This is a genomic window from Pseudomonas sp. JUb42 (assembly GCF_024807945.1).
Lineage (GTDB): Bacteria > Pseudomonadota > Gammaproteobacteria > Pseudomonadales > Pseudomonadaceae > Aquipseudomonas.
This window is the reverse complement of the sequence record NZ_JANUFD010000002.1, coordinates 57672-109503: the sequence shown is the minus strand read 5'-3', so window position 1 is coordinate 109503 and position 51832 is coordinate 57672. Positions and strand designations below refer to the sequence as shown.

At 59.8% G+C, this 51832-nt stretch carries 73 protein-coding genes and 1 pseudogene (2 of these 74 only partly in view); 41 read left to right on the top strand and 33 right to left on the bottom strand.

Annotation, left to right across the window (positions count from 1 at the left end):
- Both M2401_RS04330 and M2401_RS04325 read right to left on the bottom strand, forming a co-directional pair.
- A protein-coding gene (locus tag M2401_RS04330; RefSeq protein ID WP_259100183.1) for a bifunctional protein-serine/threonine kinase/phosphatase crosses the window boundary here: on the bottom strand, positions 1-1626 show its 5' portion. 33 nt of this gene lie to the left of the window's left edge; only the first 1626 of its 1659 coding nucleotides appear in the window; it begins with the start codon at positions 1624-1626; the stop codon falls past the left edge of the window.
- A complete protein-coding gene (locus M2401_RS04325; protein WP_259100179.1) occupies positions 1626-2837 on the bottom strand; it encodes a NarK/NasA family nitrate transporter in 1212 nt (403 codons plus the stop codon). The genes M2401_RS04330 and M2401_RS04325 overlap by 1 nt, the downstream gene beginning before the upstream one ends.
- Before the next feature lie 422 nt (positions 2838-3259).
- Here M2401_RS04325 and M2401_RS04320 point away from each other — a divergent pair, with 422 nt between their 5' ends.
- Positions 3260-4285: a quinone-dependent dihydroorotate dehydrogenase gene (locus tag M2401_RS04320; RefSeq protein WP_259100176.1), complete on the top strand. Its 1026-nt coding sequence runs from the start codon at positions 3260-3262 to the stop codon at positions 4283-4285.
- Between the two features lie 249 nt (positions 4286-4534).
- Here the strand turns inward: M2401_RS04320 and rmf are convergent, their stop codons facing one another.
- Positions 4535-4750, bottom strand: a complete 216-nt coding sequence (rmf, locus tag M2401_RS04315; protein WP_080290409.1) for a ribosome modulation factor — start codon at positions 4748-4750, stop codon at positions 4535-4537.
- Positions 4751-5325: 575 nt separating this feature from the next.
- Between rmf and rlmKL the strand changes: the two genes are divergently transcribed.
- Together rlmKL and M2401_RS04305 are read left to right on the top strand one after the other, a co-directional pair.
- Positions 5326-7578, top strand: a complete 2253-nt coding sequence (gene rlmKL, locus M2401_RS04310; protein WP_259100173.1) for a bifunctional 23S rRNA (guanine(2069)-N(7))-methyltransferase RlmK/23S rRNA (guanine(2445)-N(2))-methyltransferase RlmL — start codon at positions 5326-5328, stop codon at positions 7576-7578.
- Between the two features lie 254 nt (positions 7579-7832).
- Positions 7833-10229 (top strand): diguanylate cyclase, encoded by a 2397-nt coding sequence (locus M2401_RS04305; protein ID WP_259100171.1) that lies wholly within the window; start codon positions 7833-7835, stop codon positions 10227-10229.
- 9 nt (positions 10230-10238) lie between these two features.
- Here M2401_RS04305 and dacB read toward each other — a convergent pair whose 3' ends face one another.
- From dacB to M2401_RS04275, 6 genes and pseudogenes are all read right to left on the bottom strand, one after another.
- Entirely contained in the window at positions 10239-11708 is a 1470-nt protein-coding gene (dacB, locus tag M2401_RS04300) for a D-alanyl-D-alanine carboxypeptidase/D-alanyl-D-alanine-endopeptidase (RefSeq protein WP_259100169.1), read from the bottom strand.
- A gap of 419 nt (positions 11709-12127) precedes the next feature.
- Positions 12128-12472, bottom strand: a complete 345-nt coding sequence (locus M2401_RS04295) for a YggL family protein (protein WP_259100168.1) — start codon at positions 12470-12472, stop codon at positions 12128-12130.
- A gap of 72 nt (positions 12473-12544) precedes the next feature.
- Positions 12545-14251 (bottom strand): annotated as a pseudogene (locus M2401_RS04290) (ATP-binding protein); the annotation flags it as partial.
- Between the two features lie 76 nt (positions 14252-14327).
- A complete protein-coding gene (locus M2401_RS04285) occupies positions 14328-15431 on the bottom strand; it encodes a phage integrase Arm DNA-binding domain-containing protein (protein ID WP_259100165.1) in 1104 nt (367 codons plus the stop codon).
- Entirely contained in the window at positions 15412-15654 is a 243-nt protein-coding gene (locus M2401_RS04280; RefSeq protein ID WP_259100163.1) for an excisionase, read from the bottom strand. Before M2401_RS04280 ends, M2401_RS04285 begins: the two co-directional genes overlap by 20 nt.
- 43 nt (positions 15655-15697) lie before the next feature.
- Positions 15698-16036, bottom strand: coding sequence for a hypothetical protein (locus M2401_RS04275; RefSeq protein WP_259100161.1), 339 nt, complete (start codon positions 16034-16036; stop codon positions 15698-15700).
- Between the two features lie 85 nt (positions 16037-16121).
- Between M2401_RS04275 and M2401_RS04270 the strand changes: the two genes are divergently transcribed.
- Entirely contained in the window at positions 16122-16358 is a 237-nt protein-coding gene (locus M2401_RS04270; RefSeq protein ID WP_259100158.1) for a hypothetical protein, read from the top strand.
- Between the two features lie 20 nt (positions 16359-16378).
- Here the strand turns inward: M2401_RS04270 and M2401_RS04265 are convergent, their stop codons facing one another.
- Entirely contained in the window at positions 16379-17098 is a 720-nt protein-coding gene (locus tag M2401_RS04265; protein WP_259100155.1) for a hypothetical protein, read from the bottom strand.
- 169 nt (positions 17099-17267) lie between these two features.
- Between M2401_RS04265 and M2401_RS04260 the strand changes: the two genes are divergently transcribed.
- On the top strand, positions 17268-17477 hold the full coding sequence (locus tag M2401_RS04260; protein ID WP_259100152.1) for a hypothetical protein: 210 nt from the start codon (positions 17268-17270) through the stop codon (positions 17475-17477).
- 134 nt (positions 17478-17611) lie between these two features.
- Here the strand turns inward: M2401_RS04260 and M2401_RS04255 are convergent, their stop codons facing one another.
- The 23 genes from M2401_RS04255 to M2401_RS04145 form a co-directional block, all read right to left on the bottom strand.
- Positions 17612-18307 (bottom strand): hypothetical protein, encoded by a 696-nt coding sequence (locus M2401_RS04255; RefSeq protein ID WP_259100149.1) that lies wholly within the window; start codon positions 18305-18307, stop codon positions 17612-17614.
- A 45-nt stretch (positions 18308-18352) separates the two neighbouring features.
- The gene (locus M2401_RS04250) at positions 18353-20254 is read right to left on the bottom strand and encodes a DNA cytosine methyltransferase (protein ID WP_259100146.1); all 1902 of its coding nucleotides are present in this window, start codon (positions 20252-20254) and stop codon (positions 18353-18355) included.
- Between the two features lie 43 nt (positions 20255-20297).
- On the bottom strand, positions 20298-20549 hold the full coding sequence (locus M2401_RS04245) for a hypothetical protein (protein WP_259100144.1): 252 nt from the start codon (positions 20547-20549) through the stop codon (positions 20298-20300).
- Positions 20536-20733: a hypothetical protein gene (locus M2401_RS04240; protein WP_259100142.1), complete on the bottom strand. Its 198-nt coding sequence runs from the start codon at positions 20731-20733 to the stop codon at positions 20536-20538. The genes M2401_RS04245 and M2401_RS04240 overlap by 14 nt, the downstream gene beginning before the upstream one ends.
- A 92-nt stretch (positions 20734-20825) precedes the next feature.
- Positions 20826-21458, bottom strand: a complete 633-nt coding sequence (locus M2401_RS04235) for a hypothetical protein (RefSeq protein WP_259100140.1) — start codon at positions 21456-21458, stop codon at positions 20826-20828.
- A gap of 70 nt (positions 21459-21528) precedes the next feature.
- On the bottom strand, positions 21529-21840 hold the full coding sequence (locus tag M2401_RS04230) for a hypothetical protein (protein ID WP_259100816.1): 312 nt from the start codon (positions 21838-21840) through the stop codon (positions 21529-21531).
- On the bottom strand, positions 21840-22250 hold the full coding sequence (locus M2401_RS04225; protein WP_259100138.1) for a FaeA/PapI family transcriptional regulator: 411 nt from the start codon (positions 22248-22250) through the stop codon (positions 21840-21842). The genes M2401_RS04230 and M2401_RS04225 overlap by 1 nt, the downstream gene beginning before the upstream one ends.
- 72 nt (positions 22251-22322) lie before the next feature.
- Positions 22323-22784 (bottom strand): hypothetical protein, encoded by a 462-nt coding sequence (locus M2401_RS04220; RefSeq protein ID WP_259100136.1) that lies wholly within the window; start codon positions 22782-22784, stop codon positions 22323-22325.
- Positions 22781-23014, bottom strand: coding sequence for a hypothetical protein (locus tag M2401_RS04215; RefSeq protein ID WP_259100135.1), 234 nt, complete (start codon positions 23012-23014; stop codon positions 22781-22783). The genes M2401_RS04220 and M2401_RS04215 overlap by 4 nt, the downstream gene beginning before the upstream one ends.
- 8 nt (positions 23015-23022) lie before the next feature.
- Entirely contained in the window at positions 23023-23691 is a 669-nt protein-coding gene (locus M2401_RS04210; RefSeq protein ID WP_259100134.1) for a 3'-5' exonuclease, read from the bottom strand.
- Positions 23688-24554: an ATP-binding protein gene (locus M2401_RS04205; RefSeq protein ID WP_259100132.1), complete on the bottom strand. Its 867-nt coding sequence runs from the start codon at positions 24552-24554 to the stop codon at positions 23688-23690. The genes M2401_RS04210 and M2401_RS04205 overlap by 4 nt, the downstream gene beginning before the upstream one ends.
- Positions 24538-25191, bottom strand: a complete 654-nt coding sequence (locus M2401_RS04200) for a hypothetical protein (protein WP_259100129.1) — start codon at positions 25189-25191, stop codon at positions 24538-24540. The genes M2401_RS04205 and M2401_RS04200 overlap by 17 nt, the downstream gene beginning before the upstream one ends.
- 9 nt (positions 25192-25200) lie before the next feature.
- The gene (locus M2401_RS04195) at positions 25201-25329 is read right to left on the bottom strand and encodes a hypothetical protein (protein ID WP_259100126.1); all 129 of its coding nucleotides are present in this window, start codon (positions 25327-25329) and stop codon (positions 25201-25203) included.
- Between the two features lie 8 nt (positions 25330-25337).
- Entirely contained in the window at positions 25338-25820 is a 483-nt protein-coding gene (locus M2401_RS04190) for a hypothetical protein (protein ID WP_259100124.1), read from the bottom strand.
- A 7-nt stretch (positions 25821-25827) separates the two neighbouring features.
- Positions 25828-26958, bottom strand: coding sequence for a hypothetical protein (locus M2401_RS04185; protein WP_259100121.1), 1131 nt, complete (start codon positions 26956-26958; stop codon positions 25828-25830).
- 50 nt (positions 26959-27008) lie between these two features.
- Positions 27009-27209 carry a hypothetical protein gene (locus M2401_RS04180; RefSeq protein ID WP_259100118.1) on the bottom strand — a complete coding sequence of 67 codons (201 nt, stop codon included), beginning with the start codon at positions 27207-27209 and terminating at the stop codon, positions 27009-27011.
- Positions 27178-27432: a hypothetical protein gene (locus tag M2401_RS04175; RefSeq protein WP_259100115.1), complete on the bottom strand. Its 255-nt coding sequence runs from the start codon at positions 27430-27432 to the stop codon at positions 27178-27180. The genes M2401_RS04180 and M2401_RS04175 overlap by 32 nt, the downstream gene beginning before the upstream one ends.
- Positions 27433-27453: 21 nt before the next feature.
- Positions 27454-27669: a hypothetical protein gene (locus tag M2401_RS04170; protein ID WP_259100112.1), complete on the bottom strand. Its 216-nt coding sequence runs from the start codon at positions 27667-27669 to the stop codon at positions 27454-27456.
- A gap of 143 nt (positions 27670-27812) precedes the next feature.
- Positions 27813-28067, bottom strand: coding sequence for a hypothetical protein (locus M2401_RS04165; protein WP_259100109.1), 255 nt, complete (start codon positions 28065-28067; stop codon positions 27813-27815).
- Positions 28068-28505: 438 nt separating this feature from the next.
- Positions 28506-28790 carry a hypothetical protein gene (locus M2401_RS04160; protein WP_259100108.1) on the bottom strand — a complete coding sequence of 95 codons (285 nt, stop codon included), beginning with the start codon at positions 28788-28790 and terminating at the stop codon, positions 28506-28508.
- Positions 28791-28950: 160 nt separating this feature from the next.
- On the bottom strand, positions 28951-29250 hold the full coding sequence (locus M2401_RS04155; protein WP_259100106.1) for a regulator: 300 nt from the start codon (positions 29248-29250) through the stop codon (positions 28951-28953).
- Positions 29251-29293: 43 nt separating this feature from the next.
- A complete protein-coding gene (locus tag M2401_RS04150) occupies positions 29294-29869 on the bottom strand; it encodes a hypothetical protein (protein ID WP_259100104.1) in 576 nt (191 codons plus the stop codon).
- A 489-nt stretch (positions 29870-30358) separates the two neighbouring features.
- Positions 30359-31072, bottom strand: coding sequence for a helix-turn-helix transcriptional regulator (locus M2401_RS04145; protein ID WP_259100103.1), 714 nt, complete (start codon positions 31070-31072; stop codon positions 30359-30361).
- A gap of 106 nt (positions 31073-31178) precedes the next feature.
- Here M2401_RS04145 and M2401_RS04140 point away from each other — a divergent pair, with 106 nt between their 5' ends.
- The 36 genes from M2401_RS04140 to M2401_RS03960 form a co-directional block, all read left to right on the top strand.
- Complete coding sequence (locus M2401_RS04140) at positions 31179-31394, top strand: helix-turn-helix domain-containing protein (RefSeq protein WP_259100101.1); 216 nt, start codon at positions 31179-31181, stop codon at positions 31392-31394.
- 30 nt (positions 31395-31424) lie between these two features.
- A complete protein-coding gene (locus M2401_RS04135) occupies positions 31425-31631 on the top strand; it encodes a hypothetical protein (protein WP_259100100.1) in 207 nt (68 codons plus the stop codon).
- A gap of 320 nt (positions 31632-31951) precedes the next feature.
- A complete protein-coding gene (locus tag M2401_RS04130; protein WP_259100098.1) occupies positions 31952-32755 on the top strand; it encodes a KilA-N domain-containing protein in 804 nt (267 codons plus the stop codon).
- Positions 32756-32757: 2 nt separating this feature from the next.
- Positions 32758-33066: a hypothetical protein gene (locus tag M2401_RS04125; protein WP_259100095.1), complete on the top strand. Its 309-nt coding sequence runs from the start codon at positions 32758-32760 to the stop codon at positions 33064-33066.
- Complete coding sequence (locus M2401_RS04120; protein WP_259100092.1) at positions 33066-33863, top strand: phage replication protein; 798 nt, start codon at positions 33066-33068, stop codon at positions 33861-33863. Before M2401_RS04125 ends, M2401_RS04120 begins: the two co-directional genes overlap by 1 nt.
- On the top strand, positions 33853-34671 hold the full coding sequence (locus M2401_RS04115; protein WP_259100090.1) for an ATP-binding protein: 819 nt from the start codon (positions 33853-33855) through the stop codon (positions 34669-34671). The genes M2401_RS04120 and M2401_RS04115 overlap by 11 nt, the downstream gene beginning before the upstream one ends.
- Positions 34672-34715: 44 nt before the next feature.
- Complete coding sequence (locus M2401_RS04110; protein ID WP_259100087.1) at positions 34716-34868, top strand: hypothetical protein; 153 nt, start codon at positions 34716-34718, stop codon at positions 34866-34868.
- On the top strand, positions 34868-35056 hold the full coding sequence (locus tag M2401_RS04105; protein ID WP_259100085.1) for a hypothetical protein: 189 nt from the start codon (positions 34868-34870) through the stop codon (positions 35054-35056). The genes M2401_RS04110 and M2401_RS04105 overlap by 1 nt, the downstream gene beginning before the upstream one ends.
- Positions 35053-35256 (top strand): hypothetical protein, encoded by a 204-nt coding sequence (locus M2401_RS04100; RefSeq protein WP_259100082.1) that lies wholly within the window; start codon positions 35053-35055, stop codon positions 35254-35256. Before M2401_RS04105 ends, M2401_RS04100 begins: the two co-directional genes overlap by 4 nt.
- Complete coding sequence (locus M2401_RS04095; protein WP_259100080.1) at positions 35249-35659, top strand: DUF2591 domain-containing protein; 411 nt, start codon at positions 35249-35251, stop codon at positions 35657-35659. Before M2401_RS04100 ends, M2401_RS04095 begins: the two co-directional genes overlap by 8 nt.
- Complete coding sequence (locus tag M2401_RS04090; RefSeq protein ID WP_259100079.1) at positions 35652-36002, top strand: hypothetical protein; 351 nt, start codon at positions 35652-35654, stop codon at positions 36000-36002. Before M2401_RS04095 ends, M2401_RS04090 begins: the two co-directional genes overlap by 8 nt.
- Positions 35999-36766: a hypothetical protein gene (locus M2401_RS04085; protein ID WP_259100077.1), complete on the top strand. Its 768-nt coding sequence runs from the start codon at positions 35999-36001 to the stop codon at positions 36764-36766. Before M2401_RS04090 ends, M2401_RS04085 begins: the two co-directional genes overlap by 4 nt.
- The gene (locus M2401_RS04080) at positions 36756-37214 is read left to right on the top strand and encodes a hypothetical protein (RefSeq protein WP_259100075.1); all 459 of its coding nucleotides are present in this window, start codon (positions 36756-36758) and stop codon (positions 37212-37214) included. Before M2401_RS04085 ends, M2401_RS04080 begins: the two co-directional genes overlap by 11 nt.
- Positions 37211-37546 carry a hypothetical protein gene (locus tag M2401_RS04075; protein ID WP_259100061.1) on the top strand — a complete coding sequence of 112 codons (336 nt, stop codon included), beginning with the start codon at positions 37211-37213 and terminating at the stop codon, positions 37544-37546. Before M2401_RS04080 ends, M2401_RS04075 begins: the two co-directional genes overlap by 4 nt.
- Positions 37543-38160, top strand: coding sequence for a recombination protein NinG (locus tag M2401_RS04070; RefSeq protein WP_259100059.1), 618 nt, complete (start codon positions 37543-37545; stop codon positions 38158-38160). The genes M2401_RS04075 and M2401_RS04070 overlap by 4 nt, the downstream gene beginning before the upstream one ends.
- The gene (locus M2401_RS04065; RefSeq protein WP_259100057.1) at positions 38157-38738 is read left to right on the top strand and encodes a hypothetical protein; all 582 of its coding nucleotides are present in this window, start codon (positions 38157-38159) and stop codon (positions 38736-38738) included. Before M2401_RS04070 ends, M2401_RS04065 begins: the two co-directional genes overlap by 4 nt.
- A gap of 129 nt (positions 38739-38867) precedes the next feature.
- Positions 38868-39155: a hypothetical protein gene (locus tag M2401_RS04060; RefSeq protein ID WP_259100055.1), complete on the top strand. Its 288-nt coding sequence runs from the start codon at positions 38868-38870 to the stop codon at positions 39153-39155.
- A 182-nt stretch (positions 39156-39337) separates the two neighbouring features.
- Positions 39338-39664, top strand: coding sequence for an MFS transporter (locus M2401_RS04055; protein WP_259100052.1), 327 nt, complete (start codon positions 39338-39340; stop codon positions 39662-39664).
- Positions 39661-40005: a hypothetical protein gene (locus M2401_RS04050; protein ID WP_259100050.1), complete on the top strand. Its 345-nt coding sequence runs from the start codon at positions 39661-39663 to the stop codon at positions 40003-40005. Before M2401_RS04055 ends, M2401_RS04050 begins: the two co-directional genes overlap by 4 nt.
- A gap of 44 nt (positions 40006-40049) precedes the next feature.
- Positions 40050-40184, top strand: coding sequence for a hypothetical protein (locus M2401_RS04045; protein ID WP_259100048.1), 135 nt, complete (start codon positions 40050-40052; stop codon positions 40182-40184).
- A 7-nt stretch (positions 40185-40191) separates the two neighbouring features.
- Positions 40192-40815, top strand: coding sequence for a putative metallopeptidase (locus M2401_RS04040; protein ID WP_259100046.1), 624 nt, complete (start codon positions 40192-40194; stop codon positions 40813-40815).
- A 32-nt stretch (positions 40816-40847) separates the two neighbouring features.
- A complete protein-coding gene (locus M2401_RS04035) occupies positions 40848-41321 on the top strand; it encodes a DUF2280 domain-containing protein (RefSeq protein WP_259100815.1) in 474 nt (157 codons plus the stop codon).
- Complete coding sequence (locus M2401_RS04030; protein ID WP_259100044.1) at positions 41296-42609, top strand: terminase large subunit; 1314 nt, start codon at positions 41296-41298, stop codon at positions 42607-42609. The genes M2401_RS04035 and M2401_RS04030 overlap by 26 nt, the downstream gene beginning before the upstream one ends.
- Positions 42606-43937 (top strand): DUF1073 domain-containing protein, encoded by a 1332-nt coding sequence (locus M2401_RS04025; protein WP_259100042.1) that lies wholly within the window; start codon positions 42606-42608, stop codon positions 43935-43937. The genes M2401_RS04030 and M2401_RS04025 overlap by 4 nt, the downstream gene beginning before the upstream one ends.
- Before the next feature lie 7 nt (positions 43938-43944).
- Positions 43945-45060: a DUF2213 domain-containing protein gene (locus M2401_RS04020; RefSeq protein ID WP_259100040.1), complete on the top strand. Its 1116-nt coding sequence runs from the start codon at positions 43945-43947 to the stop codon at positions 45058-45060.
- Between the two features lie 2 nt (positions 45061-45062).
- Positions 45063-45500, top strand: coding sequence for a hypothetical protein (locus M2401_RS04015; protein WP_259100038.1), 438 nt, complete (start codon positions 45063-45065; stop codon positions 45498-45500).
- Between the two features lie 12 nt (positions 45501-45512).
- A complete protein-coding gene (locus M2401_RS04010) occupies positions 45513-46439 on the top strand; it encodes a DUF2184 domain-containing protein (RefSeq protein ID WP_259100036.1) in 927 nt (308 codons plus the stop codon).
- A gap of 1 nt (position 46440) precedes the next feature.
- Positions 46441-46623: a hypothetical protein gene (locus M2401_RS04005; protein WP_259100034.1), complete on the top strand. Its 183-nt coding sequence runs from the start codon at positions 46441-46443 to the stop codon at positions 46621-46623.
- Between the two features lie 42 nt (positions 46624-46665).
- A complete protein-coding gene (locus M2401_RS04000; protein ID WP_259100032.1) occupies positions 46666-47190 on the top strand; it encodes a DnaT-like ssDNA-binding protein in 525 nt (174 codons plus the stop codon).
- The gene (locus M2401_RS03995) at positions 47187-48194 is read left to right on the top strand and encodes a phage minor head protein (protein WP_259100029.1); all 1008 of its coding nucleotides are present in this window, start codon (positions 47187-47189) and stop codon (positions 48192-48194) included. Before M2401_RS04000 ends, M2401_RS03995 begins: the two co-directional genes overlap by 4 nt.
- Entirely contained in the window at positions 48191-48574 is a 384-nt protein-coding gene (locus M2401_RS03990) for a hypothetical protein (RefSeq protein ID WP_259100028.1), read from the top strand. Before M2401_RS03995 ends, M2401_RS03990 begins: the two co-directional genes overlap by 4 nt.
- Positions 48574-48954, top strand: coding sequence for an HK97 gp10 family phage protein (locus tag M2401_RS03985; protein ID WP_259100026.1), 381 nt, complete (start codon positions 48574-48576; stop codon positions 48952-48954). The genes M2401_RS03990 and M2401_RS03985 overlap by 1 nt, the downstream gene beginning before the upstream one ends.
- Positions 48951-49346: a DUF4128 domain-containing protein gene (locus M2401_RS03980; RefSeq protein WP_259100024.1), complete on the top strand. Its 396-nt coding sequence runs from the start codon at positions 48951-48953 to the stop codon at positions 49344-49346. The genes M2401_RS03985 and M2401_RS03980 overlap by 4 nt, the downstream gene beginning before the upstream one ends.
- A 66-nt stretch (positions 49347-49412) precedes the next feature.
- A complete protein-coding gene (locus M2401_RS03975; RefSeq protein WP_259100022.1) occupies positions 49413-50573 on the top strand; it encodes a phage tail tube protein in 1161 nt (386 codons plus the stop codon).
- 78 nt (positions 50574-50651) lie between these two features.
- Positions 50652-51134 carry a hypothetical protein gene (locus M2401_RS03970; protein ID WP_259100019.1) on the top strand — a complete coding sequence of 161 codons (483 nt, stop codon included), beginning with the start codon at positions 50652-50654 and terminating at the stop codon, positions 51132-51134.
- 317 nt (positions 51135-51451) lie between these two features.
- A protein-coding gene (locus M2401_RS03960; RefSeq protein WP_259100015.1) for a hypothetical protein crosses the window boundary here: on the top strand, positions 51452-51832 show its 5' portion. Its footprint extends 21 nt past the window's final position; only the first 381 of its 402 coding nucleotides appear in the window; its start codon is at positions 51452-51454; the stop codon falls past the right edge of the window.

Below are 51832 nucleotides of genomic sequence, written 5' to 3'. Positions count from 1 at the left end.
GTTGATCGACAGCGAGACCAGTGCCAGGGTGCGCCAGACTTTCAACGGTTCCCGCTCCAGCAACGGTTGGCGACGAGGGGCAAGGGGTTGGTGTTCGGCCTGTTCCAATTGCAGCAGCCATTGTTCGGCGGTTTCAAAGCGCTGTTGCGGATCCACCGCCAGGCCCTGCATCAGGTTCTGTTCCAGGCCATCGGGCAGATCCGGGCGATAGCGACTGGCCGGGACCGGGCTGGCGAAACGACGCTGCTGAAAGGCCTCGATCTCGCCGTAGGGATAGTGTCCGGTCAGCAGGTAATACAGGGTGACGCCGACGGCATACAGATCCTGTTGCGGATCGGGTGGCGCGCCCTTGAAGGCCTCCGGGGCAATGAAACTCGGGGTGCCGGGCAATTCACCAAGTGCCATGACCGACAGGCCGGGGCAGAAGGCCAGGCCGAAATCCAGCAGGCGCAGTTCGCCGTCATCGCTGAGCAGCAGGTTGTCCGGCTTGATATCGCGATGAATGATATTGCGTCGATGCAGCAGGCCAACGGCGCGCAGCAGGCGATTGGCCAGATCCCGCCATTGCGGCACCGGCAGCGGTCCGCTGCCTTCGAACAATTGCGCCAGGGTGCGGCCGGGATATTCGCGCATCAGGTAATACAGATGCTGGCGCTCCGGGGCGGGGTGAATCTCCGGGAACCACCGGCCGGCGACCCGGCGCAGAAACCACTCCTCAAGCAGCAGGGCGGGGCCGGCTTCGCTGTCCTGATGGCGGCTGTCGGGCAAGGTCTTGAGCAGCCAGGGTTGGCCCTGGTCGTCCTGCACCCGGTAGAGCAGGGATTGACGCGACTCGTTGAGCAGGCGGGTCACCTGCCAGCCCTCGAAGCGCTGACCGGGTTTCAGCCGTGGTGGCAGGGGCCATTGCTGCAACTGGCGCAGGGTGTCGCCGAGATCGTCCTGACCCAAGGCGTCGATCTGCACCAGCAGCGCGCTGGCATTGTCTTGACTACCGGCCCGGTGCGCCGCGCTGACCAAGGTCTGCACGGCACTATCCAGGTCCGTCTGTTCGTCGAGAATGGCGCGAATATGGCTGTCGGCGAGGGTCGCCCAGACGCCGTCACTGAGCAGCAACAGTCGCTCGCCAGCCTGCAGCTCGCCGTCCAGGTAGTCCATGACCACATGCTGATCCAGGCCCAGAGCGCGTTTGAGCACATGCTGCATGTCCGGTTGTTCCCAGACATGGTCTTCGCTCAAACGCTGCAAGTGCCCGGTCTGCCAGCGATAGGCCCGGCAGTCGCCGACGTGGGCGAGGGTAAAGCGTCGGCCACGCAGGACAAGAGCGCTGAGGGTGGTGAGCAGGCCGTTGGCCAGCAGCCAACGGTTCTGCGCCAGTAACAGACGGTCCAGCGCCTGGGTGATACCCCAGGTTTCCGGGGTCGAATAGTAGTCCAGCGCCAGGGCCTGCAAGGTTGACTGGGCCGCCAGCCTGCCGTCCTGGCATTGGCTGACGCCGTCGGCCAGGGCGAACAGATAACCTTTGCTGGCGGCCAGGGCCGGGGCCGGGGTGACCAGGCGCACAGCGTCCTGATTCTCCGCCCGCGGACCGCTGGCGCTGAACTGGGCAACCCGCAGTTGCAGGCCCATCAGACCCGCGCTGCGGTGACGGCAGCCGAACCCCAGGTGGTTCTCCAGCGACGCTTGACGTTGAGCAGGCCGAACCAGGCCAATACTCCGAGCAGAGCGAACAGCCACAGGCCCAGTTGGTAGTCACCGGTGTTCTGCTTGATCGCGCCCAGACCCGCAGCGAGCAGGAAGCCGCCAATGCCGCCAGCCATGCCGATCAGGCCGGTCATTACGCCGATTTCCTTACGAAAGCGTTGTGGCACCAGTTGGAATACCGCGCCATTACCGGCACCGAGGCCGAGCATCGCCGAAACGAACAGTGCCAGCGCCACCCAGGAGCTGGGGATATGGAAGCCCACGGCAGCAATGCAGATGGCCGCTACGGTATACATGAACGACAGGGTGCGAATACCGCCGAAACGATCCGCCAGCGCGCCGCCCAACGGACGCATCAGGCTGCCACCGAAGACGCAGGCGGCGGTGTAGTAACCGGCGGTTACCGGGCTCAGGCCGTACTGGTCGTTGAAGTAACCGGGCAGGGCGCTGGCCAGGCCGATGAAGCCGCCAAAGGTCACACTGTAGAAGAACATGAACCACCAGCTGTCACGGTCGCCCAGGGCCTTGAGGTAGTCGGCGCGGGATTTCGGCTTACTGCGTTCCGGAGCGTTGCGTGCCATCAGCGAGAAGGCGATCAGGGTCAGGATCAACGGGATCAGGGCAAAGCCGAAGACGTTGGTCCAGCCGAACGCTGCGGCCAGTACCGGCGCGATCAGAGCAGCAAATACTGTCCCGGAGTTACCGGCCCCGGCGATGCCCATGGCTTTGCCTTGATGCTCTGGCGGATACCACTGCGAGGCCAGGGGCAGGGCGACGGCGAAGGACGCACCGGCCATGCCCAGGCACACACCGAGCAGCAGGGCCTGGCTGTAGCTGTGAATACCCAGTTGCCAGGCGCCGAGCAGGGCGACGATGACGATGACCTGGCCAATGATACCGGCGGTCTTCGGTGACAGTTGATCGGCCAGCATCCCCATCAGAAAGCGCAATACGGCCCCGGCCAGGATCGGTGTGGCGACCATCAGCCCGCGCTCCTGGGTGCTCAAGTGCAGGTCAGCGGCAATCTGCACCGCTAGGGGGCCGAGCAGATACCAGACCATGAAGCTCAGGTCGAAATACAAAAAAGCGGCAAACAGGGTGGGTTTGTGACCGGCCTTCCAGAAACTTGTACTCATCGAACACCTCATCTGCAAAAGGGGAACCTGTCGGGCCGAGGACCGCGACGGATAAGAGGTGGAGCGCACACACGGCGGCTCCACCGGCTCCAGACCGCGGAGCCAAGACGAAAAAAAACGTCGCAACCCGATTCGCTGTTCAGCGAAGGGGTAGGCGACGTCTTTGTCGTATTCAGTGGGGCAACCGCCGTTGGCTGCCTGTATAATGGCTTTAGCAAAAGCCGGGCCAAACCTGGCAAACGCCAGCCTGAGCGGGTTGGCGGGGAGCGCGAGTATTGCAGGGTGCCTGCAGCGGTTCTGCTTTGGTGCGCGCAAGGGGCGGGTGCTTCAAGAGTGATCACTGCGCAAACGCGGTCGCGCGCACCCTTTGAACTGTCTATAATCCCCGCCCTGTCTCCAGCCTCCTCGAGCCGCGCCCGCCCATGTATAACCTGGCCCGCCAGTTACTGTTCAAACTCTCCCCCGAGACCTCCCACGATCTGTCCCTGGACCTGATCGGCGCCGGTGGCCGCCTGGGCCTCAATGGCCTGCTGAGCAAGGCGCCTGCGCGTCTGCCGGTGACGGTCATGGGCCTGGCGTTCCCCAATCCGGTGGGGCTGGCGGCGGGCCTGGACAAGAACGGCGCGGCCATCGACGGTTTTGCCCAGCTGGGTTTCGGCTTTGTCGAGATCGGCACCGTGACGCCGCGTCCGCAGCCGGGCAATCCGAAACCACGGATTTTCCGCCTGCCCCATGCCGAAGCCATCATCAACCGCATGGGCTTCAACAACCTGGGCGTGGACAATCTGGTCAATCGGGTCAAGGCCGCCAGCTACAAGGGCATCCTGGGGATCAATATCGGCAAGAACTTCGATACCCCGGTCGAGCGCGCCGTCGACGACTACCTGATCTGCCTGGACAAGGTTTACGCCCACGCCAGCTATGTCACGGTCAACGTCAGTTCGCCCAACACCCCGGGCCTGCGCAGCCTGCAATTCGGTGACTCGCTCAAGCAACTGCTCGAAGCCTTGAGCGTGCGTCAGCAGGCCCTGACCCTGCAACATGGCCGCCGCGTGCCCCTGGCCATCAAGATCGCCCCGGACATGACCGACGAAGAAACCGCGCTGGTCGCGGTCGCCCTGATTGAAACCGGGATGGACGCAGTCATTGCCACCAACACCACCCTGAGCCGTCAGGGCGTCGAAGGTCTGCCCCATGCCGACGAGGCCGGTGGCCTGTCGGGTGCGCCGGTGCGGGAGAAGAGCACCAATACGGTCCGCGTGCTGGCTGGTGAGCTGGCCGGTCGTCTGCCGATCATCGCTGCTGGCGGCATCACCGAAGGCCGCCACGCCGCCGAGAAGATTGCGGCCGGGGCGAGCCTGGTGCAGATCTACTCTGGTTTCATCTACAAGGGCCCGGCGCTGATTCGTGAATCGGTGGATGCGATTGCGGCGATGCCGCGCGGCTGATCGCAGACTGTGGGAGCCAGGCTTGCCTGCGAAGGCTATGTGTTGGTTTATAGATATGTATCGGATGTACCGACCTCTTCGCGGGCAAGCCTCGCTCCCACGAAAATGGTGCAGGACGATTTATCGTTGAGCCCATAAAAAAGGGCTCCATAAAGGAGCCCCTGGGCCGCAGCCCGCCGTCCGGATGGGACGTGCATGGTTTTCAGTAAAGATGCAAAGTTTGATTGTCAGTCGATGAGTCCAGCTACCTTAGCCGACCGCGTGAAGTTCGTTGAGTCTGTGGATGCCCGCAGTGCCAGTCATACCGTCCCAGTTGTCGCCACGTCCTTCTCGCCAGCCATTGATCCAGGCTTGGCGTACCGACGGTAGAGTAAAAGGGCAAAGCTCACGGGATTTACCATGAACGCCAAATTGATATCCGCGTAAAAATGCTCTTTCCAACGGATCACGCTTAAGTCTTCTCATAGGGTGTTGCCCTCGTTTGTTGACTGTTATGTCCCTGAGACCTCTTGCTCGAGGTCGGGCAGAATATTTCTGCCGTTGGTGCCCGCTGCCGGCGTCGCGGGCCTGGATGTCGTCACCGTTGCAGTGACAACCTGTGGTGATTTCTAACCAATGCATGGGGCGCTGTGAATGACCGTTTTTTCATAAGCAAGTCATATTTGGAGCGCTTGGGCGATAAGCACAGATATGTTTCAAAACTGAGAATTTGCGCAGCCCCCCTGTATCAAGGCTTTCAGAGAAGTCTGAGAGTGTTTCTCAACTGCGGGTGATGGCCGTATGCAGTCAGGGGTTATTCGACGAAGGGTCATGATGTGACTTTTTGTCGCCGCGGTTGTCAGGCCCAATAGCTGTTTTTGCTGTCAACCTGTTGCGTGGCCGTTACGGTCGCTTATGTTTACTGTCGCACTGACACTACCGTTGGTGCGGCGGACCGGCACAAACTCTGTGCCACGCAGGCGTTCTCCAAGAAAGACGCCTGTTTAAATCTGGCTGGCAATGCGTTGCCCGCCGCTTATGGCTCAGGCCCTGGAAGTCTCATGTCGGACCGTTACGAACTTTTCCTCACTTGCCCCAAAGGCCTGGAAGGGCTGCTTGCCGAGGAAGCCACTGCGCTGGGCCTTGAAGAGACCCGCGAACACACCTCGGCCATCCGTGGCAGCGCCAGCATGGAGACGGCCTACCGCCTGTGCCTGTGGTCGCGCCTGGCCAACCGCGTGTTGCTGGTGCTCAAGCGTTTTCCGATGAAAAACGCCGATGACCTGTATGACGGCGTGCTCGACATTGACTGGCAGGATCACCTGGAAGCCGACGGCAGCCTGGCGGTGGAGTTCAGCGGCCATGGCTCGGGGATCGACAACACCCACTTCGGCGCCCTGAAGGTCAAGGATGCCATCGTCGACAAACTGCGTACCGCTGACGGCCTGCGCCCCTCGGTAGACAAGCTCAACCCGGACCTGCGCGTGCACCTGCGCCTGGACCGTGGCGAAGCCATTCTGTCCCTCGACCTGTCTGGTCACAGCCTGCACCAGCGTGGCTATCGCCTGCAGCAGGGCGCCGCGCCGCTCAAGGAAAACCTCGCTGCCGCGATCCTGATACGTTCGGGCTGGCCGCGCATTGCCGCTGAAGGCGGCGCCCTGGCCGACCCGATGTGCGGTGTCGGTACATTCCTGGTCGAGGCCGCGATGATCGCCGCCGACATCGCGCCCAACCTCAAGCGCGAGCGCTGGGGCTTCACCCAGTGGCTGGGTCACGTCCCGGCCCTGTGGCGCAAGCTGCACGACGAGGCTCTGGAGCGTGCAGCCGCCGGTCTGGCCAAGCCGCCGCTGTGGATTCGCGGTTATGAAGCTGACCCGCGACTGATTCAGCCGGGCCGCAACAACATCGAACGTGCGGGCCTGAGCGACTGGATCAAGGTTTATCAAGGTGAAGTCGCGACCTTCGAACCGCGTCCGGACCAGAACCAGAAAGGCCTGGTGATCTGTAACCCGCCCTACGGCGAGCGCCTGGGCGACGAGGCCAGCCTGCTGTACCTCTACCAGAACCTTGGCGAACGTCTGCGTCAGGCCTGCCTGAACTGGGAAGCCGCCGTGTTTACCGGGGCCCCGGACCTGGGCAAGCGCATGGGTATTCGCAGCCACAAGCAATATGCCTTCTGGAACGGCGCCTTGCCGTGCAAGCTGTTGCTGATCAAGGTCCAGCCGGATCAGTTCGTTACCGGCGAGCGTCGTACCCCCGAGCAGCGCCAGATCGAGCGGGAAAATCCGGTCGAGGAAGTGGTTGAAGAGCGCAAGCTGAACAAGAACGGCAACCCGATCAAGCCGGTGCCGGCGGTGATCGAACAGCCACGCCTGAGCGAAGGCGGGCAGATGTTTGCCAACCGTCTGCAGAAGAATCTCAAGCAGATGGGCAAATGGGTACGCCGCGAAGGCATCGACTGCTATCGGGTCTATGACGCCGATATGCCGGAATACTCCCTGGCCATCGACCTCTATCACGACTGGGTCCATGTGCAGGAATACGCGGCGCCCAAGTCCATCGATCCGGAAAAGGCCTCGGCCCGTCTGTTCGATGCCCTGGCAGCGATTCCCCAGGCACTGGGCATCGACAAGAGCCGGGTGGTGATCAAGCGTCGTGAGCGTCAGAGCGGTACCCGCCAGTATGAGCGCCAGAGCGCCCAGGGCCAGTTCCTGGAAGTCGGCGAAGGCGGTATCAAGCTGCTGGTCAACCTGACCGACTACCTCGACACCGGCCTGTTCCTCGATCACCGGCCGATGCGCATGCGCATCCAGCGCGAGGCCGAGGGCAAGCGCTTCCTCAACCTGTACTGCTATACCGCCACGGCCAGCGTACACGCAGCCAAGGGCGGCGCCCGCAGCACCACCAGCGTCGATCTGTCGCGCACGTACCTGGACTGGGCACGGCGCAACCTGTCGCTCAACGGCTTCTCCGACAAGAACCGGCTTGAGCAGAGCGACGTCATGGTCTGGCTGGAAGCCAGTCGCGATGAGTACGATCTGATCTTCATCGACCCGCCGACGTTCTCCAACTCCAAGCGTATGGAGGGGGTGTTCGACGTGCAGCGCGATCAGGTGCAACTCATCGACCTGGCCATGGCGCGCCTGGCGCCGGGTGGCGTGCTGTATTTCTCCAACAACTTCCGCAAGTTCGTGCTGGAGGAGAACCTGGCCGAGCGTTATGCCGTCGAGGAAATCACCGCCCAGACCGTCGACCCGGACTTTGCCCGCAACAGCAAGATTCACCGGGCGTGGAAAATTACCGCGCGGGCGTGATCGGATAGCGGGTTTTGCAAATGGCCCTGTTGGAATGAGGGTATGTGGGAGCCGGCTTGCTGGCGATGGTGGTAGACGAGTCACGGACGCTATTGCGAGCGCTTTGCGCTCGATCGCCACCAAGGCGGCTCCCACAGTACTGTGCAGTCCCATGGTATTGGCGAGATATTTCGCATCCCTGATTAGTGGCGAATAGCTACAAGCCAACTACAGTGAGGGTGTGCCATATCCTGCCGATGTCGTGAGTTCTGCGTATGTCTTCCAAGCAGTTCAGACCCAAGATTCTCGGCTTTATCAGTGAGCAAACATCTGCCTGGATGGTTGCGATCGTCGCTTTTCTGATAGGGGCCATGCTTACAGCGATGCTGGCCATGGCCAGCACCGAACTTTATCAACGCCAGCTTCGCCAGCGTTTCGATCTGCTGGCGGGGGAGCGGGTCAGTCGGATACAGGAGCGCCTCGACAATCAGGCCCGTCGTCTGGACAGCCTGCGACGTTTCTTTCTCTATTCCGATGAGGTCACTCGCCGGGAGTTCGCTGGTTTTGCCACGCCACTGCTGATCAGCACCGAGGCCTACGCCTGGGCGCCTCGGGTCACGGCTGCTGAGCGTGCGACCTTCGAAAGCAAGGCGCGGGAGGATGTGCGGGCCGACTACAGCATTCTTGAACTGGACGGGCAGGGCGGATTTCGCCAGGCAGGTCAGCGCGAGACCTATTTTCCCCTGCTGTTTGTGCAGTCCATGGGGCGTACGGCGGCCCCGGCGGGCTTTGACATGCTCTCCGTACCCTTGCGTCAGGCAACCCTTGAGCACGCTTATCAATTGGGCACCATGGTTGCCAGCCCCCGCACCGAGCTGCTCGGGCACGACGATGGCCGCGCCGATGGCGTTCTACTGGTGTCTCCGGTGCAGTCCAGCGTCGCCAGGACCGATGGTCAGCCCCGCGATGTACTGGGCTATCTGATCGCCGCAATCAATCTCAAGCAATTGATGACCGAAGGCCTGCCTGTGCAGGACAACCTGTCGGTGAGTCTGCGTGATCTGACGGCTCCCGCAGACTTGCAGTTGCTCTACCAGTCGCCCTCCGATGCGGCGAGCGAGATGCTGCGGGTCAGCTCGCTGCTGGGTATGGCGGATCGGGATTACCTGCTGGAAATCCGTCCTACCCTCACTTTTCTCAGTGCCAACGAGTCGTCCACCGGTGATGTGATCATGCTCGGCGCAATGCTGAGTCTGTTGCTCAGCGGCTTGCTCTACAGCCTGGTCAGCCAACGCCAGCGGGCCTTGTATCTGGTCGATCAGCGCACGGCAGAGCTGCGCATGCGTGAGCAGCAACTGCGCGGCACCCATGGTCAATTGCGCAACGTGCTCAACGCCGCAACCGAAGTGGCGGTCATCGCTACCGACCTCAATGGCGTCATCACCACCTTCAACGTCGGCGCACAGAAAATGCTCGGCTATCGCGATGAGGAGGTTCTGGGGCGGCTTTCATTGAAGGATTTCCAGCTGAGCGCCGAGCTGGAGCGCCATGGCGAACAGATGAGCCAGCGTTACGGCCGGCTGATTTCCGCCGCTGAGGCGCTGTTCGTCGAAGCCGCCGAGGAGGATGGCCATGAGTCCCAGGAGTGGACCCTGGTGCGCCGCGACGGCAGCTCGTTGCAGGTCAATATGCTGGTGACAGCGGTGCGCGACGAGCAGGAGCAATGGGTGGGCTATCTGGCCGTGTGCATCGATGTCACTGAGCGCAAGCGCGTCCATGAAGCGTTGGCGGCGCGGGATCAACTGCTTGAGAAACTCAGTGCCAATGTCCCCGGTGGCATTTACCAATACCGTCTTGAGAGCAATGGCCGCTCCGGGTTCACCTACACCAGTGTCGGCATGGGCAGTCTGTTTGAGTTGTCCGAGGAAGACATGCGCGCCGATATCGGAGTGATCCTGGCGCGGATCAATCCCCTTGATGTCGGTCGGGTCAAGGCTTCAATTCGTCAGTCCGCTGACCATCTCACGCCGTGGCACGAAGAGTATCGAGTCGAGTTGCCGGTTCAGGGGCAGCGCTGGATACGCGGCGAGGCGACGCCTGAGCGGCAGAGCGACGGCGCGATTCTCTGGCATGGTTTCTTCTCGGACATTTCCGACACCAAGCGGGTCGAGGAAGAGTTGCGGGCGCTGTCAGTGACTGATGTGCTGACTGGCGTCTACAACCGGCGTTTCTTCCAGGATCGATTGCGCTCGGAATTAGCGCGACTGGAGCGTTATGGCGGGGAAATGTCAGTGATCATGCTGGATATTGATCACTTCAAGCGGATCAACGACAAATACGGTCACGGCATGGGCGACAAGGTCCTGCAGACAATTTGCCAACGCATCAGCCAGCGGTTGCGCCGCAATGACGTGTTTTGTCGCCTGGGCGGGGAGGAGTTCGTGGTGCTGTGCCCCGGCACCAGCGCCTGGCAGGCACAGGAGCTGGCCCTGCAGTTATGGCAGTCGTTGCGCAATCAGCCGATCGACGGCGTCGGCCCGGTTACGGCCAGCTTCGGTATTGCTGGCTGGCGCGACAAGGAGGACGGCGACGCGATGCTGCTGCGCGCCGATTCGGGCGTCTATGCGGCCAAGCAGGCCGGGCGCGACCGGGTCGAGCCGGAACGCGCCTGACGGCTGATATCAGGGCTGCTGGATCGACACGCTGGCGTTGCCCAGCTTGGGTTGGCGATACAACTCCAGCAACACTTCATCGAGCAGCGACGACAGGCCGAACGGTCGTGGATCGTTGAGGATCGCGACCACGGCCCATGTATTGCCATTGCTGTCACGACTGAAACCGGCGATTGCGCGCACGGTGTTCAGGGTGCCGGTCTTGATGTGCGCTTCACCCAGCAGAGGACTGCGCTTGAGGCGCTTGCGCATGGTCCCGTCCATGCCGGCGATAGGCAGCGAGCTCATGTATTCGGCGGCGTAGGGGCTGTTCCAGGCGGCCTGCAGCATGACGGCCATTTCCCGGGCGCTGACCCGTTCGGCACGGGACAGGCCTGAGCCGTTTTCCATGACCAGATGCGGTGCAGTAATGCCTTTTTTCGCCAGCCACTGGCGTACCACGCGCTGTGCGGCCTTGGCGTCATCGCCATCGGCTTCATTGCGGAAGGCTTCGCCCAGGCTCAGGAACAGCTGCTGAGCCATGGTGTTGTTACTGAATTTATTGATGTCGCGGATGATTTCCGCCAGGTCTGGGGAGAACGCCCGGGCCACTACCTTGGCGCTGTCCGGCACATTGGCCTGGCGATCTGTACCTTGAATAGTACCGCCCAGTTCCTGCCAGATAGCGCGCACGGCCCCGGCGGTGTAGGTCGGGTGGTCGAGCAGCGACAGATAGGTCTGGGAACTGCAGCCGTCGGCCAGGGGGCCGCTGACCGTTACAGCCACGCTGCCGTCGGGCTGTGGCGCCGGGCTGTAGCGCACGTCATCGCCGCATTGCTTGGAGGCCAGGGGCTTGACCTGGTTGATCACATGGATGCTGGCGATGGGTGGCTCCACCGAGATCATCACCTTGCCGCCATCATTGCGGGTAACGAAGCGCAAAGCCTTGAGGTTGACCATCAGCGCGTCCGGCTTGACCAGGAACGGCTTGTTCTCGTCGTTGCCGTCGTCGTTGAATTCCGGCAGTTGCGGCTGGATGAAGAAGCTGCGATCCAGGACCAGGTCGCCGGTGATCTGCTGTACGCCGTTGGCGCGCAGGTCACGCATCAGCAGCCAGAGCTTTTCCATGTTGAGCTTGGGATCGCCGCCGCCCTTGAGGTACAGATTACCGCGCAGCACGCCGTTGCTCAGGGTGCCGTCGGTGAGGAATTCGGTTTTCCACTGGTGGGTCGGGCCGAGCATTTCCAGGGCGGCGAAGGTGGTTACCAGCTTCATGGTCGACGCCGGGTTGACCGATACGTCGGCGTTGAACACGGTCGGCGTGCCGGGGCCGTTTAGCGGCAGCATTACCAGGGACAGGGCGTTATCGTTGAGCTTGGCCGCCTTGAGCGCCTGCTCGATCTTCGGGGGCAGGGCGGTGTTGATCGTTGCAGCGTAGGCAGGCAGTGTCAGGGGCAGGAACAGGGTGGCGAACAATAGTGGACGTAAAGACTTGATCATCAAAAAAACCCTAAAGCAAAAATAAGGGTGAAGAAGAAGGCGTGAAAAGGTGCCCTCGACGTAAATGCCGGTAAAACAAGCAATTTTGCTAACAAATGAAAATGACAATTGAATAGATCGGCATTATGCCCGAAGCCAACGTGACTTGTGCCTAACTACGAGCGTCCGGCGGGATTTTTTTGTTGTGTGTTGGAGCGAGGCTTGCCCGCGAATTGAACGACGCGATCTGTCAGGTCCACCCCGTCAAGGCATTTGCGGGCTAACCTCGTTCCTACGGGGCACTGTTTTATTGCGCGAGGGCGCGCGCTCCCGGCTAAAGCCGGTCCTACGGATTTGCCGGGCCCTGCGCTTGGTGGGTGCAGAAAGCAAAAAAGCCACCCCGAGGGGTGGCTTTTTCGTGCAATCAAGCGGCGTTGCTATCAGGCAGCCGGATTGATCGGCTTTTCCGGATACCAGGCGTCCAGCAGCGGGCTGACTTCAACCTTGGTCAGTTCGCTGCGAGCCTTGAGCCAGGCTTCAACGGTAGCGCGCTGCTCTTCGCTGACGGAACCGCGGTTGGCCAGGCAGACCAGACCGTAGTCGTCACCGCCAACATAGTCCAGACCGTTGGCGTCCATGGCATCAGCCAGGAAAGCGTCGAGGAAGGCATCGATTGCCTCGTCACCCAGGTCCTCTTTGAATTCCAGGTTCAGCTCAAAGCCCAATTCCTGGAACTCGTCCACACAGAGCTTTTTGCGCAGACGACGGGAGCGGTTAGTGGCCATGAAGCGATCCTCTTAAGTAATTTCGGGGCGCAGTCTACCAGTTAAGTCGGGGCAACGTCTGCTCGGCTGCCATTAAGGTTGATGAGTGTCTGTCTGTTGTAGTTGCAATGCCTGTTCCAGCTCGACCAAGGCTCGCTCGACCGCTTGCTGGCAGGCTTTGAGCTCGCTGATCGAGGCGTGGTCGTTGCAGGCTCGCTCCAGCGCTTCACAGGCTTCGATGACCGCGCTGGCGCGGATGATACGTGCGGCGCCGCGAATCTTGTGGGCGATTTCCCGCAGGCCACCGCGATCATCGCTGACGATCAGTTCCGCCAGTGCCTCCCGATCCTCCCGGTTGCTGCTGATCAATTGCGCCAGCAGGCGCTGGATCAGCTCCGGGCGGTCGCCGGTCAGGTTACGCACGCTGTCCAGGCTATAACCGGGGGATGGCGGGGCAGTCTGTTGCGGGGCAATACCACTCAGGCGCTCGCTCAGGGAAGTCAGGCCGATGGGTTTGAACAGGCAATCGTCCATGCCCGCATCCATGCAGCGCTGCTTCTCCTCTGATTGGGCGTTGGCGGTAAAACCCAGCACAGCGCTGCGGGGCATGTGCTGTTCCTGCTCGTGCCGACGGATCGCCCGCGTCAGGTCATAGCCGTTCATGACCGGCATGTTGCAGTCGGCAATGACCACGTCAAAGGACTTTGCCAGCCAGCTCTGCAGCGCCATGGCGCCGTTTTGCGCGGCTTCGCAATGATGGCCGAGAAACTCCAGTTGCTGACACAGCAGCAGGCGATTGGCCGGGTGGTCGTCCACTACAAGGATGCTCAGACGCGGGCTGGCGTGTGCCGGAGGATCGCGTTGCAGGTGCGCAGGGTCGAGAGGCTCCAGGGTCGTCAGGTCGAGCGCCATGGACACCTGGGTACCCATACCCTGTTCGCTGCTCAGGCTCAGAGTGCCGCCCATCATCTCGCACAGGCTGCGGCAGATCACCAGACCCAGCCCGGCGCCGGTTCGGGCCAGTTGGCCGCTGTTGTCGGCCTGGGCAAAAGGTTCGAACAGGCGCTGCTGATCGGCGGCACCGATACCGATGCCGCTGTCCTGAATCAACACACGCAGGTGAAGCTGCTGCGGGTTCGGTGCTGCGTCGGTCTGCAGACTGACTCGCACATGACCGCGTTCGGTGAACTTGATGGCGTTGCTGATCAGGTTGGACAGGATCTGCTTGAAACGTAGTGGATCGATCAGTACGTCGACGTTGATTCGGTTGTCCAGGTCCAGTTGCAGGCTCAGATTCTTTTGCCGCGCCAGGCCTTCGAACACCCGTACCACCGACTCCACCAATTGATGCAGGTTGGCTCGCTCGGGGCTCAGGGCCAGTCGTCCCGACTCGATGCGGGCGATGTCGAGAATGTCGCCGATCAGCTCCAGCAGATCCTTGGCCGAACTGTAGGCCACCTCGATCGCCGGACGGTCCAGATGACCCTGGTCGGCGCGTTTAAGGGCCAGTTCGAGCATGCCGATCACGGCATTCATCGGGGTGCGGATTTCATGGCTCATGGTTGCCAGGAAGGTGCTTTTCGCCCGGTTGGCATCGTCGGCCTGGTCTTTGGCGGCGCGCAGATCTTCCAGCAGGCGACGTCGCTCGCTGATGTCCAGCCAGCCTCCGATGATGCCCTTGACCTCGCCCAGGGAGTCGCGGAACGGCAGGATCCAGTGATAGATGGTCAGCCTGCGGTTGGCGATATGCAGGGTGCGGTCGAGAATCATCGGGCTGTTGCTGGACAGAATGCGCCGATGGCGTAAGCGATTGAATTATAAGGGGAGAAAAGCTTCTCCAATATCTCCCCAATATTCCCCCGAAACTCATCGAGGCTCAGGCAACATCAATCCAATCGGTGCCTCGGCCGTCCTTGTACATCTCGGTCATGGCGGCCGTTCGATGCCCCAGCAGCTTCTGCGCATCGCGGCCTTCGGCTGCATGAAGCCTTGCGGCCAGGGATCGCATTTCGTGGAAGCTGGGAGGGTGTTCGCCGAGGTCAATGCCAAGTGCGGCAGCGCCCTCGTCTCGGGCCTTGGCGAACTGTAGCGTCAGCGTGTCCAGTTTGACGGGCGAACCGGCTTTTGCCACGGCTACAGTTTTGGAGTGATGTATGAAGTGCTTCGAAAGCACCTTATCCCTGCAGCGCTTGATCACGGTCGCAAGGTCCAGGTCAATCGCCTCAAGCCTGAGCGACGTGCTCAGGCGAAGACGCATCCCGGTCTTCGATTGGATGACATACAGAAAACCGTCCTCCACGTCCTTGAAAAGCATCGACCGGATATCGTCCCGGCGCTGGCCGGTGATCAAGGCGAGCTCCATTGCTCGCTTCAGCCATGGCCTGTCTGTGGCTTCGTAAGCGGCCTTCCACAGCTCCAGGCTTAGGCGACTGCGCTTCACCTTCGATCGTGCCGCCTTGGTAGCGTCAACTGGGTTGTGGTCGCACCAGCCGGCGGCGATGGCCTCAACGAAAACGTCTCTCAACATCGACCGGAGGGCCCTCGACATGGGCGCCTTACCTGCCTTGGTGTATGTCGAAAGGAACGTGGCCACATCCATTGTTCTGATCTCGCGCAGGTACTTCTCGCCGAGCGCTACCTCGATCGCTTTAATTCTGCTCTTGTAGAGGTTCATCGAGTGGATGCCCAGGCCCTTGGCGGCATAAATCACTCGGTACTCGACAAGCCATTCGCTGAAGGTTTTGCCCTTGTCCTGCGGCGGCTCTGCCAGCCTGGCACGTAGCGTTGGTTTGAGGACTTCAGCGTGGTTGGCAGCCACCGCCTCGATGATCGCAGCTTCCTTGTCTTGTCCCAGGCCGAACATGCGGCCGCTCACCGGGTCCCGGTAGGTGTAGTAGGTCTTGCCATTGCGCTTGTCGGTTTTGCGATAGAGGTTGGGCGGCAGGTCTTTTGATCCAGTTTTACGCGGCCTGGGAACCATGGCGTGCACTCGCTATTCGGCTGATGAGGCTGTTTCCCCTCGGGATTCGTTCCAGCACCTCGGGCTCTTGGTAGCTGGCGTTCTGCTCGACGTAGTAACGGTTGCCGTGTTTGACCGGGGTAGGGTTGATTCGCCCGGCCCGGATCCAGGCACGAAGCGTGGCGGCGCTGGGCGGGGTCTTGTACTGCTCTGCCGCCCATTCTTCGAGAGTCATTTTAGGCATGGTTGCCTCCAGGGGCCGCGCGGGGCGGCGGAAGGGATAATTTTCACGGCTTGTCGACTTTTACCCAGCCGCCCGGCCGGTGCGTGTCGTGGTAGGTATCAGCACCGTCCTGGCTGCGATGGCAGAGGCGGCACACCTTGCATGAGCGCGATACACCGAAATCGCCGTACTTGACGTGCTCGAAGTTGTTCCAGCGGTGACCGAACGGCCTGCACAACAGGGTGCGCGCAGTCGCGATGATCACCACCCAAACTTTCGGGTGTTTCATGCGTAGGTGGTTGTGGATGTGGTTGAGCCTCATGCCCATCCGCCAACGTAGTGGGCGGGAAGGATCACCTTTGCGGAGCGGCTCAGTTGCCAGTCTCCAGAAGTACTTGATCATTGGAATAGCTCCGCCCGCCATTCGGCAGGCATCTGGATCGGTGGGGAAGGGTGGTAGGATCGCTGCCTACCTGAAGGGGCGTTCAATGACTCAGCACAACATTTACGATGAGTACAAAGGCTTGCGGCTCTGGAACTACATGACCTGCGAAAGGGACGAGGAAAACCGAGAGGTCTGGCAGATCACGGTTGAGGTCAGGCGTGGGCGCGATGAGGTGGTTATCCCAGCCGTAGAGCAAGGCCAGACCTATGTCGATCGCATGTACGCCCAGGCCGCCGGCCGGGAAATTGGCAAGCGGTTAGTTGATGAGGCAGGGCTGTAACAAGTCGGCGATAACTCGGCTCATAGCGCCACCCGCTGGAATTCGACGACCCAGACCCACGGGTTTGCATTCCACGAATCGGCGCCGTTCACCTCAACCCATAACTCGCGCCAAGCGTCGAAAGGGTCAACCCAGTTGCCCAGGCCAGGCTCATTCTTGAAAGCGTGGTAGTAGTGCTGGCCGTCTCCGTGGTGGATGCGGTTGATACCCTCGGCAAGATATCGGCTGTCATGCGCCGTCTCGCCCTCGCCGTCCTGCATCCGCTCGACCCGCACGGCTGTGATCTCCAGCAGGATTCGTGAAGCCTTGCGCGGCATGTGGATGCTCGGTTTCCACGCAGAGCGCGTTTCACCGCCGCCGTCATCATCGCCAGCCCACTCAGCTTCACCATCGGCACGGTAAATGACATGTCCCGAGTAATAGCCCCGCCCGAAAGGCATTTCGCGGATTGGTGTGGCTGGTCGGTCAGGCAGCCAGTCGATCATGTTCCCGAGCTCATCAAAGTCGTGACTGATGACGCCCCAAGTCTCACGAACCCACAACTGGTCGCCGGGCTGGCCATAGGGGCACAGGTCCGCATTGCCGGGCAGCGCCAGAAACGCAGGTTCGAAACCAGCAGCCAAGCAATCCAGAGCTGCCTGTTTCTTTACCTCGCGGCGCGTGACCGTCTTCCGGCCTTCCAGGATGGCGCGCACCATCGGCGCCGAGAACAAGATCGGGCGTTCCTTAATTTCAGGCATCACAAATCCTCGCCGCTGCTGCGGCTGACTTTGAATTGATTGGTTACCGACCGTCAGCAAGCGTGACGTTGGTCGGCGAGCATTTGAATAGAGAGAAAAAGCGAACTTCACTGAATAGCAGGGGCTGCCCGAGGACTGTTGGCAGCTCGTTACGCCTCAGGGAGCTACTATGGAAAGCATCGAGGAACGCGTATACGTTCACACGTTGATCGCAGTATTTAGCGCTGCGTTTGAACTGGGATTTGATCCCTACGCACTTGCAGTACAGGCGAAAATGGATGTCGCGTTACGGGATCAGAAGGCGTTGAGGCCATTAGCGCCCGCCGCCGAGCAGATCATTAACGAGTCGTTGTTTGTGGCCAAGGTACTGCGCTGCTAGTTGTTATGGCTCGCCCATTCGGGAGAGTTTTCTGATGTACGAGCCGTTTGTTTTAATAATCCTTTTCGTGATCGCGTTTTCTGCGACAGGTGTAACGGTGGTCCTAATGGTGTGGGGCGACGATTAGCGCGCTGCTATTCGCGCTTGGCTTTGGACATCAATGCGGCTTCGGCTTCGGCGCACATGCCGAGAACCCATTCAACCCACTCCTTACGCTGCAGGTAGCAGGGTTCGTCATCGCCAGGCATATGGTGCGCGTGGCGCGGTCCGTGATTGATAGAACGAACGGCGCTGACCAATTCGGCGAGCTGGCTCTGAATTTTTTCGGCGAGATGCCACGGCGTCCAGTAGCCGTCCTCCATCGGAGTGGAGAGGGGTTGCTGTGGCCCGTTCCAACGCAGACCATATCGCGGCAAGCCATCGCCATCTGGTGGGCGCGGTGGCCAATCAGGCTGTATGCCTCGTAGCTGCTCGTTCTCAGCCAGGATTGCAGCGAGATAATCATCCAGCTCTATTTCGGCGCCGCATTTACCGCAGCCGCCGTCATTGGCTTGGCGATCTTTTAAGCTGAATGCTTCCTGGCAGCTCCAGCATTTTAATTTCCGCACTGGCGTCGGCGGTTGCCCGTTCATCCGCGCTTCGATCATCGCCCAGGCTGGCTCGAACTCCGGCCAGTCGCTTTCGATGACGAGGCATTTTCGAGGCGGCAGATGAGCCAGCAGGGCGAACATCGGGTCAACCAGGTGAGCGCGATACGCTACGGGTACTTTCTTCAGGTCGTTGCGCTTAATGACGATATATCGGTCTTCGCGTTTGAATTCTGCGGGCATGATGATTCCTTGGCCGGGTCATACCCGGCGCTTGAGATAGGGTGGTTATGCGGCGAGCCGCTGATACAGCTCGATTAATGGCGCGGCGTTTGCTCGCACCAGGGCCTCGGCCTCGTCAGGGCAGACGCTATTGCCGACTAGCCGGACCTGATTGGTCTTTGTGATAGGCCGCCACTCGTAGTCGCCGGTTTCGGCATTGAGGAACAGGCCCCGGTCGATGATGTAACTGTCATCGAAGCCCTGGGCGCGCTTCAGCTCGAGCGGCTGCAGCATCCGAAGGGTGATATCGACCATCACGTAGTCGCCGACCATAACGACGTCGGCGTACTCGGTGAAATGCTGGGGCAGGTATTCGCGTAGAAATGCCGCGCAACGCTTGGCGCCGTCCAGCTGCTCGTCGGTCAGCGAGTGATTCGGCAGTTGCACGACGCTTACAAGGCCCATGCGATCCTTGGCGGGCAGGGTATGCATGGGGCCGCGCAGAGATATTCCGTCCTTCTCGGCGCCGTAATATTTCACCAGGTAAGCCGTGACCAGGCGCTGGTTCGACCCGGACTGGCAGACAGTCGAAACCGGAGCGGTGGCGGGGCGCCCATCACCTTCGTAGAAACCGCCGTTGGCCTGCTCGAAAAAGGCCGACGATATGGCGTGATGGCCGGTGCTGCTGGTGATACATCCCAGCGGCTCGGTTGCTGGCGCTCCAATAGAGCCTTTGCGCAGCGTGATCATGGACGCGGATACCAAGGCCTGCTCGCCACGGTTGGCGCCGGTCACAGTCAGGACCGGATCGGTCAGTGAGTAGCCTGAGCGGTCGCCGTGATGGGTGAGATGGGTCAGGTGGGCCGACGCCACGGCGAAGTGGCCACCTTTGCACTGGGCGACCTGCGTGCGCAGCGGCTCCTGGGCGCTGAAGGTCCGTTGGTGCGTGGCGTTGGCGTGCTCAGTCAGGAAAGGCGTCAGCGCTGCATCCACAAGGGCGTGGTGGGTGCCGCCGCCGCTGATGGTGGACAGCGGTTCGTCCACGCCATGGGTGCTGGTGTGGCTTTTCGAAGTCCCGCGCATCGGCACAATGAAAGGCTTTTCGGCGGCCAGGGTGTGACGCCAAAGACCCTTGGCGATCCTGGCCATGGTGTTGTGGACCAGCTTGTCCTCGCGGAAGATCGTTCTGCCCAACAGGCTCCAGTCAATGCATTCGTGAGCTTCGCGCCAGGCGGCCTGGTTCTTTGCAGGCAGCTTGTGGCGAGTAGGGGCGGGCCACACGATCTTTTCCCCATCCCGGCGCGCCACGACATACAGACGCTTCCGGATTGTCGGTGCACCGGCGTTGGACGCCACACGCACGCGATGCTCAAGGTCGTAGCCCAGGCCACGTACCAGTGCTTCGACCGGGACGTGTTCGCCGATCTCAGCCAGGATTTCTGGCATGTCCGGGTGATCGGCTGGAAGGCCTTTCCCCAAGGCTGCGACGAATGCCCGGAATGTGCGGCCCCGCTCAGCCTTGATCGGCTTGCCATTGTCATCCAGCGGCCCCCAGTCGGCGAACTCTTCGACGTTTTCGAGGAAGATCAGACGAGGTCGCGTGGCGTAGGCCCAACGAACCACGACCCAGGCCAGGCCACGCACTTTTCGGTCTCGCGGCTTGCCGCCCTTAGCCTTGCTGTGATGGCGGCAGTCTGGCGAAGCCCACAGAATCCCTACCGGCTGGCCTCGCGTGGCTTTGATCGGATCAACCTCGAAAACATCGGCCTGGTAGTGGTCGGTGTCGGGGTGATTCGCCCGGTGCACGGCGATGGCGATCGCGTTGTGGTTGACCGCCACGTCAGGATGGCGGTACGCCCGGGCAATGCCCTCGCTGGCGCCGCCACCGCCGGCGAAAAGATCGACGACCAGTTCATGAAGGAACGGAAGGCCCAGGGTCATGGAGGGGAGTTTCTGAAATGCGGTCATGGGGCGTCCTCGCCTGGGTGGTGGCGTGATTTGGGGTTATGGGCTATTCCTTGATGTGGCCGGGGCAGCCGCCGCCTGAGAAGTCGAAACCCTCGCAGGGCCGGCCCATCGGGATGACCTCTTTTCCCTCGGAAAGAAGATCCATCATGTGTTCGCGGGCCTCATCGGCACTCAGCTGCCGCCCGTTGCCGTCTTCGAACAACTGGCCCAGCTCGCGCTTAGTGGCGCCTCTGAGGTATCCGCGAATGCTGAGATGGACGTGAAAGGTGCGAGGGCGATAGTCAAGCTTGCTCATTCGGGACATCCTGGCCGGAGCGCGGGCAGCCCATAAGGTGCTCCAGCACCTCCTCGCGGATCATGTCGGCGATATGCTCGTCGGAGGGGTTGTCTTGATGCGGCGTAAGATTCACGCACAGAGATTGCCGCTCCTGGCCTGGGCCGGTGAAGTCGATGCTTATCAGCAGAGTGACTTTGCTCATGGCGGTTCTCCTGGGTACGCGCCTGCCTCCGTACCCGGTGGTGGCAATTTGATTAGGGTTCAGGTATTGCGGGTGACCGGCATGGAGCTGGGTCAAGGTGTGTTACTTGTGCCGCAGTTCCGGCAGTCTTCCCGGTAGCGCTGTGAGTCGCTGATAAACCGGCCACAGCCATCGCAATTGAACATCATCATGCGCGGTCGCTTTGGCCTGATCAGTGCCACGCCAGTGCCGCGCAGGGCATCCTTGATGTTCACGTCGTCGCGTTCGACCAGCGCCCGAGCACGGCCGTTGATGTAGGCGCACGGCCAAACGATCGACCCGGAGCTGCCAAGCTTGCCGATCCAAGTGACGGTTTGGGCGCGAGGCACGCGAACGGCCTTGCTCAGGTCGCTGGTGTAGGTGCCGTCCTCGCAGAGCCAGATCAGATTATTGCCGTTCCAGGTCTGCGGTTTCTGAATGTAGAAGTGGTCCGCATCAGGATGGGCGTCCAGCGCCTCGCTAAGCGTCACATACTGGCAGTCCACGCCGACGCGCATGTGGGCGTCGACGTAGTCCTTGGGCCAGGGGATGTCGGTCTCGCGGCACGCATGCTGGCGCGTAGCGCCGGACAAGGTGAAGACCTCTGCCTTTTCCAGGTTGGTGGTGTAGCCGCCACCGGAAGCCCAGAACGACAGACCGTCGCCGACATAGCTTCGGCTGTCCTGCAGGTAGAATTGGTCATCCATGGATTATCTCCAGTCAGGCGCCTACCTCCGATTTCGGATTCAGCGAAAATATTTTGTTTGAATAGGCGGTTTAATCGTCGCTACAGATGCGCAGCGCTTCCCGGCTGTAGGCAATCTCGAGTTTTCGCGCCACGTTTTCGGGTATCACGTAAACGTGGCGCGGCGAGGAAAGCAGCGGCAACGCACCTCCAGGCCCCAGCGCATGCAGATGATGAATCATCAGTGTCAGCGCCTCGCCTTGCTCTTCAAGCCCGGACCACTCCATCAGCTCAGCCAGGGCTTGCTTTGTGCCTGGTCTGACCTTGAGTCGTAGGTCCTCTTCCTGAAGCCTGGCCGCCTTGTCATGGCGGCGCTTGTCGCGGTCTTTCTGAGCTAATGCCATCACGCAGCCCTCAGCGCTTCGTCCTCGACATCGAGGTTATCCAGCGCCTCCCAGATGATTTGCCGTGGCGCATTCGACATGGAGCACATCGCGACGATCTTTCGGTGCGCGGGGTTCTTTGCCCGGCTACCCACGTCCGCCAGCACCTCTTTCAGCCGGTCGCCCGATGGCTGTAGTGTCGCCGCCAGCGCCATGACCAGCAGAACGTCCAGGCCATCCAGCGGGCGTTTCTCGGCGCGCCACCAGAGGTGAGGCTTGCCAACTGATCCGCGCTCGCGGGCGACCTTGCCCTGAGCTTCCAGCGCGACCAGGTCAGCGCGAACTGCCTGGATTGACATGCCGGTCGCATCCGCCAGGGTCTGAGCGGTCATCCCGGCCGATTGAGTGAGGTAACGCCAGATTGGGGTCATGTTTGATTCCGCTCGGTGGAAGGTGGATATGTTCGGCCCGGCGTCGGATGCGGACCTTTGCGTTTATGCGCTTCATGCTGCCCTTGCTCGCTCCCAAACACCCATGGCCGAGAACACGGCATTGGCCTGGGCTTCGGTGAGGCTGATCTGGTCAGGCACGGCGATCCAGCCCGAGCCGATCACATGCTTCTGGTTGGCAGATGCGCAGACCTCGGCGTGTTTCTCGATCATCAGCGCTTCCAGATTCGCAACCAGGTGCATGCCGGCGGTCGTGAACTCGGTCGCCTTGCTGTACTGGGCGCCGCTAGGCTCCTGGCAGAAGACTGCGATGTACACCGTCCATGTATGGGCGATATCGCACAGAGCATTGGCTACCGGGAGGGTGCGAATCTGCTTGCAGCTCTTCCAGTTGACCATCACCTGCACGTCGCCGGGCTCAACGTTGGCGACGGCGGCATGGTTGGTTCGCACCAGGGCCCGGCGGGCGCGGTCGATCTGGGCGCGGCGGTTGCAGACCTTGCGGACCTTGCTCATAGCGCCTCCGTCATCTGACGGATTTGCTTGCGGCCTGCCGGTGAGATGATCCGGGACTTTCGTTTGAGGACCGTTTCAGGGTCTACCCAGTCCTTGCGAACAGGCGGTATGGCACGCTCTGGCATGCTCGGCCCGATCTTTATCCGGCCGCCAGATTCAAGAAAGGCAGTCATGGCCGTCTCGATCTGTGCTTGCCGCTCGTTGGCGGCGATGATGAAGTTGTTTGTCATGCTGCCACCTATCTTTGAAGGGCTTTGCGCAGATACGGGTCGATCTCTGTTCCTAGCAGCCAGCGCTTGTAATCGTCGGGGATATCCTCGATGGCTTTTCCGCTGTGCTTGCCGAATCGGATGATCCGAGGGATGCGAGCGTCTTCTGAAAGCTCCCAGAGCTCTTCCCAGCCAGAAACCTGACGGCCCAAGCGCACCGACATTGCATCCAAGATTTTGACCACCAATAGTCGGCAGTTTTGTACGTCATCCAGGGCCGCGTGGGCATTGCGTAGAAGCGCAGGCGCTTCGCTTCGGTAATGCAAGTAAATCATCGCTGACTGCGAATGACTGTCAGCGAGCGGCCACAGAAGAGAGCTGAGCGCTTTAGTACAAATGCGTTTGATGTCTGGCTGACCGATCACGCGCCAGTCGTAGTCGACGTTATGGCCGATCAGGTAGGTGGCATCAGTTGGCAAGAAAAAGGAATCATGGGGCGGAGAATCTACTAATTCCTCGTCAAGGATGTGGCTGGTGGCCAGTGCGCTTAATTCAATCGCCTTGGCTGGTTTGTAGCGGGACAGAAAGTGGCCGACCACTTCCAAAGTGTCGATTGACGTCAAGCGAAGCCAGGCAGCCTCAACCAGTTGCGGGTCATTTAGGCCGGTCGTTTCGGAGTCGAAAATGTAAGCAGTCATGCTGATTGATCCATCGGGGTTAGTTCTGATTTGCGCCTGTCCTTGGCGGCGACAACCTGTGCCACCAGGTCGTCAAAGCCAATTGCGATCGATTTGGCCGCATTGAACGCCGCCTGCAGGCCTGCTATGTCCGGCGCCATTGCGATGTCAGCGATGGCGTCCACCAACAGCTCTTTTGCACGCGCTTCAGGACTGACGCCCGAGTTCAGCCAGCCCAACATCTTGCGGCCGGTTTCTTCACTGATCAGTTCTGGCTGATCGAAAATCTTCGTCCTATCTTTGCTGGCCAGTGCTGTATGGGCGTCATGCGTTAGGTCCAGCACCACAGTGAATTCGTAGTCTGTACCGTCGCGCTGCTCTGACTTCATACCGAGTTTGACGATCTTCTTGCCTTCACCTTGGACCGTCTCTGTCTTGCTCCGCATGGTGCATATGACGTGGAGCGCGCTGGCGAGAATCTTGTTGGTCAACTGGCGGTGGCGCGGAGTGGTTTCATTCCACGCAGCCCAGGTATTCCCTCGAAACTTCTGATGCGCCAGGGCCTCGTTCGACTCCAGGCATCCGCCCGGACCGGTCCATTCGTGCGAGTAGCTATCGATGATCAGTACGTTATATCCGGCGACCTCTGCGGCACCGATCGCCTCGACGTAGCGCTCAGGCGTAAAGGGCGCTTGCAGCTCAAGAACATCGAAGTCGGCAAGGTCGGAGTACAGCGATGCGCTGCCTTGCTCGGTGTCGATTACTGCTATCCGACCGCCCAGGCCTTTAGCCATAAGCAGGGCGGAGTAGGTCTTGCCTGAACCAGACGGGCCGGCCAGCGCGAGGCGCAGTTTTGCTTGTTTCCGCTCAGCTTTCTTGAACACGGCGATTACCCCTTGATGGCGTGCTGACAGCGGCCTCTATTGGCCAGCCCAGCTTGTTGATTCGTTTATGTATGCATGAGGCCGGTATCCCGGTGATATCCGACCATTCCTTGAGGGTGAGATCTGAGCTATTGGCTTGGTATGTTCTGTTCGTTATTTTGTTGTTGGCCTGCTCGATGTCAGTGGCCCAGCGGCAGTTTCCTGGCTCGTACCCTAGGCTTCCGTCGATCCTGTCGATGGTTGTGCGATCTGGCCGCTCACCCATGTCTTCGAGGAACGCCGTGAACGAGTTCCAGCGGTCGCAAACTGTGATTCCCGCTCCGCCATATCCCGCAAAGTTGTCTCGCCCAGGATCGTTGCAGCGCTGTCGCATTGCGCACCACGACACGTACGTTGGGGATACACCGCTACGGCGCTTGTTTCCGTGCTTCAGTGCATTCCCTTCCTTTTGGATGCATCCGCATGACTTCGTGTGCCCGCTGACCAACCGCTTTCTCTGGATGAACACCACCGAGCCGCAATCACAGACGCACTTCCAGCCTGGTCGTCCGCCGACTAATCCAGCCGGCTCAGACAGCGTGAGTCGGCCGAATTTTTCTCCGGCAGAGGCCTGCTTGCGTTCGGCTTTCTTGAACATGGTTATTCCTCAGTTCGGTTGGTTGTCCCATTCCCGCTCAATCTTGCGGGCTTCTGCTTCGTACTCTTTGCGCTGCTCGCCCTCAAAGCGATCAGGCGAAAACGACCCGACTGTCATCCAGTCGAGCTGCGCAGCCATCGCCGGGCTCATCCTGCCAGCCTCGGCAGGCCCATCAGCGCTGCGCTCTCCGCCATCGTCTGTGGCGGGATGACACCCATGTTGCTGGCGATGCGCTTGAGGCTCACAAGGTCATCAAGGGTTACCGCCTTGTCGATGTAACCGGCAATAGTCGTCAGCTTGAATGTGCTGTCGCTGAGCGCTACTCCGAGACCCACAACGCCGAGAGGGCGCACGTCCCGGCCGAGGATTGAGCAAATCGACTGGTAGACCTGTTCGAGCTTGCTGGTGGCGTATCGGGCCTCGGTCTGAGCGCGCTTGCGGTCATTGGTCTCTGCTGCCAGCCGGCGCTCAAGGTCGAGCACCAGTTCCGCAGATGATCCGAGCTTTTCGATTCGCTCCTTGTTAGCCTGCCGACTTGCTTCGCTAAGCTCCTGGCGCTCGATCGCCGCCGTCGGTGCGGCCAGTGCCGCCATACGCATTTGCGCTGAGAGAGATAGTTCGTCGTTCATGGCGACCTCAATAGGCGATTGATACAGCAGGAACCTTGCTCTGATGGATCAGGATGATTACGGCCTTGGCGACCTCTTCGTTGATCCCGGCGTCCATCAGGGCTTTTTGAGCAGCAAGACAGATGGTCTTTTTATGCTCCTTGTCGGCTTCGCGAGCGGCGGCCTGGCGCTTCTCTTCGGCCAGTGCCGCATCCTGTCGTGCAATCTCGTCCAGCCGGGCCCGCTCAACTGCTTCGGCTTGGCGCTGGATGGCGGCAACGCGATCAGCTTCGGCCTGGATTTTTTGGCGTTCGGCCTGCTCGGCGGCTAGCTGCAGTTGCAGGGCCTGATTAGCGGCGGCGGCTTCGGCATCGCGGGCCTTTTGATCGGCATCACGTTTGGCTTGGGCGGCTTGATCAATGAGCGCCTGTTCGCGCTTGGCTGCGGCATCGCGGTCGGCCTGAGCCTTCTGTTCGGCTTCGACTCGCGCCTTCTCAGCAGCTTCATGGGCAATGGCCGCCTCATGATCAGCTTTGGCGCGGGCCTCGGCCTCAGCACGGAGGCGGGCTAGTTCTGCCTGCTCAGCCTCGTACGCCTCGCGGGCCTTGAGATGGGCGCGCATGGCAGCCAGGCACTGATCCTTCACCTGCGCAGCCTCGGGCAAGAACTCCTCCCAAGAGTCGTCGATGACGCGCGCCTCCATTTCTTCAATGGCCGCCTTTATCGACGTTGCATCCATCGGACCGGTCAGATCAACCGCATCCTTCATCGCCTGAATGCGGTCGGTGTGGCCATCGCGCCGGGCAATATCAGCAGCCTCCCAGTCATCCAACGGCTTGCGGACTTCCTTCTGCCACGATTCAAGGATGTCCCACACGCGCTTGCGCTCGGCGTCGATCTTCTTCGGGATCTCCTTTTGCTGGGCGGATATCTCCTTGCCGACCGCCTCCAGCGCTGTCTTGGACTTGGCGATCTGAAATGACATCGAGGCATAAGCATCGCGGCCCTTTTTCGTCGCGAGGTCCGGCAGGATCTTCTGGAACTCGTCGACCTTGGCGCGAACCTGCTGCAACCACGGCTCCAGGCCGTCCGGCGCGCAAAAAATGGCGAGGGCTGATTCTTTGGGCGGCACGGTGGCCAATTGGGTTTCTGCGGACATAGCGATACCTCGCGCTCCATGCGGGGCGCTGCGATTAATTTGGGGAGGGGTTACTGCTGGGCTTGCTGCTGTTTGACGCGATAACGAAGGACCTGCAGAACTCGGCCGCGATAGCCTGGCTCGGCGTATTGCTCTACCGGTGGCCCGAAATGGCCGCGCAACTCAGCAAGTCGGTATGCCTCGCGCAGGTTGTGGGCGCTGATCTCTTCCAACTGCTCATCAATGAGCGACGGAACAAGCGGCATTGTCATACGGCACCCCCAGCCTTTTCAGTTGATTGCGAAAATGGCGAGTACGGGCGCGGTGACGGCGCTCGACGTAGCCCTGGTACTCGGAACAGTCAATGTCGCCCTGGGCGTAGGCCATCTCGGTGGCCATGTCTGTTTCACTGCTGAGCTGGATCGAGTCATCGCCGACTTCCATCTTCAGCAGCCGGGTTTCAATCATCGCCGCTGCCGTGTCGTGCCGGTTCATGGTTGCCTCCAGTGGGCTGGGTTATGCGTTGCGGGCAGCCAGCATGGCGTCGGCCATGGCGTAAGAAGCGTCGGCTACATATGAGATTGCGCGAGAGTCATTGCTATCGATCATGCTCGGACTGGCTGCAAACCCCTGCATGGCCTTGGCCGCGAAGTAGTCACGAAGAGTTATCCCCTGGTTCTCCTCCAGGGAATATTCACTTGGCATTACCGGACCGCCTGTTTCTTTGCTCATCACTCAATCCTCAGTCAGTGAACCCATTCGGCTGAACCCTCAAGAACGGCTATCTGCCAAGTGGCGCCGGAGTGGGTTCATGCGAATAAATTCAGGGCAATAAAAACCCGGCGCTAACCGGGTCAGAATTGTTTGGGCCGAGCCTATTCGTGCTGGCCGGTCAGCGGGTTGAAGCGGTATGCGCCATCAGACGAAAATGCAGGGCGCACGCCGTTCTCGTCCTGAACATTAGGCTCGCCCATGAAGGTTGGGCCGTTCTGGTCATTCAAAGCATCACCCAGCCGTTCAATGATCCGATCCTGTTCGCGAACCTTCGCTTCAGCCTCCAGCGCTCTGCGCTTCCAGATGGCCAGCTCTTCGCGAGCGCCCTGATACGCATCTGCAAAATCTTCTTTCATGGTCGTATCTCCTGTTGCTCGCTCACTGGGCAGGCAGTGGCCACCTATTGAAGCTGCATTGGAATGTCGGGCCGCACCATTTACTGCAATCGACGTCCGGGCTTCGCCACAATCTGATTGCTCTGGAGACGCTTTTTTCATGTCCCGCCGACATTCCGATACAGCCTCGCCTTCGCAGGGGTCGAAGTCCCTCCAGCGAACTGCTCGGGCTTGCTTTGTGGCCCACCGCAAGCAGGTGGTTTGAGGCCCTGGTGAGACAGGGATGCCGTTCCTTGCTGCCGATACCCGGCAAGGCAGGTTCTGGAATTACCAAGACACTGCTAGAGCAATGTCTCGCAGATCGGCTCTGCGCGATTGATGCAGGGGACCGACTTAACGGCTTGTACTCGTCCGCATCCTTCAGCCAACTCTGTGAATTGGCTGAGGCGATGCTTTCTCTCACTCCTTGCCCATAGGGCTGGCTGTGGTCTTGGCGATGGCGGCATCTACCAGTCGCATAGCTTTCATGGCGTTGCTGTTTCCAGCAGGAAGATAATCGCCCCACAGCTTGCGAGCGGCCTGCAGCGCTTCGAGCATTTCAGGAGCGGCAGTGATTAGATTGGCGTTCGCTACGCCCTCACGATCATCAACCTTGACGTCTGCCACCTTCCCCTGGCCAGCCAGTGCAACGATGGCGCTTCCGCGCCTTACCCAAGGCCCCGGCGTAAACTTCGACTCACTCATCACTTACCTCCCACAGATCTAGCCAGGCGCATCCATACATCACGCTGAGCCAGACAATCGTTTTTGAATTGTTTCTCCCGTATTGCCAGATGGTTATGGCTGCGGGCTGCTTGTACTGTTAGTTGCTTGAGGGACATGAGGGGCTTCCTTGCAGGAGTGGTTATGCCGGGGCTCGCGGCGTGTATTTGAACCGGTGCCAGTTATCTCGCAATTCGATTGGCTCGTAGCTGCTGCGGCGATCGGCAAACCCAAGCTCCACCGAAAGGGCGTGCAACTCATGGCGGCGCTTTATGTTTTCCATTGCTATCCAGTCGGCGTCGGCATTGCGTTGCTGCGCTTTCTTCGGCGTCAGATCCATACAGCTCACGGCGCTTAATTTGCTCAGGCGCCGATCGTCGGTCTTCATATTGCGAAGCAGAGCAATCATTGCGTCGATGCGCTGCTCGTTGGTTATGGCCATCTCTCTACCTCCTGATTGCCCATAGGCGAATGGGGGAATGGGGTTAGATAGTTGCGCTGACCTTGATTGCCGCCGCGCAAGCCTGAATCGCGTCTTTTGCGGCCACCTCTATGTTCTTGGCAATCACCTTGTTCACGTCGTTGATCGCGTTTTTGGCGCTCTTTTCCAGGGTGTCTTTGATGTACAGCTTCATCAGGACGGTGAGACGAGGGCCAGACTCGCGCCAGTTGTAGGTGTCTTTTGATTCTTCGCGGGATTTGCCGTTGTAGTCGACCTTCTCGCTCATATACACCTCGGCCCGACTGGCGATGTACTCCTTGAAGGTCATCGGATCGCCCTTTGGCTCGCCGTAGGCATTGGTCTTCATCATGTTGGCGGCTTCGATCATCTCGCCGACGCGAGGCAGAACGTGCTCGGCAGCAAGAGCGGCAATCTTCAGATCAACCGCCTCCTGAACGCGCTTCTCGACCTGCTGCTTGAACTTGGACGCGTATGACGATTCGTCGCCATCCTCATCAAAACCGGTGGAGTAGAGAAGCGCATGAACCGCCTGCTCGACGATTCGCTCTTGAAGGTAGGTAGCGCTTACGCCAAGTGCTTCGAGTGTCTTGATGTCCATCGGTGTATCTCCACGTTTGTTTGATTTTCCGAATGGCCCTGCGTGCAAGGCCATTGAGGAAATCTGTTTTCAAACCAGGCCCCGGTCGCTCATCCGGTATCACGCTTCCCACTTCGCTTGGGGCCTGCGTGTCGCTTGAATGACAGCTTCATGGCTGTCACACCTGTTTGCAGCTCGCCCTGTTGGGTCTGCTGGCCTTCTATGCCTGAAGGCTCGGCGGTCTAAGTTGTGAAAGAGCGCAGACCCGATTGAGGCCCTGGCGAGTCGCTGTAGTGGCTCGATGGATGTAAATCTACAACCTAAAGTTACAGTGCGCAAGCGTTTGGTTGTAGTTTTTTCTCGATTGAGTTGTAGGGCCATGGAAATCAGTAACCTGCGGTTGTTTTGGCGCCCACAAAAAAGCCCGCACTCGGCGGGCCTAATTGATCAGGGGAGGGTGGCGCTATAAATATTCGGAGAATTCGCGAGGGAATGCGCCCAGGTTCGCCTCTACCATAGAGCCGAAGACCAGAAGACCCGGCCGATTATTGTGATCATGCAATCTTCCATCTGCTGAGAGGTGTATTCCTCATCCGGGTGCTCGTCGCGGTTAAAGCTGCGCATGCGGATGCCGCCACCAGCCAGGCGATAGAGAGTCTTCACTCTGAGCTGGCCGTCATGGTCGAGGGCGTACATCTTCCCGTCAACGACAGTCGTTGAGCCCTGATCAACGCCAACGGTGCTTTTATCCGGTAGCACTGGTTCCATGCTGTTGCCGCTGACGGTCACGCACACAGCGTCACTCGGCTGTACGCCCTGCCTGCGAAGGGTGAGCTTTCCGAACCGCAGCTTCTGCTTATGCGACTGCTCCACGATGGTCTTCCCAGACCCTGCGGACAGCTCCACTTCCTTGAGGAACGGCACGTACACCTCGTCATCATCCAGGGGGGTGTCGTCATCCCACACATCGAACGGACCAATCATGGTGGCGTTTGACTCAACCTTGCGCCGCGAACCAGACGAATCCTCGCCAGTGACCAGAAACCCTACAGAGGTGGATAGGGCGCTGGCTATGTCATCCAGCCGCCGTCCTCTAGGCACTGACGACTCTGACTCCCATTTTTGGACGGCCTGAGGCGACAAGCCAAGACTCCTGGCCAGCTCTGACTGACTCAATCCTGCCTGCTCTCGTTTTTGCGCTATGCGCTTTCCTAATGTGCTCATAGCTCAATGATGCAACCAGCAGTTGTAATTTTCACTGTGAATGTAAGTTGTAAGTCGCGCTGCCATACGATAACCTCTGGTTGTAACTGTAACTTTGAGGTTCAAAATGGAAGACTTTCCAGTATGCAAGGCGGCCAAGGTCGCTGGCGGCCAATCCGCGCTTGCTCGCCACCTCAACGTCACGCCTCAAGCGGTGCAGAAAATGTGCGCCTCTGGGCGCGTGCCCGCTGAGCGAGTTCTCGAAATCGAAAAAGCTACTGGCGTCTCTCGCCATGAGCTCCGGCCGGATTTGTACCCGACCGAATCCCTTTCTGCCGCCTAACCAATTCATCAGCCACAAGGAGCAACACCAATGGCCTACATCCACAACCCTCAAGACAAACGCAACAAGCGCCGCCAAGTCAGCTTCAACCAAACGCTGGACAAGATCCTTGAGCGCGCCGCCTGCCGTGCGCGCACCCAGCACGCGACGTTCCTTTTGAAAATCATCGAATGGGGCGTTGAGAACGGCGCAATTGAAGGCGTGCTGAAGGAAGAGAAGAAGTCTAGCGCTGCGTGATCAGCCTAAGGAGGTTCATTTGCTCGAATACCAAAACCTGAGCCCTGGAACGAGGGCGCGAGTTGAAGAGCTCGCCAGGGTCAAGCGGTACAGCCTCGATGAGGCCTTGGAAGAAATCATGATCGAGACAATTGCCATGGGTGGCTTGACCTTTTCTACACGCCCCAAAGCAACCCTCGCAGAAATCAGGGGAGGGCCGAAAGGCGCTGACCCTAATTAGCACCAGATCTACTGACCCTAATTAGTTGCACCAAATTACAGACGAAACAAAGCCGGGGTAGTGACCCGGCTCTCTTAAACATCTATGTGGGACGAATTATATGCATACCACGAACCAAACAATCAACACCCAGTCAATTCACTCCGCGCCACGTTTTGTTATCTCGGAAAACGTGGCGCGGATTGACACAGTAAATATCGGCGGCGTGACGATTCGCCGTGACGCGGAAGGCCGCTACTCGCTGAACGATCTGCACAAGTCGGCAGTAGAGAGCAAGAAAGCCACCGACAGCCAGCGCCCCGGAAACTTTCTCAAATCTGAGTCGGTAGCCGCGTTTATCGGTGCTTTAGAAACTGCTACGAAAATAGCAGTTTGCGTGAAGCTCCCAGGGCGCGCTGGTGGCACCTTCGCTGATGAGCTGATAGCCATCCGTTACGCCGCCTGGATCGAGCCTGCCTTTGAGGTAGACGTCTATCGCACCTTCCAGTCGGTTAAGCGCTCCGCTGCTGACAGCATCCGCGAAGGCGTTGATCGCGCTATGTCTCGCGAGCGCGCTCGTCTTGAGGCTCCAGCTCTGACCGACGCCATCACTCACGGCCGCATCGCTGCAGGCAAAGAAGTGAAGCACTACCACTTCAGCAATGAATTCGACCTCATCAACCGTATCGCCCTGGGCATGCCGTCGAAGGCTTATCGCGCAGCTCACTGCATTGGTCCAGCAGAAGCTATCCGTGACCACCTGACGCCTTGCGAGATTCGCTGCATTGAGCACCTGCAGCGCGTGAATGCCTCCCTGATCGACATCGGAACCCCTTATGAGGCCCGCAAGGAGCAGCTAAGCAAGGTTTACATGCTCCGCCACAGCCGGGCGCTTCTCTCTGAAATCAAGCGCCTGGAGTTCTGACCATGCCGAAGCCTACCCGTCAAGACTTGATCGAACGCGCAGCCCTGACAGCGCTGCTGCTGTTCAAGGCCACGACCACTAAAAAGGCCCTGAAGATCGAACTGCGCACTATGTACGACACGTTCTTCGAAGCGCATGGCCGACCTGCTGGAAATTTCGACCCAGACAGCGAGGAATTTCTCCCTGTTATGACCTTTACCGACGCTCAGTTCAATCGCGTGAAGGAGGCCAAGAAGGCCGAGTACAACGCCAAGCGTCGTCATGAGACGGCTATCCGCGCTCTGTCGAGCTTTTATCGGGAGGCCGTGTAATGGCCCGCGCACGAAACATCAAGCCAGCACTGTTCAAAAACGAAGTGCTCGGCGTGGCTGATCCGATGATCACGCTGCTGTTCGAGGGCCTGTGGCTGCTCGCAGATAAGGCCGGTCGCCTGGAAGATCGCCCACTTCGCATCAAAGGTGAGCTGTTCCCCTACCGCGAAGGGATCGATATCGAGGGTCTTTTGCAGTTCCTTGCCAGCGAAGGCTTCATCATTCGCTACACCGTCGGCGTGAAACGCTTCATTCAGGTCGACAACTTCGACAAACATCAGAACCCGCACCGTAACGAACCAGAGTCAGTTATCCCTTCTGTATCAGAGGGTTGTATCACTACCGATTTTGGCGGAACTACTTCTGCCATTCTCGGTAGCGCTCGGGCTGATTCTCTGATTCCTGATTCTCTGATTCCTGATTCCCTTAACCCGCCGACGCCTCCGGCATCGTCGTCGCCGAATGAGGACCTGTTCCCGAAGTTCTGGAAGCTCTACCCGAACAAGAAGGGCAAGACCGCAGCAGAGAAGGCGTGGAAGAAACACAAGGTCACTGACGACCTGTTCACCCTGATCACCCAGGGCCTTGCCCGGCAATGCGCATCCCCCGGCTGGACCAAGGACGGCGGACAGTTCATCCCGCACCCGGCTACCTGGCTCAACGGCAAGCGCTGGGAGGACGAGGTATCGACTCCGAGCAACGTCCATCACCTGCCATCCAGCCGCCACACCGGCTTCGACAAGCGCGATTACACGGCGGGCCTGACTGCCGTGGGGGATGGGACCTATGACTTCTGAGCCGAAAGTCATCAACTTGGACATCTGCGACATCGAGCGCCGGTTCGGGGTGATCGCCAAGCAGCCAGCCAAGTGCGAAACCCACGGTGAGTACGCATCCGTGATCCGCAAGACCAGCGATACGCCGTCAGGTTGCCCTGAGTGCGCCGCTGAGGCCCAAGCATTGCGCGATCAGGCGGAACAGCAGGCGATGTATGCCCGTATGGCCGAACAGCGTCTGGAGCGCAAGCTGGGGGCCTCCCTGATTCCCAAGCGGTTCATGGGCAAGCGCTTTGCTGACTTCCACGCCGCCACCGAGGGGCAGAAGGCCAATCTCGACAAGTGCGTCGAGTATGCCGAGCAGTTCCCGCAGAACCTGGAAGACGGCCGCTGCATCGTGATGACCGGCACCCCTGGCACCGGCAAGACCCATCTCGCCACTGCCATCGCCGGACACATCATCGTCAACCACAACGCCACGGCCGTGTACCGCACCGTCGGCGGGCTGCTCCAGTTCATCAAGGGCAGCTACGGCGACCGGGCTGAATACAGCGAGGCCGAGGCATTCGCCAGTTTGGTAGAGCCATCGCTGCTGATCATCGACGAAGTGGGTGCCACCAAGCCGACTGAGTTCGAGCTGGCCACCTTGTTCGCGGTGATCAACGGGCGTTACGAGGAACAACTGCCGACCATCGTCATTTCCAACATCGACGCCAAAGAGCTGGGCGCCGTCCTGGGTGACCGCAGTGTTGACCGGCTACGTGAAGGTCGCGGCATTGGACTGGTATTCGAAGGCGCTTCTGAGCGCAGCAAGCGGAGGGCTTCGTGATGAAAGTGCATCGTTATCTATGGCCCGCCATGCAAGGCGCCCTAATGGCTCTGGTACCAGTGGCGATCGGCGCCATGGTTGGCTGGTACTTGCTGGCACCAGAACCATCTCTCGACAGGATCTGTGCTCGCAACAATGAGCGCGGCTCGTCCGCCTGGGTGGCTTGCGTCGACCGCATGATTCAGGAGCGCAAGTGATGAAAGATAACCTGACAGTCCTGACAGGGCCGATCGACAAGCAGCGCGCAGAACTGGAAGCGCTAAAGCGCAGCATGCCTATGCACATTGAGTTTCTTGCCATTCAGGCGCAAATGATTCGCGCCAAATATCAGGCATTGGTGGCTCAAGGTTTCACTGAGGCGCAAGCGCTGGAGCTTTGCAAATGACCCCCTTCGACCAGTCCGTACTCGCTTACTACCAGCAGCACGGCGGCGCAACTGCCTGGATCTGCGCATCAGCCCTTCAAGTCGACCGTGAAGAAGTCAGCAAAGCCCTCCAGCGTCTCAAGCGTAAAGGCGTCATGAAGAATAACGGCCCCTTTTGGGAGTGGAAAGCGCCATCGCGCCAGGAGGTTGGTTATGAGTGAGCTCATCGAGGTGAAGGTAAGCGATCTCTGCGGCGAAGCCTTGAACTGGGCTGTCGGCAAGGCTGATGGTCAGCCTGTCTACGTCGAAGATCCGCACTACGGGAATCCAAGTCGAGTGCTCGTACGCGGAAAGCGCCCCGGGTGTTTCCTGGCTGAGCATCGCCGGTTTAACCCGGTCGTTGACTGGTCTGTAACCGGCCCGTTGATCGAGAAGCACCTAGTTGACCTGCACTACCCGCACGGTCTGCCGGGCCGAGGGTGGTGGGCTCAGGCCGGTACGCACTCGCAAGAAAGCCCGCTTGCCGCCATGGACGCAACACCCCTCATCGCCTCCTGCCGCGCCATCGTTGCCTCTGTACTTGGCCCTGTCGTGTCTGTACCTAAGGAGCTTTGCCATGAATGATCAGAAAATGCGCGAAGCGTTTGAGGCATGGGTCCTCAGTGAGTACCCAAACCAGCGCATGACCCGGTTCGCGGACGGCGAATATCACAGCACCACGATTCAATACTGCTGGCTGGCGTGGCAGGCCGCACGCATCCCGTCTGGCGTAATTCAAGCCACTGCATGGCGAGTAATCGACGCCAAGGGCAAGCGCTTCACCGTCTACAACAAGGATTTGGCGATGGCTATCAGCGATGCAGGGCTGCACGTGGCTCCGATGTGTGACGTTCCGCCAGAGGGCTGGGAGTGCAGTCGCGAGCCGGGACACCCAGGGCCGTGCGCTGCCTCGGAGGCTCAATCATGACCAATGAAGATCTGAAGGCGCTGGCATGGGCGATCCGCGAAGGCTGCGGTCTGGAAGGAATGGCTGCGGCTGAGGCCATGTTCAATTTCGAGTGCGCTGCCACGCCTGACGTGGTGCTGGGGCTGATTGCGGATAGCGAGCGCAACCAGCGGATGCTCCTGGCGGCCTGTATGGGCATGGGCACCATCGGTGAAGCGCTCGGCGCTGACATGAACAGCGACGGTGACGAGCTGCTTGGAATGGTCAACGACCTCATCGCCGAGCGTGACGCGCTCAAGGCCAGCCATAAAACCATCGATTGCCGGTTTGAGGTTAGCGAAGACACGCTCAAGACCATTCGCGGCTGCCTTTCCTCGGCTGAATCGGATATCGACGCGCTCAAGGCTGAGTGCGAAGGGCTGCGCGAGAAGGTGGCATGCGTGGACGACTTATCAGCACTGGTTCGCCAACTAGTCCAACGACTGCGGAAAGCCGCGCCAGACAACGATCTCCCTGAAAAAGCTATGGACTACTTGAAGCGCAAAGGGCTGCAAGGTAGTCCGCTGCGCTCTGATCCAGCCGAAGTCGAGCCGGATCTCGGCGCCCCAGCTAAGGCAAGCAAGTGGACTGCGGAAGACGAGGCAGGATCGAAGGCCGTGTACGAGCAGTGGGCAAACATCTGTGGGTACCTGCCATGGGTAGAGGGCGGCAACTCGCTGAAACAGGACGAGGCCAGGCGCCTGTATTGCGCCATAGAGGGGAAGGAGTACTGCTATGGCCGATAAAATCCGCCTCAACTCCCTGGCTGAACTGTCCGTCGTCAGCGCTGCTATCCGCATCAAGGGGTTCCCTTGCAATGTGACGATCACCGGCGCGGGCCGCAGCCTTCCGCAAAACGCGCTTTTCCACAAATGGTGTGAGTGCGCCGCCCAGTTCTTCGTGAGCATGGGCAAGACGACGTTCGCCACCGGCGCGGCCATGAACATGGAGAACATGAAGCGCAACCTCAAGCTGACGTTTCTGGGCGAAGAGGTGATTCGGGATATCAATCTCAAGACAGGCGAAGTCACGGAACGCCTGGAGCTGCGCCACACCAGCGGGCTGGACAAGGGCGACATGCACGCCTTCATGACCTGCATCGACGTTTGGGCGGCTGAGCATGGGATCTACCTGCCGCATCCCGAGGACAGCGAGTACATGAAAATGCGCTGCAACATGGGGGAGGCGGCATGAGTAAGTTCAAGTTCAGTGTTGGCGAGCCGGTAATTCTCCAGTGCCTCGATTACCCGCACCTCAACGGTGAGTACACCGTTACCCACTGCATTCACGCACATGAGGTCTATCTCGACCCTGAGTTTGGCCAGGCTCTTCGCCCTGAAATTCTCGGATACTTCCTGGATGGCGCCAGATTGATTCTTCAGGGCGGTGAAGGCAACGCTGCCACTGCTCTTTGGTATGAGGGAGCGCTACGCAAAAAGCATCTTCCCGGCGAACTTTCATTCAAGGAGCTGCTGCAAGGCATTGGAACGCCCGAGCAGCAGAAGTCCCGCGAGGTATCGGCATGAGACGCACGGAACTGAATCGAACCGTCCCCCTCAAGGCCAGCGGCATAAACCCGCGCACACCCCGCAAGAAAAAGTGCGCCCACTGCACGGAGGCCTTCCAGCCTTCGCGTGTCGGTCAAAAGGTATGCAGCCCTGCCTGCGCCATAGCTCTGCCGCCGGAGAACCTGGTGCAGGCGCGCAAGGCTCTGGCTGATGTGGGGCGCAAGGAGCATCGGGCGGCGAAGGAGAGGGTGAAGTCGCGGGCGGATCACATGCAGGACACGCAACGAGCTTTCAACGCATGGGTGCGTGAGCGTGACGCGCTGCTGCCATGCGTGAGCTGCGGTCGTCATCACCAGGGCAAGTATGACGCTGGCCATTACCGCACGGTCGGAAGCAGCCCGGCCTTGCGATTCGAGCCGCTGAATTGCGCAAAACAATGTGTGCCATGCAACCAGCACAAGTCCGGAAACGTCGTGAATTACCGCATCGAGCTAGTGAAGCGCATTGGCATCGCGAACGTTGAATGGCTGGAAGGCCCGCATGAGCCGAAGAAGTACACGATCGACGAATTGAAAGCGCTGACTGCGCTGTATCGAGAAAAGTCCAGAGAACTCAAGAGGGCGAGTGCATGAGGATCAATTCGGCGCGGCAAGCTTGGCATGACTGCACCTACAACCCGGCCCCCGGACAGAGTTCGGATGTCGTTCAATTGGGGGTTGTCGTGCAAAGCACGGAGCGCGGCCCTACCGCAAATCACGCCATGCATAGTGCACTGGCCGGTCATATCCAGTCAGCAATATCCCGTCTTCACCCTCAAGTTAGGGTGTTCGGCGAGTACATGTACGCAGCGAGCCGGAGCGACGATATCCGGGAGGCTGCCGAGGAGGTGGTATTCGGCCTGGTCGTGTCGAAGTCCAAGCGCATGACGGCGGCAAAGCGCGAAAAGCTGGAGTACGTGGTGAAGGGTGTGATGAAGCGCTATCGCTACATGCACCAAGGGGGCCAGTCGGCCAATGCCGATCCAATGATCAAGCCCGAATCGTTCCGCACCTGGCTGGTGGCCGAGTATGGGATTCGCATCGAATCGTTCAACTGGGAGCGAGATTGGGAGCCGGGAATTCGGTTGGCATTCGATTGCTGCGAAGACCTTGACCGGATGGCCCTGAGCCCTATCGGAGCGGTGATTTATCAGATGAAAGAGGCTGCTTGACTTCCCGTGCGGCTGACGGCATCATTTTGCCACATTGAGTACTTTGCCTGCGGCAACTTGCTCTACGAAACCCGGCCACTGCGCCGGGTTTTTTATTGCCCAAAGAAAACTCACTCCGAGGAATGCATTATGCGTCGATTCTCAACCTATCTGGGTCTTGCGTTCGCCGCATGCATGGCCTGCTTCTCCGTTTCCGCACTGGCTGAGCCGGTGCTGTACGCCCAGCGAATGTTTATCGCGGCGGCTGAGTTGCCGGGCGTCGGCCTGAAGCGGCTGGACCTGACCCTCGCCATGTGGCGAACGGGTGGCCACGCCACTGATGAATCTCTGAAGTCCAATCTCCGCGCATCCAGCAATCACTTCGTGATGAGTTCTGCCAGTCCGGTTCCTGACGGCGTCGGTCACGCGCTCTGCTGAATACGCCTGGTAGCAATGAAAAAGCCCGGACACGTTTCGGGCTTTTTGTACTTCTGAGGAAAGCTGCTACAGCGATGGACGCTTTCCCAGGCGCACAGATTCTGCAAACCCGCTCCAGGGTGCTCCTCTTGGCGGCTCACACCCGCCCTTTTATTAAACATGCCCAGTCACGGAGTCAGCGCATGGATTTCTTTCATCGCCTCTCCGAGAGGGCCGATTGGATGATGGCCGGGCTATTTGGCGTCATCGCTGCAAGCTGGTGGCACAAGGATGACCTGAACGATTGGAAGGCCTGGGTGGTCTTCTTGATCACGGGGGTGGCGTGCGCTCTTTACCTGACCGGTATCGTCAGCACCTACCTCTCAATCACCGAGCCGGGTAACGTGGCCGGTATCGGATTTCTCCTTGGTGCATTCGGTGGGTCATTGATGACCGCAATCAACCGCGCCATCAAAGCCGCCGATCTCTGGTCGCTCATCCGCCAGAAGTTCGGGGGAGGCAACCCATGAGCCTAGAAACTCTGAGCAACCTCTTCGTATCGATCATTGCCCTATGGGCTGTCTGGGCCATTCTGAGCAATCAGGTGCGGGACGGCATCGCTGGGAAGCTGATCTACGCCGCCATTGCACTGTCTGGGTATGCGATTGCCACCCGGGCGGAGTCGATCTACCTCACCCCCACGGTTGCAGGCGTGACGTTCCACGCCTCCCTGGCCCTTGCCGGTCTCCGTCACTTCGTCATGGTGACCTGGTGGGAGCGCATCAAGACGTGGCTTTGCCGCTACCTGCACTGCGAGCACTGCCTGTACCGCGATACCCGCCGCGTGAAGATTGAGCGCCGGAAGTCGTAGCGCGCCACAAATCAAATACCGCCATTTCGTGGCGCGAGGTGACCATGACCAAGAAGAATTGGTACGTCACCGCGCCAGGCTACCAGCCATTCCCGATGATCCTGCTCGACGAAGCGCTGGATCATGCTGGGGCATTGGCGTTTGCCAGAAGCATCTGGCCTGCATGCTCGGTGGAGTGAGGTTTAGATGGATAGGCCGATACCGCCCGCTGAGATAGTGGAACTGTCGGACCTTTCCGACTTCGGCATCCGGGTAGTTCCCGCCCCTGCCGTCCGGGAGTGGATACAGACCGAGATCCTTGCCGACACCGGCAGTATTCACAACCCCGACCACGCTCACCTGATCGATGCTGATATCGCAGTCATGTGGGCGTCGTCCAGCTTCGAGAAGCAAGGTCGCCGTGTATTGGGTCAGGCCGAGCAGGTCGCCTTCCGTGCAGGAGGGTGGCAGAAAGCCCGGATGGAACAGCAGATGTTCGATTGGTTCGGCGATGTGCCTGCCTTCATCATTACTCTGGCTGCCGATTACTGCTCGACCTGTAGTGATGCTGACTTCTGTGCACTGGTCGAACATGAGCTGTATCACCTGGCTCAGGCCACTGATCAGTACGGCGCGCCAGCATTCACCAAGACAGGCGCACCCAAGCTAAAGATGCAGGGGCACGACGTAGAAGAGTTCGTCGGCGTGGTTCGTCGCTATGGTGCCAGCCCGGACGTTAAGGCGCTGGTGGATGCTGCAAACAAGCCTGCCGAGGTAGGCAAACTAAATATTTCGAGGGCCTGCGGAACCTGTCTGCTCAAGTCGGCCTGATTCCATGACAGGTAATGACGGATGGCAAACAAATGGCTGTACTACGAAGCGAGGTCAAAGCCTTCATTGTTCAGGCTCTGGCCTGCTTTGATACGCCGTCACAGGTTGTCGCCCAGGTCAAGACGGAATATGGCATTGAGATAACCCGGCAACAGTGCGAGTCGCATGACCCGACGAAGTTCGCCGGGCAGAGACTGGCGAAGAAGTGGGCGGCTCTGTTCCATGAGGCCCGGAAGCGGTTTAAGGAAGAGACGGCAGATATTCCCATTGCCAACCGAGCATTCAGGCTTCGCGCCCTGGGCCGAATGGCCGAGAAGGCCGAGAATATGAAGAACATGGCGCTAACCGCTCAATTGCTTGAGCAGGCAGCCAAAGAGGTGGGCGACGTCTACGTCAATCGCCGTCTCGATCCAATTAAGCCCCCTGGTTCAGAGGCGGGCGCCCAACCTGCTGCTGAATACGTGCTGAGGCCTGACGAAGATGTCCCTGCCAGCCCGTATCTCTGACGTTCTCGTTGAGTTGACGCCAAAGCAGGCGAACATTTACTGCTGGGGGTTCCAGTCTGAGGCGCGATTCCGTGACGCTGTTTGTGGGCGCCGGTTCGGCAAGACCTTTCTGGGCAAAGCTGAGATGCGCAGGGCTGCAAAGCTCGCATCGGAGTGGAATGTCAGCGTAGAAGATGAAATTTGGTACGCAGCGCCGACCCAAAAGCAGGCGCGCCGAGTGTTCTGGCGTCGACTGAAGCAGGCCATTCCAAAGTCATGGATGGCCAGCAAGCCCAACGAGACAGACATGCTGATCACTCTCAAGAGTGGTCACTTGCTTCGCTGCGTCGGCCTTGAGAACTACGATGACCTACGCGGCTCAGGGCTGTTCTTCATCCTCGTGGATGAGTGGGCGGACTGCAAATATGCCGCGTGGGAAGAAGTAATCAGGCCGATGCTATCGACCTGCACTTACACTCTGCCAACCGGCGAGGTCCGCAAGGGTGGCCATGCGCTGCGCATTGGCACGCCTAAGGGCTTCAACCACTGCTATGACACGTTTCAAGACGGAAAGCCTGACGGAGAGCCCGACCACAAGAGCTGGCTCTATACCTCAGTCCAGGGCGGCAACGTTCCGGCCGAGGAGATCGAGGCGGCACGCCGCAAGATGGACCCCCGGACATTCCGGCAAGAGTATGAGGCCAGCTTCGAGAATTATCAGGGCGTCGTTTACTACACGTTCAACCGCGAAGCATGCCGCACCGTTGAGCGCATAAGGCCAGGCGAGGCGCTTCACATCGGCATGGACTTCAACGTCATGAAGATGAGTGCCGTGGTCTATGTCATTCGTGAGGGCCTTCCCCTGGCCCTGGATGAGCTGCACACCATCCGCGATACGCCGGAGATGATCGAGAAGATCAAAGTCAGATTCCCTAATCACAGCATCGCCGTCTATCCAGACGCCAGCGGGCAGAACACCGGCAGCAAAAATGCCAGTGAATCAGATCTTTCGTTGCTGCGCGCGGCAGGCTTTGCCGTGTATGTCGACTCAACCAACCCTGGCGTCAAGGACCGGGTAAATGCCGTAAATGCGATGCTTCTGAACGCATACGGCGAGCGGCGCATGCGAGTCAACATCGACCAATGCCCGAAGTTGACCCAGTGCCTTGAGCGCCAGGTCTACGACAAGAACGGCGAACCAGACAAGAAGGGCGGGTTTGACCACATGGTCGACGCCATGGGCTACATGATTGCCCAGCGCTACGGCCTCGCAAACTCCTACACCCTCGCAAACGTGAGCACCTCATGAGCGTATTCAGCTACGTCAAAGACAACCTGCAGAACCTCGTCGCAGGGCTGGGTACTGGCCGTGACAAGGCCGCGCACTCGCACTACAGCGCCCCCGTCATGGATGATCAGCAGTTGATCAACGCCTTCCGGGGCTCATGGTCGGCGCGCAAAGGCGTGACCATTCCCGCCCTGGATGCATGCCGTAACTGGCGCAACTGGCAGGCCAAGAAGGAGCAGATTCAGGCGATCGAGGCTGAAGAGCAGAGGCTGGATGTCAACGGCAAGATCCTTGAGGCACTGATCAAGGCCAGGCTATTCGGCGGCGCAGCGGTATTCATCGGCACGGGCGACAAGAACACTAATGAGCCGATCCGACCCGAGTCGCTGCAGAAAGGCGGAATCAAGTACCTGACCGTCATGACCCGTCGGCAGTTAAGCGCCACAGCCATTGAGCAGGACCCGCAGAGCGAGCGCTTTGGCAAGCCCAAGGCCTACAACCTGCCCGGGTCGCAGATCGAGATTCACCCGTCACGCCTGGTCATCTTCGTTGGCGTGCAGCATCCAGACCCTGAGCTCGCGCAAGGTGTTGAGTTCGGCTGGGGTGATTCGGTGCTGCTGAGCGCCATGCCCGCCGTCAAGCACTACGACGAGACCATGGCGAACGTGGTCAGCCTGGTCTACGAGGCCAAGATCGACGTTATCAACATCCCGAACCTGATGACCAGCCTGCAGGACAAGAACTACACCAAGCAGCTTCTTGACCGCCTGGCCCTGGCCGCAACAGCGAAGGGCATCAACGGCACGCTGATCCTTGACGGCCTGGAAACCCACAGCTCCAAGTCGGCCAACTTCAGCACGCTGCCGGACATCATCAGTAAGGCAGAGCAGGGCGTCTCCGGGGCATTCGATATCCCCGGTTCGCGGATGTTCGGCCAATCTTCGGGCGGCCTTAACGCCAACGGCGAAGAAAACACCCGAAATTACTACGACAACGTCGCCTCCAAGCAGAAGCTGGAGATCAAGCCAGCCATGAGCGTGCTGGATGAGTGCCTGATCCGCTCGGCGCTCGGCGCCAGACCCCAAGAGATCCATTACGCCTGGGCGCCTCTGTGGCAGCCGACAGCGAAAGAGCGTGCAGACATCGGCAAGACCACTGCCGACACCATCAAGACGCTGGCAGACACCAAGCTGTACGCCCAGGAGGCGCTGAGCGAAGCATCGGTGAACCTTCTCGTCGAGATGAGCATTCTCCCAGGGCTTGAAGCCGCCATGGACAAGTTCGGCGCCGCGCTGCCAGAGGAAGAGATCACCCCCGTCACCCCTCCGAAAGAACCGGCCAGCACCTGAGGCAATCATGAAAATCACTGATTCAGTCGTCCTCAGCGATACCTCGTTGAGCGAGTCCGGCTATCTGGAAGCTTTTGCCCGGACCGCGCGTACCGGCATTCAGCAATACCTGGGCTCTGAAGTAGGTCGCCCGGACCTGGGCGTGGTCAACGTGTACCGCGATGAGGCCGAGGTGTTCTCCAAGCGCTCGCTTCAGACCTTCTCGAAGATTCCGGTCACCAATGATCACCCGGGCGAGTCCGTTACCGCGGCCAATTGGAAGGAAGTGGCCGTAGGCACCACCGGCGATGACGTCCTGCGCGACGGCGAGTACCTGAAGATCGGCCTGAAGATCACCGACGCATCAGCGGTCAAGGCTGTGACTGACGGGAAGCGCGAGCTCAGCGTTGGCTACAGCTGCGAATTGCTGTGGGAAGCCGGTGTAGCGCCCGACGGGACCGCGTACCAGGCCAAGCAAACCATGATCACGGCTGATCACGTTGCCATTGTGCAGCGTGGCCGGGCCGGAACGAAAGCGCGCATCGGCGACGCTTGGGGCGTTGCCCCGATTACTGACCACAACCCCCAAAAGGAAAAACCCATGACCCTGAAGACGGTTACCGTCGACGGCATCCCGGTTGAAGTAACCGACCAGGGCGCCATTGTTATCGCGACCTTGCAGCAGCGCATTACCGATGCTGGCAAGACTCTCACCGACACCCAGACCGGCCACGCCACCGCCCTGGCCGCCAAAGACGCCGAACTGGCCAAGAAGGATGCCGAGATCGACGGCCTGAAGTCCAAGGTGCTGACCGATGCGCAGATCGATGCTCGCGTTAAAGAGCGTGCAGACCTGATCGGCGTTGCCAAGTCCATCTCCGACGGCGACTACACCGGCAAGACCTCCGACGAAATCCGCAAGGCGGCAGTTGTCGCCAAGCTGGGTGACGCGGCAGTCAAGGATAAGCCTGACGCCTACATCGCGGCCCGCTTCGACATCCTGGCCGAGGACGCCGCCAAAGACCCGGTCCGTCAGCACCTGATCAACAACGACAGCCGGACCAATCCGAATGACAACGGTCAGTCTGCCTACGAGCAGCGCATGACCGACGCCTGGAAGACTCCAGCACAGAAGGGGGCGTAACCATGCCAGCCATTCAGACCACGTACAGCACCAACATCGCGGCCCGCAAGCTGGGCCACATCCCGGACATGACCCAGGCTGACCTGATCTCGCGCAACGTCGAGACGGCGGCTGGCATTGGCTTCGGTCTCCCTGTCGCCCAGGGCGCAGACGAGAACGGCTGCATCGCGTTCGCCGGCACCGGCTTTCTCGGTGTGACCGCGCGCGATCGCTCTGTGACCGTGGCCGACAAGTTCAGCCAGTACGACTCGGCCCGCATCCTGAAGAAAGGCCCGATCACTGTTACCGCTTCGGTAGCCGTTGCGGCTGGCGACTCGGTGTACCTGACCAGTGCCGGGGCGTTCACCAACGTCTCGACCAGCAATACCCAGATCCCGAACTCTCGTTGGGATTCGACCACCACCACTGCCGGCGCACTGGCAGACATCTTCATCAAGTAAGGAGCGTCAAGCATGTCGCAAATCAAACTGCTCGACGCCCAGGCTGCATTGGGCTTCGCGTTGAGCCAAACGACGTTCATCGAACGCCAGGTCAACCAGATCGTGTACGGCGACATTCAGTACCAGGATCTGATCCCCGTGGACAACTCGGCGCCTGAATGGGTCAAGACGGTCACCTACTACTCCGGCGACAAGTTCGGCAAGGCCGACTGGATCAACGGCAACTCCGACGATGTGCCTCGCGCTGGTAGCGAACGTAGCAAGTTCGAGACCTCCGTCTATACCGCTGGCATCGGCTACGGCTGGGGCCTGGAAGAACTGAGCCAGGCGCAAATGCTGGGCTTCCCACTGCAATCCGATGACGCCGCAGCCGCGCGCCGCGCCTACGAAGAGATGGTGGATAACGTCGCGCTTCGTGGTGATGCTCGCAAAGGCTTCCAAGGCCTGATCAGTAACAGCGCCGTGACTGCGATCACCGTCCCAACCGGCAACTGGGCGACCGCTACCCCGGCCCAGATGATCGCCGACATCAACGCCGTGTTGATGCCGACCTTCTCCGGCACGCAGTACACCTCGATCGCCGACACGCTGCTTCTGCCGTTCGAGAAGCTGCAGCAATTGGCGCAGAGCGTGATGCCGAACACCACGATGACTGTTCTGCAGTTCGTGATGCAATCGAACATCTACACCCAGACCACTGGCAAGCCTCTGATGATTCGCGGCATCTACGGCCTGCTGACCGCTGGCGGCGGCGGTACCGCTCGCATGGTTGGCTACCGTCGCGACCCGTCGGTGCTGAAACTGCACATCCCGATGCCTCACCGGTTCCTGCCTGTGTACCAGGCCGCACCGCTGCGCTTCGAAGTGCCGGGAATCTTCCGCCTGGGCGGCCTGGACATTCGTCTACCGAACTCCGTCAAGTATGGGGATGGGATCTGACATGGCCAAAGTCACCAACACCAGCAAGAACCCTGTCGTCCTGTCGGATGGCACCTTCCTGCCAGTTGGCGAGGAAGTGGACGTGAAGGATTGGGCCAAGCTCAAAGACCACCACGTCACAGCCGCAATGGTCGAGTCTGGCGAGCTGCAAGCAGGCGCTGCAAAGACCGAAGACAAAAAGTAAACCCCGGAGCGGTTCGCCGCTCCACCTATTCGAGACAATCCGATGCCTGATTTCTACGGTTCAGTTGCCGCCGCTGACGCCTATCACCTTGCGCGCGCGAATGCCGCGTGGGCTGGCGACGATGCAGCGAAACAGGCCGCATTGGTCCGGGCGTCGGCCTACATTGATGGCAAGTACCAGACGCAGAGCTCCTGCGGGCGCTGGGAATCGCTATTCCCCGGAATCAAGACCGGCGGCCGGGCCCAGTCGTTGCAGTGGCCGCGCACGGGCGCGAGCGACAACGAAGGCAACGCCATCCCGGTTGATGAGGTGCCGATCGAGATCGAGCAGGCCACCTACGAGGCCGCTCTGCGCGAGATCGTCACCGCCGGCAGCCTGAGCCCGGACTACGTTGCATCGGGCGCCATCAAGCGCCAGAAGGTCGACGTGCTGGAGATTGAGTATCAGGCGTCAGCCGACAGCGCGGGTTCCGCGCCTAACCGACCGGTCCTCACCGTGGTCGATGAGCTGGTCGCTCCGCTGTTGCGCAGCACGCAGCTATGCGGGATTGCGGTATTCGTCGTATGAAAGCCGTAGACGTAGAGCGCGATATCGAGAGCCTGGAGCCAGCCGCGCAGCAGGACTACCTTGATCAAGTTGCTGCTGTGGCGCAATCCGTGAGCATCGCCGCGCTTGAGCAGGCGGTGGCCGACAACGATCAATCGAGAATTCTGGAGCTTCTGGCCCTGGGCCTGCTGCTGAATCTGACGGTCAGGCTCCGTACCACGTACACCACTGGCGCGACCAAGGAGCTCGCCGGTATCAAGATCCCCGGCATGAGGCCGGAACTGGACATGAATGGGCAGGAGGTGAATTCCTTCCTGTCGGCCCAGGCCATTGCGATCCGCGAGCAGGCCGCACTTGAGCAGGCTCTTGCTATCAGTGTTGCGCTGACCGAGGGCAGGGCGGCGGGATTGGGGGCCAGATCCATAGCCCTCAACCTGGCTGGGCGCCTGAGCAAACAGACCGGCCGGCGCGTCGGCGGCATGATCGGCGTGAGCGGAACTGCTGCTGAGGCGATCGAAAAGGCCAGGCTGCAGCTTGGCAGCGGAGATCCGGCCATGCTGAAGGCCTATCTTCAGCGTATTGCCCGTGATCGCCGGTTCGATGGCGCGGTTCAGGCTGCAATTCTGGGCGGCGAGCCGGTGCCGAAAGAGGTGCTGGATAAGGCGTTGGGCGCCTACGCAGAGAAACTGCTTGCCGTTCAGGCTCAGACCATTGCGCAGACTGCCGTCGCCGAGGCCTACAACAAGGGCCGGGAAGAGGGGTGGAAGCAGCTCACTGACCGCAGCAACGGGCTCTACACCTACATAAAGACCTGGCGCACACGAATGGACGGCAAAGAGCGCCGCACCCATGGCGCCATGAATGGGCAGAAGGTCGAAAAGGACCAGCCATTCCATTCGCCGAGTGGCGCAATGCTGATGTTCCCGTGTGATTCGTCACTGGGTGCGCCATTGAGCGAGCGAGCCCGGTGCCGGTGTGTCGCGGAGTACTCCCTCAAGAAGAACGTGCAGGCGGTGCAACAATGAGCATCAAGGCCACCATGCAGGCGTCGTTTGGCGCGCTGTTCAACGACCAGTTCGCCGAAGCGGTGTCGTCGTTCACCGGCTCCTACCTGGGGCCTGGCATCTATGACCCGGTCACAGAAGAAACGACTGCTCAGCCCGTGACATACACCGGACGCGGTGTGCTGACCCGCTACAAGAAGGATCAGGTCGACAACGACCGCATCCTGGCCACCGATGTCCGGGTCATTGCCTTGGTCAACGAAGTCACCGATCACCCAATGCCCGGGCATGAGATCAACGCAAAGGACCTCATCACCGAAGAAACGCGCGACTACCGAGTGATCGAAGCCGTTACCGACCCGATAGGCGTGCAGTACCAGATACAGCTGAGGGTGATCTGATGTCGAGTTCGTGGAGCATCCCGCCAACAGCATTCATCACCCAGATCGAGCAAGACCTGGTGAACCATATGCGCAACATCGCCACGGCCATGCTGGGCGAGGTAGTCCTGCGCTCGCCCGTGGATACCGGCCGATTCAGGCGAAACAACGTCATCAGCATCGGCTCTCCGGTGTTCTCCACGCTACTGGATGTGGACAAAGACGGCGCCGAGACCAAGGCTATCGGCCAGACGGTGCTGTCGACGCTCAGCCCATACACCGTGATCTACATCCAGAACAATCTGCCCTATGCGGAAAAACTGGAGAACGGATATTCCAAGCAGGCCCCGACTGGCGTATACGGCATAACCATGATCAGTGCCGCCGAGAAGTTCAAATGACCTACGAAGAGATCCGCCAGTTGATCACCGCCAGGATGGTGACATTCACTGGTATTGAGCAGGCCAGGATTCAGTACCCGAACCAAGTCGCCGCATTCACCCCGCCAGCGTCCGGCCTGTGGTGCAGGTTGAACATCCAGCACGCCAGCGCCTTCATGGCCGGGATGGCAGACAAACCTTACACGCGAAAGCCTGGGCAAATCGTCATCCAGGTCTTTGCCCGAGTTCGGACCGGGATTAAGGGGCTGAACGAGATGGCCGACGCCCTGGAGGCCCATTTCGCCTACTGGAGCAGCAGCGATTTCGAGTGCATCGAGACCGGACAGATTGACGCTGGCGAAAATGACGGCTTCTACCAGATCAACGTAGTTACCCGGTTCCGCGCCGGCTGACCCTCAGCAACACCCATCCCACCCGCCTTGAGCGGGTTTTTTTATGCCCACACAAAGGTGGAAAACATGAGCTCCGGCGCCAAAGTCACGAGTTATCTGATTGCCGAGGTAACCCCCGGCGTAACCCCAACAGGATCGTTCGACACCCTGCGATTGACCGGCAACACCCTGTCGCCAAAGGTCAACACCCAGGCCAGCGACGAGATCACCGACTCCCGGCTCAGCCAGGGCTCGGTATCGACCAGCGTCGACATTCAGGGCGACCTGACTGCCGAACTGTCCTACGGCACCTTCGATAAGCTGCTGGCGGCCGCCTTCTACAACAACTGGACCGCGAACGTCCTGTCTGTCGGTGACATCCGTCAAACCTTCACCATCGCGAAGAACTACGGCGATGTGAACGTCTATGCCTTGTTCAAGGGCATGCACGTTTCGATGTTCAAGCTGGACATTCCGTCCGACGGCAAGATCACCACCACCTTTACCCTGGCGGGCCTGGACTACGCGGACAGCGACACCAACACCGTCACCACGGTGAATGCGCCGACCACCACGCCGTTCATGTCGAACGTCAACATCGGCACCCTACTGGTGAATGGCCAATCTCTGGAAGGCATTGCCTGTGTGTCTGCGCTGTCGATCAGTGTCGACAACAGCCTGCAGGTCCAGCGCTGCCTGGGTACTACCCGGCTCGGCCCTGGTGCACAGATCGCTACCGAAGCCGCCATCACCGGCAGCATCACCATGGCCTGGTCCAATCAGGCGTGGTTGTTCTGGAAAAACCAGTTCACCCGCGCGCCGATTGCGGTCTCGTTCCCGATCACCGACAGCCTGGGTAACAGCTACACGATCAACTTCCCAGCCATCGAGATCGACGGCGACCTGCCAAACGGCGGTAAGCGCGACCTGATCGAGGTGACGCTGAACTTCACCGTCAGCAAGGTCTCTCCGACCATCACCCGCGCTCCTTTCGTGCCTGTTACCAGTCTGTCCGTTGCGCCTACCACCGCATCGATCGCCGTCGCTGCTACCCGTCAGCTCACTCCTACCGCATTGCCGAGTGGCGCGAGTCAGAACGTCACCTGGTCCAGCGCCACGCCGTCGGTTGCCACGGTCAACAGTTCCGGCCTGGTCACTGGCGTATCGGCCGGCACCGCCGTCATCACCGCGACCAGCGTCTCCGATCCAACCAAGACCGCTACATCGACCATCACGGTCACCCCGTAACCGATCCAACCCTTTTGACTGCTCCGGCGATTACGCCAGCCGGGGCGGTCTTTTTTGGCGTGGCGTAGAGGATTCATCATGGCTTTCAAATTGAAGAAGCAAGTCAAACACGTCGATGCCAAATGGTTCGACTTTGACGAGGAAACCAAGGTTCTCTTGGGCTCGATTGATAATCCCGACTACCAGATCGCCTTGGCGCGGCTGCGCCGCGAGATCCAGCGCAATGATGCCAAGTTCGCCCTGGGCGAGGCCGGTGTGGTCGATGGCGAGAAGACCGAGTATCAGGGCCAGTGCCGCCTGATGGCCAACCACGTCATCAAGGACTGGTCCGGCGCACAGGACGAGGACGGCAATCCGCTGCCCTACACCCCTGAAAATGCCGAGGCGCTGCTGCTTGGCAACATCGAGGTGTTTATGTTCATCCTCCAAACTGCCAGCGGATACGCGACTGAACTGCGCGAGGAGCTGGACGAAGCGGTGGAAAAGCCGTCAGCCGATACGAGTGGGAAAGGGAGTGGAGCGGACAAACCGAAAAAAGAGCGGCCATCTACGCCCGCCTAAGGATGAAGGTGCCGGACGAGCCGGAAACCGACTCGCTGACCCAGTACCTCCTGAACACGTTCCGCAATGTGTGCCGGGGAAGGCGCCTGCTCAGCAATATGAGCGGGACCTTCCCTATACCGTTGGCGGCCAGGGAGATCAGCGATTGGCTCGAGGCTCATCCCACGCCGTTACCGCGGCACTGGGTGGATGAGGTGATGTTTGCCTTGGACGGCATCGTAATGAGCGAAGCGTCTGATGAGTAATCGGGCGCGACGCTTTTGTTCGATATCCCGCGATGATGGTAGATTGCCGTCTTTATCAGGGAGATTTACATCGTGCAGATACTGAAAACAGGATTGATCGTTATATTATCCGCATACCTTGTGGGCTGCGCTCACCGCCAAAAAACGCCTGACATGCCACTTTCAGAGGTTCGCCCGACGCCGGTCTGCGAGGGCGAGAAGCAATGCTCTGAAATGTGGGGCCGTGCACTTGACGCAGTGTCGACCGTGACGCGTATGAAGGTTGCTTCTGCCAACGACACATTCATCCAGACGTACCCCACCCGGCAGATCGGCTACCTTAACGGCCAGGTCTATAAGCAAAGCCTGGGCGGCGGGAAATATGCCATCCAGGGCAAGTTCGACTGTGGTCGATACGACTGGTGCGACAACTTGCTGAACAGCGCTCAAAATCTTTTCAATACTTCCGTGCAG

What these genes read in the sequence shown, in the direction of transcription:
- M2401_RS03970 (WP_259100019.1), top strand. Translation starts at nt 50,652, where the DNA reads ATGGCTTTCAAATTGAAGAAGCAAGTCAAACACGTCGATGCCAAATGG.
- M2401_RS04080 (WP_259100075.1), top strand. Translation starts at nt 36,756, where the DNA reads ATGGCCGATAAAATCCGCCTCAACTCCCTGGCTGAACTGTCCGTCGTC.
- M2401_RS04270 (WP_259100158.1), top strand. Translation starts at nt 16,122, where the DNA reads ATGACTCAGCACAACATTTACGATGAGTACAAAGGCTTGCGGCTCTGG.
- M2401_RS04265 (WP_259100155.1), bottom strand. Translation starts at nt 17,098, where the DNA reads ATGCCTGAAATTAAGGAACGCCCGATCTTGTTCTCGGCGCCGATGGTG.
- rlmKL (WP_259100173.1), top strand. Translation starts at nt 5,326, where the DNA reads ATGTCGGACCGTTACGAACTTTTCCTCACTTGCCCCAAAGGCCTGGAA.
- M2401_RS03985 (WP_259100026.1), top strand. Translation starts at nt 48,574, where the DNA reads ATGTCGAGTTCGTGGAGCATCCCGCCAACAGCATTCATCACCCAGATC.
- M2401_RS04225 (WP_259100138.1), bottom strand. Translation starts at nt 22,250, where the DNA reads ATGACCCCAATCTGGCGTTACCTCACTCAATCGGCCGGGATGACCGCT.
- M2401_RS04305 (WP_259100171.1), top strand. Translation starts at nt 7,833, where the DNA reads ATGTCTTCCAAGCAGTTCAGACCCAAGATTCTCGGCTTTATCAGTGAG.
- M2401_RS04140 (WP_259100101.1), top strand. Translation starts at nt 31,179, where the DNA reads ATGGAAGACTTTCCAGTATGCAAGGCGGCCAAGGTCGCTGGCGGCCAA.
- M2401_RS04135 (WP_259100100.1), top strand. Translation starts at nt 31,425, where the DNA reads ATGGCCTACATCCACAACCCTCAAGACAAACGCAACAAGCGCCGCCAA.
- rmf (WP_080290409.1), bottom strand. Translation starts at nt 4,750, where the DNA reads ATGAGAAGACTTAAGCGTGATCCGTTGGAAAGAGCATTTTTACGCGGA.
- M2401_RS04200 (WP_259100129.1), bottom strand. Translation starts at nt 25,191, where the DNA reads ATGTTCAAGAAAGCCGAACGCAAGCAGGCCTCTGCCGGAGAAAAATTC.
- M2401_RS04235 (WP_259100140.1), bottom strand. Translation starts at nt 21,458, where the DNA reads ATGGATGACCAATTCTACCTGCAGGACAGCCGAAGCTATGTCGGCGAC.
- M2401_RS04110 (WP_259100087.1), top strand. Translation starts at nt 34,716, where the DNA reads ATGGCTCTGGTACCAGTGGCGATCGGCGCCATGGTTGGCTGGTACTTG.
- M2401_RS04220 (WP_259100136.1), bottom strand. Translation starts at nt 22,784, where the DNA reads ATGAGCAAGGTCCGCAAGGTCTGCAACCGCCGCGCCCAGATCGACCGC.
- M2401_RS04015 (WP_259100038.1), top strand. Translation starts at nt 45,063, where the DNA reads ATGCCAGCCATTCAGACCACGTACAGCACCAACATCGCGGCCCGCAAG.
- M2401_RS04155 (WP_259100106.1), bottom strand. Translation starts at nt 29,250, where the DNA reads ATGGCCATAACCAACGAGCAGCGCATCGACGCAATGATTGCTCTGCTT.
- dacB (WP_259100169.1), bottom strand. Translation starts at nt 11,708, where the DNA reads ATGATCAAGTCTTTACGTCCACTATTGTTCGCCACCCTGTTCCTGCCC.
- M2401_RS04010 (WP_259100036.1), top strand. Translation starts at nt 45,513, where the DNA reads ATGTCGCAAATCAAACTGCTCGACGCCCAGGCTGCATTGGGCTTCGCG.
- M2401_RS04005 (WP_259100034.1), top strand. Translation starts at nt 46,441, where the DNA reads ATGGCCAAAGTCACCAACACCAGCAAGAACCCTGTCGTCCTGTCGGAT.
- M2401_RS04115 (WP_259100090.1), top strand. Translation starts at nt 33,853, where the DNA reads ATGACTTCTGAGCCGAAAGTCATCAACTTGGACATCTGCGACATCGAG.
- M2401_RS04180 (WP_259100118.1), bottom strand. Translation starts at nt 27,209, where the DNA reads ATGACAATGCCGCTTGTTCCGTCGCTCATTGATGAGCAGTTGGAAGAG.
- M2401_RS04090 (WP_259100079.1), top strand. Translation starts at nt 35,652, where the DNA reads ATGAATGATCAGAAAATGCGCGAAGCGTTTGAGGCATGGGTCCTCAGT.
- M2401_RS04020 (WP_259100040.1), top strand. Translation starts at nt 43,945, where the DNA reads ATGAAAATCACTGATTCAGTCGTCCTCAGCGATACCTCGTTGAGCGAG.
- M2401_RS04030 (WP_259100044.1), top strand. Translation starts at nt 41,296, where the DNA reads ATGTCCCTGCCAGCCCGTATCTCTGACGTTCTCGTTGAGTTGACGCCA.
- M2401_RS04245 (WP_259100144.1), bottom strand. Translation starts at nt 20,549, where the DNA reads ATGAGCAAGCTTGACTATCGCCCTCGCACCTTTCACGTCCATCTCAGC.
- M2401_RS04190 (WP_259100124.1), bottom strand. Translation starts at nt 25,820, where the DNA reads ATGAACGACGAACTATCTCTCTCAGCGCAAATGCGTATGGCGGCACTG.
- M2401_RS03990 (WP_259100028.1), top strand. Translation starts at nt 48,191, where the DNA reads ATGAGCATCAAGGCCACCATGCAGGCGTCGTTTGGCGCGCTGTTCAAC.
- M2401_RS04240 (WP_259100142.1), bottom strand. Translation starts at nt 20,733, where the DNA reads ATGAGCAAAGTCACTCTGCTGATAAGCATCGACTTCACCGGCCCAGGC.
- M2401_RS04285 (WP_259100165.1), bottom strand. Translation starts at nt 15,431, where the DNA reads ATGGTTCCCAGGCCGCGTAAAACTGGATCAAAAGACCTGCCGCCCAAC.
- M2401_RS04125 (WP_259100095.1), top strand. Translation starts at nt 32,758, where the DNA reads ATGCCGAAGCCTACCCGTCAAGACTTGATCGAACGCGCAGCCCTGACA.
- M2401_RS04295 (WP_259100168.1), bottom strand. Translation starts at nt 12,472, where the DNA reads ATGGCCACTAACCGCTCCCGTCGTCTGCGCAAAAAGCTCTGTGTGGAC.
- M2401_RS04075 (WP_259100061.1), top strand. Translation starts at nt 37,211, where the DNA reads ATGAGTAAGTTCAAGTTCAGTGTTGGCGAGCCGGTAATTCTCCAGTGC.
- M2401_RS04215 (WP_259100135.1), bottom strand. Translation starts at nt 23,014, where the DNA reads ATGACAAACAACTTCATCATCGCCGCCAACGAGCGGCAAGCACAGATC.
- M2401_RS04040 (WP_259100046.1), top strand. Translation starts at nt 40,192, where the DNA reads ATGGATAGGCCGATACCGCCCGCTGAGATAGTGGAACTGTCGGACCTT.
- M2401_RS04185 (WP_259100121.1), bottom strand. Translation starts at nt 26,958, where the DNA reads ATGTCCGCAGAAACCCAATTGGCCACCGTGCCGCCCAAAGAATCAGCC.
- M2401_RS04120 (WP_259100092.1), top strand. Translation starts at nt 33,066, where the DNA reads ATGGCCCGCGCACGAAACATCAAGCCAGCACTGTTCAAAAACGAAGTG.
- M2401_RS04250 (WP_259100146.1), bottom strand. Translation starts at nt 20,254, where the DNA reads ATGACCGCATTTCAGAAACTCCCCTCCATGACCCTGGGCCTTCCGTTC.
- M2401_RS04320 (WP_259100176.1), top strand. Translation starts at nt 3,260, where the DNA reads ATGTATAACCTGGCCCGCCAGTTACTGTTCAAACTCTCCCCCGAGACC.
- M2401_RS04275 (WP_259100161.1), bottom strand. Translation starts at nt 16,036, where the DNA reads ATGATCAAGTACTTCTGGAGACTGGCAACTGAGCCGCTCCGCAAAGGT.
- M2401_RS04210 (WP_259100134.1), bottom strand. Translation starts at nt 23,691, where the DNA reads ATGACTGCTTACATTTTCGACTCCGAAACGACCGGCCTAAATGACCCG.
- M2401_RS04145 (WP_259100103.1), bottom strand. Translation starts at nt 31,072, where the DNA reads ATGAGCACATTAGGAAAGCGCATAGCGCAAAAACGAGAGCAGGCAGGA.
- M2401_RS04130 (WP_259100098.1), top strand. Translation starts at nt 31,952, where the DNA reads ATGCATACCACGAACCAAACAATCAACACCCAGTCAATTCACTCCGCG.
- M2401_RS04035 (WP_259100815.1), top strand. Translation starts at nt 40,848, where the DNA reads ATGGCTGTACTACGAAGCGAGGTCAAAGCCTTCATTGTTCAGGCTCTG.
- M2401_RS04195 (WP_259100126.1), bottom strand. Translation starts at nt 25,329, where the DNA reads ATGGCTGCGCAGCTCGACTGGATGACAGTCGGGTCGTTTTCGCCTGAT.
- M2401_RS04085 (WP_259100077.1), top strand. Translation starts at nt 35,999, where the DNA reads ATGACCAATGAAGATCTGAAGGCGCTGGCATGGGCGATCCGCGAAGGC.
- M2401_RS04100 (WP_259100082.1), top strand. Translation starts at nt 35,053, where the DNA reads ATGACCCCCTTCGACCAGTCCGTACTCGCTTACTACCAGCAGCACGGC.
- M2401_RS03980 (WP_259100024.1), top strand. Translation starts at nt 48,951, where the DNA reads ATGACCTACGAAGAGATCCGCCAGTTGATCACCGCCAGGATGGTGACA.
- M2401_RS03995 (WP_259100029.1), top strand. Translation starts at nt 47,187, where the DNA reads ATGAAAGCCGTAGACGTAGAGCGCGATATCGAGAGCCTGGAGCCAGCC.
- M2401_RS04060 (WP_259100055.1), top strand. Translation starts at nt 38,868, where the DNA reads ATGCGTCGATTCTCAACCTATCTGGGTCTTGCGTTCGCCGCATGCATG.
- M2401_RS04165 (WP_259100109.1), bottom strand. Translation starts at nt 28,067, where the DNA reads ATGAAAGAAGATTTTGCAGATGCGTATCAGGGCGCTCGCGAAGAGCTG.
- M2401_RS04025 (WP_259100042.1), top strand. Translation starts at nt 42,606, where the DNA reads ATGAGCGTATTCAGCTACGTCAAAGACAACCTGCAGAACCTCGTCGCA.
- M2401_RS04000 (WP_259100032.1), top strand. Translation starts at nt 46,666, where the DNA reads ATGCCTGATTTCTACGGTTCAGTTGCCGCCGCTGACGCCTATCACCTT.
- M2401_RS04105 (WP_259100085.1), top strand. Translation starts at nt 34,868, where the DNA reads ATGAAAGATAACCTGACAGTCCTGACAGGGCCGATCGACAAGCAGCGC.
- M2401_RS04045 (WP_259100048.1), top strand. Translation starts at nt 40,050, where the DNA reads ATGACCAAGAAGAATTGGTACGTCACCGCGCCAGGCTACCAGCCATTC.
- M2401_RS04280 (WP_259100163.1), bottom strand. Translation starts at nt 15,654, where the DNA reads ATGCCTAAAATGACTCTCGAAGAATGGGCGGCAGAGCAGTACAAGACC.
- M2401_RS04055 (WP_259100052.1), top strand. Translation starts at nt 39,338, where the DNA reads ATGGATTTCTTTCATCGCCTCTCCGAGAGGGCCGATTGGATGATGGCC.
- M2401_RS04255 (WP_259100149.1), bottom strand. Translation starts at nt 18,307, where the DNA reads ATGCCCGCAGAATTCAAACGCGAAGACCGATATATCGTCATTAAGCGC.
- M2401_RS03975 (WP_259100022.1), top strand. Translation starts at nt 49,413, where the DNA reads ATGAGCTCCGGCGCCAAAGTCACGAGTTATCTGATTGCCGAGGTAACC.
- M2401_RS04230 (WP_259100816.1), bottom strand. Translation starts at nt 21,840, where the DNA reads ATGGCATTAGCTCAGAAAGACCGCGACAAGCGCCGCCATGACAAGGCG.
- M2401_RS04050 (WP_259100050.1), top strand. Translation starts at nt 39,661, where the DNA reads ATGAGCCTAGAAACTCTGAGCAACCTCTTCGTATCGATCATTGCCCTA.
- M2401_RS04325 (WP_259100179.1), bottom strand. Translation starts at nt 2,837, where the DNA reads ATGAGTACAAGTTTCTGGAAGGCCGGTCACAAACCCACCCTGTTTGCC.
- M2401_RS04095 (WP_259100080.1), top strand. Translation starts at nt 35,249, where the DNA reads ATGAGTGAGCTCATCGAGGTGAAGGTAAGCGATCTCTGCGGCGAAGCC.
- M2401_RS04070 (WP_259100059.1), top strand. Translation starts at nt 37,543, where the DNA reads ATGAGACGCACGGAACTGAATCGAACCGTCCCCCTCAAGGCCAGCGGC.
- M2401_RS04175 (WP_259100115.1), bottom strand. Translation starts at nt 27,432, where the DNA reads ATGAACCGGCACGACACGGCAGCGGCGATGATTGAAACCCGGCTGCTG.
- M2401_RS04160 (WP_259100108.1), bottom strand. Translation starts at nt 28,790, where the DNA reads ATGAGTGAGTCGAAGTTTACGCCGGGGCCTTGGGTAAGGCGCGGAAGC.
- M2401_RS04170 (WP_259100112.1), bottom strand. Translation starts at nt 27,669, where the DNA reads ATGAGCAAAGAAACAGGCGGTCCGGTAATGCCAAGTGAATATTCCCTG.
- M2401_RS04065 (WP_259100057.1), top strand. Translation starts at nt 38,157, where the DNA reads ATGAGGATCAATTCGGCGCGGCAAGCTTGGCATGACTGCACCTACAAC.
- M2401_RS04260 (WP_259100152.1), top strand. Translation starts at nt 17,268, where the DNA reads ATGGAAAGCATCGAGGAACGCGTATACGTTCACACGTTGATCGCAGTA.
- M2401_RS04150 (WP_259100104.1), bottom strand. Translation starts at nt 29,869, where the DNA reads ATGGACATCAAGACACTCGAAGCACTTGGCGTAAGCGCTACCTACCTT.